This window comes from Klebsiella sp. HMSC16A12 (assembly GCF_001808265.1).
GTDB classification, from domain to species: domain Bacteria; phylum Pseudomonadota; class Gammaproteobacteria; order Enterobacterales; family Enterobacteriaceae; genus Klebsiella; species Klebsiella pneumoniae.
Genome location: NZ_KV792611.1, coordinates 55,556 through 111,834, shown reverse-complemented (window position 1 = coordinate 111,834; position 56,279 = coordinate 55,556). Strand labels below are relative to the sequence as shown.

At 59.3% G+C, this 56,279-nt stretch carries 55 protein-coding genes and 1 other annotated feature (2 of these 56 running past the window's edge); of the genes, 24 read left to right on the top strand and 31 right to left on the bottom strand.

The genetic code is table 11. The features are described from left to right. Window positions 1-988: the 5' portion of a peptide ABC transporter substrate-binding protein gene (locus HMPREF3140_RS13775; protein WP_004176446.1), read on the bottom strand. 629 nt of this gene lie to the left of the window's left edge; only the first 988 of its 1,617 coding nucleotides appear in the window; it begins with the start codon at window positions 986-988; the stop codon falls past the left edge of the window. Then, window positions 985-1,101: a hypothetical protein gene (locus HMPREF3140_RS28815; protein WP_004148146.1), complete on the bottom strand. Its 117-nt coding sequence runs from the start codon at window positions 1,099-1,101 to the stop codon at window positions 985-987. The genes HMPREF3140_RS13775 and HMPREF3140_RS28815 overlap by 4 nt, the downstream gene beginning before the upstream one ends. Before the next feature lie 72 nt (window positions 1,102-1,173). Here HMPREF3140_RS28815 and mpaA point away from each other — a divergent pair, with 72 nt between their 5' ends. After that, a complete protein-coding gene (gene mpaA / locus HMPREF3140_RS13765) occupies window positions 1,174-1,881 on the top strand; it encodes a murein tripeptide amidase MpaA (RefSeq protein WP_004152134.1) in 708 nt (235 codons plus the stop codon). On the opposite strand, the gene ycjG is transcribed toward mpaA, so the two are convergent. Further along, the gene (ycjG, locus tag HMPREF3140_RS13760) at window positions 1,878-2,843 is read right to left on the bottom strand and encodes an L-Ala-D/L-Glu epimerase (RefSeq protein ID WP_004892699.1); all 966 of its coding nucleotides are present in this window, start codon (window positions 2,841-2,843) and stop codon (window positions 1,878-1,880) included. The two genes, mpaA and ycjG, sit on opposite strands and share 4 nt — an antisense overlap. Before the next feature lie 102 nt (window positions 2,844-2,945). On the opposite strand from ycjG, the gene tpx reads away from it, so the two are divergent. Then, a complete protein-coding gene (tpx, locus tag HMPREF3140_RS13755; protein WP_004152131.1) occupies window positions 2,946-3,452 on the top strand; it encodes a thiol peroxidase in 507 nt (168 codons plus the stop codon). A 70-nt stretch (window positions 3,453-3,522) separates the two neighbouring features. Here tpx and HMPREF3140_RS13750 read toward each other — a convergent pair whose 3' ends face one another. The 3 genes from HMPREF3140_RS13750 to HMPREF3140_RS13740 form a co-directional block, all read right to left on the bottom strand. Then, a complete protein-coding gene (locus HMPREF3140_RS13750; RefSeq protein ID WP_070553006.1) occupies window positions 3,523-4,575 on the bottom strand; it encodes an AbrB family transcriptional regulator in 1,053 nt (350 codons plus the stop codon). A 101-nt stretch (window positions 4,576-4,676) separates the two neighbouring features. Then, window positions 4,677-6,218 (bottom strand): transcriptional regulator TyrR, encoded by a 1,542-nt coding sequence (gene tyrR, locus HMPREF3140_RS13745; RefSeq protein ID WP_002901979.1) that lies wholly within the window; start codon window positions 6,216-6,218, stop codon window positions 4,677-4,679. Window positions 6,219-6,390: 172 nt separating this feature from the next. Continuing rightward, window positions 6,391-7,704, bottom strand: coding sequence for a 6-phospho-beta-glucosidase (locus tag HMPREF3140_RS13740; RefSeq protein ID WP_002901977.1), 1,314 nt, complete (start codon window positions 7,702-7,704; stop codon window positions 6,391-6,393). 143 nt (window positions 7,705-7,847) lie between these two features. On the opposite strand from HMPREF3140_RS13740, the gene HMPREF3140_RS13735 reads away from it, so the two are divergent. Further along, a complete protein-coding gene (locus tag HMPREF3140_RS13735; protein WP_223174612.1) occupies window positions 7,848-8,717 on the top strand; it encodes a LysR substrate-binding domain-containing protein in 870 nt (289 codons plus the stop codon). 89 nt (window positions 8,718-8,806) lie between these two features. On the opposite strand, the gene HMPREF3140_RS13730 is transcribed toward HMPREF3140_RS13735, so the two are convergent. From HMPREF3140_RS13730 to pspA, 6 genes are all read right to left on the bottom strand, one after another. Beyond that, window positions 8,807-9,868 carry a TIGR01620 family protein gene (locus HMPREF3140_RS13730; protein WP_014907753.1) on the bottom strand — a complete coding sequence of 354 codons (1,062 nt, stop codon included), beginning with the start codon at window positions 9,866-9,868 and terminating at the stop codon, window positions 8,807-8,809. Continuing rightward, complete coding sequence (locus tag HMPREF3140_RS13725) at window positions 9,865-11,262, bottom strand: YcjX family GTP-binding protein (RefSeq protein WP_002901917.1); 1,398 nt, start codon at window positions 11,260-11,262, stop codon at window positions 9,865-9,867. Before HMPREF3140_RS13725 ends, HMPREF3140_RS13730 begins: the two co-directional genes overlap by 4 nt. A 102-nt stretch (window positions 11,263-11,364) precedes the next feature. Then, on the bottom strand, window positions 11,365-11,583 hold the full coding sequence (pspD, locus tag HMPREF3140_RS13720) for a phage shock protein PspD (protein ID WP_002901915.1): 219 nt from the start codon (window positions 11,581-11,583) through the stop codon (window positions 11,365-11,367). A 28-nt stretch (window positions 11,584-11,611) separates the two neighbouring features. Next, window positions 11,612-11,971: an envelope stress response membrane protein PspC gene (pspC, locus tag HMPREF3140_RS13715; protein WP_002901913.1), complete on the bottom strand. Its 360-nt coding sequence runs from the start codon at window positions 11,969-11,971 to the stop codon at window positions 11,612-11,614. Continuing rightward, a complete protein-coding gene (pspB, locus tag HMPREF3140_RS13710; protein WP_002901911.1) occupies window positions 11,971-12,195 on the bottom strand; it encodes an envelope stress response membrane protein PspB in 225 nt (74 codons plus the stop codon). Before pspB ends, pspC begins: the two co-directional genes overlap by 1 nt. 55 nt (window positions 12,196-12,250) lie before the next feature. After that, window positions 12,251-12,919, bottom strand: coding sequence for a phage shock protein PspA (gene pspA / locus HMPREF3140_RS13705; protein ID WP_002901908.1), 669 nt, complete (start codon window positions 12,917-12,919; stop codon window positions 12,251-12,253). Window positions 12,920-13,071: 152 nt separating this feature from the next. Here pspA and pspF point away from each other — a divergent pair, with 152 nt between their 5' ends. Next, a complete protein-coding gene (pspF, locus tag HMPREF3140_RS13700; RefSeq protein WP_004148137.1) occupies window positions 13,072-14,061 on the top strand; it encodes a phage shock protein operon transcriptional activator in 990 nt (329 codons plus the stop codon). Here pspF and HMPREF3140_RS13695 read toward each other — a convergent pair. Both HMPREF3140_RS13695 and HMPREF3140_RS13690 read right to left on the bottom strand, forming a co-directional pair. Continuing rightward, window positions 14,052-15,443, bottom strand: coding sequence for an MFS transporter (locus HMPREF3140_RS13695; protein WP_004148135.1), 1,392 nt, complete (start codon window positions 15,441-15,443; stop codon window positions 14,052-14,054). The two genes, pspF and HMPREF3140_RS13695, sit on opposite strands and share 10 nt — an antisense overlap. Before the next feature lie 25 nt (window positions 15,444-15,468). Further along, the gene (locus HMPREF3140_RS13690) at window positions 15,469-16,638 is read right to left on the bottom strand and encodes a M20 aminoacylase family protein (RefSeq protein ID WP_002901900.1); all 1,170 of its coding nucleotides are present in this window, start codon (window positions 16,636-16,638) and stop codon (window positions 15,469-15,471) included. 171 nt (window positions 16,639-16,809) lie between these two features. On the opposite strand from HMPREF3140_RS13690, the gene HMPREF3140_RS13685 reads away from it, so the two are divergent. Continuing rightward, window positions 16,810-19,119 (top strand): helix-turn-helix domain-containing protein, encoded by a 2,310-nt coding sequence (locus HMPREF3140_RS13685; RefSeq protein ID WP_070553005.1) that lies wholly within the window; start codon window positions 16,810-16,812, stop codon window positions 19,117-19,119. Here HMPREF3140_RS13685 and HMPREF3140_RS13680 read toward each other — a convergent pair. Further along, entirely contained in the window at window positions 19,098-19,928 is an 831-nt protein-coding gene (locus HMPREF3140_RS13680) for a helix-turn-helix transcriptional regulator (RefSeq protein WP_004183729.1), read from the bottom strand. The genes HMPREF3140_RS13685 and HMPREF3140_RS13680 overlap by 22 nt on opposite strands. A gap of 107 nt (window positions 19,929-20,035) precedes the next feature. Between HMPREF3140_RS13680 and HMPREF3140_RS13675 the strand changes: the two genes are divergently transcribed. From HMPREF3140_RS13675 to sapF, 6 genes are all read left to right on the top strand, one after another. Then, complete coding sequence (locus HMPREF3140_RS13675) at window positions 20,036-20,944, top strand: SDR family oxidoreductase (protein WP_020803555.1); 909 nt, start codon at window positions 20,036-20,038, stop codon at window positions 20,942-20,944. Between the two features lie 333 nt (window positions 20,945-21,277). Next, window positions 21,278-22,921: an ABC transporter substrate-binding protein SapA gene (gene sapA, locus HMPREF3140_RS13670; protein WP_002901817.1), complete on the top strand. Its 1,644-nt coding sequence runs from the start codon at window positions 21,278-21,280 to the stop codon at window positions 22,919-22,921. Continuing rightward, the gene (gene sapB, locus HMPREF3140_RS13665; protein ID WP_002901816.1) at window positions 22,918-23,883 is read left to right on the top strand and encodes a putrescine export ABC transporter permease SapB; all 966 of its coding nucleotides are present in this window, start codon (window positions 22,918-22,920) and stop codon (window positions 23,881-23,883) included. Before sapA ends, sapB begins: the two co-directional genes overlap by 4 nt. Continuing rightward, window positions 23,870-24,760 (top strand): putrescine export ABC transporter permease SapC, encoded by an 891-nt coding sequence (sapC, locus tag HMPREF3140_RS13660; RefSeq protein ID WP_004151901.1) that lies wholly within the window; start codon window positions 23,870-23,872, stop codon window positions 24,758-24,760. The genes sapB and sapC overlap by 14 nt, the downstream gene beginning before the upstream one ends. Beyond that, the gene (gene sapD / locus HMPREF3140_RS13655; RefSeq protein ID WP_070553004.1) at window positions 24,760-25,752 is read left to right on the top strand and encodes a putrescine export ABC transporter ATP-binding protein SapD; all 993 of its coding nucleotides are present in this window, start codon (window positions 24,760-24,762) and stop codon (window positions 25,750-25,752) included. Before sapC ends, sapD begins: the two co-directional genes overlap by 1 nt. Before the next feature lies 1 nt (window position 25,753). Then, on the top strand, window positions 25,754-26,563 hold the full coding sequence (gene sapF, locus HMPREF3140_RS13650) for a putrescine export ABC transporter ATP-binding protein SapF (RefSeq protein ID WP_004140269.1): 810 nt from the start codon (window positions 25,754-25,756) through the stop codon (window positions 26,561-26,563). Between the two features lie 44 nt (window positions 26,564-26,607). Here sapF and HMPREF3140_RS13645 read toward each other — a convergent pair whose 3' ends face one another. Further along, entirely contained in the window at window positions 26,608-27,987 is a 1,380-nt protein-coding gene (locus HMPREF3140_RS13645; RefSeq protein ID WP_004151902.1) for a purine-cytosine permease family protein, read from the bottom strand. Between the two features lie 247 nt (window positions 27,988-28,234). Between HMPREF3140_RS13645 and HMPREF3140_RS13640 the strand changes: the two genes are divergently transcribed. From HMPREF3140_RS13640 to osmB, 7 genes are all read left to right on the top strand, one after another. After that, on the top strand, window positions 28,235-28,777 hold the full coding sequence (locus tag HMPREF3140_RS13640; protein WP_016947419.1) for a HutD/Ves family protein: 543 nt from the start codon (window positions 28,235-28,237) through the stop codon (window positions 28,775-28,777). A gap of 198 nt (window positions 28,778-28,975) precedes the next feature. Then, a complete protein-coding gene (fabI, locus tag HMPREF3140_RS13635) occupies window positions 28,976-29,764 on the top strand; it encodes an enoyl-ACP reductase FabI (RefSeq protein ID WP_004140277.1) in 789 nt (262 codons plus the stop codon). Between the two features lie 190 nt (window positions 29,765-29,954). Continuing rightward, window positions 29,955-31,112 carry a carboxymuconolactone decarboxylase family protein gene (locus tag HMPREF3140_RS13625; protein ID WP_032411377.1) on the top strand — a complete coding sequence of 386 codons (1,158 nt, stop codon included), beginning with the start codon at window positions 29,955-29,957 and terminating at the stop codon, window positions 31,110-31,112. Between the two features lie 81 nt (window positions 31,113-31,193). After that, window positions 31,194-33,128 carry an exoribonuclease II gene (locus HMPREF3140_RS13620; protein ID WP_032411375.1) on the top strand — a complete coding sequence of 645 codons (1,935 nt, stop codon included), beginning with the start codon at window positions 31,194-31,196 and terminating at the stop codon, window positions 33,126-33,128. A gap of 158 nt (window positions 33,129-33,286) precedes the next feature. Then, entirely contained in the window at window positions 33,287-33,466 is a 180-nt protein-coding gene (locus tag HMPREF3140_RS13615) for a YciZ family protein (RefSeq protein ID WP_002901786.1), read from the top strand. Window positions 33,467-33,537: 71 nt separating this feature from the next. Further along, window positions 33,538-34,287 carry a DNA-binding transcriptional regulator YciT gene (locus HMPREF3140_RS13610; RefSeq protein WP_002901785.1) on the top strand — a complete coding sequence of 250 codons (750 nt, stop codon included), beginning with the start codon at window positions 33,538-33,540 and terminating at the stop codon, window positions 34,285-34,287. 275 nt (window positions 34,288-34,562) lie between these two features. Continuing rightward, window positions 34,563-34,781 carry an osmotically-inducible lipoprotein OsmB gene (osmB, locus tag HMPREF3140_RS13600; protein WP_002901783.1) on the top strand — a complete coding sequence of 73 codons (219 nt, stop codon included), beginning with the start codon at window positions 34,563-34,565 and terminating at the stop codon, window positions 34,779-34,781. Between the two features lie 131 nt (window positions 34,782-34,912). Here the strand turns inward: osmB and yciH are convergent, their stop codons facing one another. The 5 genes from yciH to pgpB form a co-directional block, all read right to left on the bottom strand. Beyond that, a complete protein-coding gene (gene yciH, locus HMPREF3140_RS13595; RefSeq protein WP_002901782.1) occupies window positions 34,913-35,239 on the bottom strand; it encodes a stress response translation initiation inhibitor YciH in 327 nt (108 codons plus the stop codon). Next, complete coding sequence (gene pyrF, locus HMPREF3140_RS13590; protein ID WP_004151907.1) at window positions 35,239-35,976, bottom strand: orotidine-5'-phosphate decarboxylase; 738 nt, start codon at window positions 35,974-35,976, stop codon at window positions 35,239-35,241. The genes yciH and pyrF overlap by 1 nt, the downstream gene beginning before the upstream one ends. Window positions 35,977-36,167: 191 nt before the next feature. After that, the gene (gene lapB / locus HMPREF3140_RS13585) at window positions 36,168-37,337 is read right to left on the bottom strand and encodes a lipopolysaccharide assembly protein LapB (protein WP_032411373.1); all 1,170 of its coding nucleotides are present in this window, start codon (window positions 37,335-37,337) and stop codon (window positions 36,168-36,170) included. Between the two features lie 6 nt (window positions 37,338-37,343). Next, entirely contained in the window at window positions 37,344-37,652 is a 309-nt protein-coding gene (locus HMPREF3140_RS13580; protein ID WP_002901780.1) for a LapA family protein, read from the bottom strand. Between the two features lie 135 nt (window positions 37,653-37,787). Continuing rightward, window positions 37,788-38,555, bottom strand: a complete 768-nt coding sequence (gene pgpB, locus HMPREF3140_RS13575; RefSeq protein WP_002901779.1) for a phosphatidylglycerophosphatase B — start codon at window positions 38,553-38,555, stop codon at window positions 37,788-37,790. A gap of 163 nt (window positions 38,556-38,718) precedes the next feature. Between pgpB and ribA the strand changes: the two genes are divergently transcribed. After that, window positions 38,719-39,321: a GTP cyclohydrolase II gene (ribA, locus tag HMPREF3140_RS13570; protein ID WP_002901778.1), complete on the top strand. Its 603-nt coding sequence runs from the start codon at window positions 38,719-38,721 to the stop codon at window positions 39,319-39,321. Window positions 39,322-39,367: 46 nt separating this feature from the next. Here ribA and acnA read toward each other — a convergent pair whose 3' ends face one another. The 4 genes from acnA to topA all read right to left on the bottom strand — a co-directional run bounded on the left by acnA (window position 39,368) and on the right by topA (window position 46,759). Beyond that, window positions 39,368-42,040: an aconitate hydratase AcnA gene (gene acnA / locus HMPREF3140_RS13565; RefSeq protein WP_032411371.1), complete on the bottom strand. Its 2,673-nt coding sequence runs from the start codon at window positions 42,038-42,040 to the stop codon at window positions 39,368-39,370. Window positions 42,041-42,428: 388 nt separating this feature from the next. Further along, the gene (locus HMPREF3140_RS13555; protein ID WP_002901776.1) at window positions 42,429-42,596 is read right to left on the bottom strand and encodes a YmiA family putative membrane protein; all 168 of its coding nucleotides are present in this window, start codon (window positions 42,594-42,596) and stop codon (window positions 42,429-42,431) included. A 245-nt stretch (window positions 42,597-42,841) separates the two neighbouring features. Continuing rightward, window positions 42,842-43,816, bottom strand: a complete 975-nt coding sequence (gene cysB / locus HMPREF3140_RS13550; RefSeq protein WP_002901772.1) for an HTH-type transcriptional regulator CysB — start codon at window positions 43,814-43,816, stop codon at window positions 42,842-42,844. Between the two features lie 345 nt (window positions 43,817-44,161). Continuing rightward, window positions 44,162-46,759: a type I DNA topoisomerase gene (gene topA, locus HMPREF3140_RS13545; RefSeq protein ID WP_002901763.1), complete on the bottom strand. Its 2,598-nt coding sequence runs from the start codon at window positions 46,757-46,759 to the stop codon at window positions 44,162-44,164. Between the two features lie 406 nt (window positions 46,760-47,165). Between topA and HMPREF3140_RS13535 the strand changes: the two genes are divergently transcribed. Next, complete coding sequence (locus HMPREF3140_RS13535; protein ID WP_002901761.1) at window positions 47,166-47,417, top strand: YciN family protein; 252 nt, start codon at window positions 47,166-47,168, stop codon at window positions 47,415-47,417. A 47-nt stretch (window positions 47,418-47,464) separates the two neighbouring features. Here the strand turns inward: HMPREF3140_RS13535 and sohB are convergent, their stop codons facing one another. Together sohB and HMPREF3140_RS13525 are read right to left on the bottom strand one after the other, a co-directional pair. Then, window positions 47,465-48,511, bottom strand: a complete 1,047-nt coding sequence (gene sohB / locus HMPREF3140_RS13530) for a protease SohB (RefSeq protein ID WP_002901758.1) — start codon at window positions 48,509-48,511, stop codon at window positions 47,465-47,467. A 44-nt stretch (window positions 48,512-48,555) separates the two neighbouring features. Then, complete coding sequence (locus HMPREF3140_RS13525) at window positions 48,556-48,771, bottom strand: hypothetical protein (RefSeq protein ID WP_032411369.1); 216 nt, start codon at window positions 48,769-48,771, stop codon at window positions 48,556-48,558. On the opposite strand from HMPREF3140_RS13525, the gene HMPREF3140_RS13520 reads away from it, so the two are divergent. Beyond that, window positions 48,766-49,527, top strand: coding sequence for a YciK family oxidoreductase (locus tag HMPREF3140_RS13520; protein WP_004196459.1), 762 nt, complete (start codon window positions 48,766-48,768; stop codon window positions 49,525-49,527). The two genes, HMPREF3140_RS13525 and HMPREF3140_RS13520, sit on opposite strands and share 6 nt — an antisense overlap. After that, window positions 49,524-50,114 (top strand): cob(I)yrinic acid a,c-diamide adenosyltransferase, encoded by a 591-nt coding sequence (cobO, locus tag HMPREF3140_RS13515; protein WP_002901749.1) that lies wholly within the window; start codon window positions 49,524-49,526, stop codon window positions 50,112-50,114. The genes HMPREF3140_RS13520 and cobO overlap by 4 nt, the downstream gene beginning before the upstream one ends. 60 nt (window positions 50,115-50,174) lie before the next feature. Here the strand turns inward: cobO and rluB are convergent, their stop codons facing one another. Continuing rightward, window positions 50,175-51,077, bottom strand: a complete 903-nt coding sequence (gene rluB / locus HMPREF3140_RS13510) for a 23S rRNA pseudouridine(2605) synthase RluB (RefSeq protein WP_002901746.1) — start codon at window positions 51,075-51,077, stop codon at window positions 50,175-50,177. Window positions 51,078-51,357: 280 nt separating this feature from the next. Further along, window positions 51,358-52,254 carry a transcriptional regulator GcvA gene (gcvA, locus tag HMPREF3140_RS13505; protein WP_032411355.1) on the bottom strand — a complete coding sequence of 299 codons (897 nt, stop codon included), beginning with the start codon at window positions 52,252-52,254 and terminating at the stop codon, window positions 51,358-51,360. A 111-nt stretch (window positions 52,255-52,365) separates the two neighbouring features. Here gcvA and HMPREF3140_RS13500 point away from each other — a divergent pair, with 111 nt between their 5' ends. Next, window positions 52,366-53,274, top strand: coding sequence for a DMT family transporter (locus tag HMPREF3140_RS13500; RefSeq protein WP_032411353.1), 909 nt, complete (start codon window positions 52,366-52,368; stop codon window positions 53,272-53,274). Window positions 53,275-53,295: 21 nt separating this feature from the next. On the opposite strand, the gene HMPREF3140_RS13495 is transcribed toward HMPREF3140_RS13500, so the two are convergent. Together HMPREF3140_RS13495 and rnm are read right to left on the bottom strand one after the other, a co-directional pair. Further along, window positions 53,296-53,916, bottom strand: coding sequence for an L-threonylcarbamoyladenylate synthase (locus HMPREF3140_RS13495; RefSeq protein WP_002901738.1), 621 nt, complete (start codon window positions 53,914-53,916; stop codon window positions 53,296-53,298). 16 nt (window positions 53,917-53,932) lie between these two features. Then, entirely contained in the window at window positions 53,933-54,796 is an 864-nt protein-coding gene (gene rnm / locus HMPREF3140_RS13490; RefSeq protein ID WP_002901735.1) for an RNase RNM, read from the bottom strand. A gap of 159 nt (window positions 54,797-54,955) precedes the next feature. Continuing rightward, window positions 54,956-55,051, top strand: a sequence feature (Trp leader region). A gap of 33 nt (window positions 55,052-55,084) precedes the next feature. On the opposite strand from rnm, the gene HMPREF3140_RS13485 reads away from it, so the two are divergent. Then, on the top strand, window positions 55,085-56,279 hold the 5' portion of the coding sequence (locus HMPREF3140_RS13485) for an anthranilate synthase component 1 (RefSeq protein ID WP_004176488.1). It continues 368 nt past the right edge of the window; the window shows 1,195 of its 1,563 coding nt (coding positions 1-1,195); the start codon lies at window positions 55,085-55,087; the stop codon falls past the right edge of the window.

Sequence of the window (56,279 nt, the reverse complement as noted above, 5' to 3'; positions counted from 1 at the left end):
TCCCCAGTACTTTCTCCGCCATCACCCGGCGATCGATGGTCATGCTCAGCGCCAGGCGTACCCGCTCATCCGCCGTCGGCCCCTTTTGGGTATTGAAAGCGTAATAGTAGGTACCCAGCTGCGGCGGGGTATACACCTGCCCCGGAATATCCTTCAGCAGTTTCTGGTACATATTTTTCGGGAAAGACTCGGTGATATCGATATCCCCTGCAAGATAGCGCTTGGTGGCGGCGGACTCCTGGTTAATCGGCACAAAGGTGACCTGCTGGATCACCGTTTTGGCGTTATCCCAGTAGTGCGTGTTCGGCACCACCACCAGCTTCTCATTGACCACACGGTCTTTCAGAACATAGGCGCCGTTGCCCACCAGGCTGCCGGGTCGCGTCCAGTTCGCCCCGCTGTCGACATTCGCCTTTTGCACCGGATAGAAGGCAAAGCTGGCGGTCAGGTTGCTGAACCACGGCAGTGGTTTATCCAGCTGCACCCGCAGGGTGTGGGCGTCGACGGCGGTGACTCCCAGGGTCTCCGGCGCGGCTTTGCCGTCAATAATGTTCTGCGCGTTAGCGATCCCCGCCAGCGCCGCGAACCAGGCGAACGGCGAAGTGGTTTTCGGATCCACCAGACGCTGCCAGCTATAGACGAAATCTTCGGCAGTAACCGGCGTGCCGTCGGACCAGCGGGCGTTATCACGCAGGGTAAAGGTCCAGACGCGGTTATCGTTGCTCTGCCAGCGGGTCGCTACGCCTGGAACCAGGTTGCCTTTCGCATCCTGATTGACTAAACCTTCAAACAGATCGCGGATCACCTGGATTTCCGGCAGGCCCACCGCTTTGGCGGGATCTAACGAGGCGGGTTCATCTTTGATATGGCGCACTAACAGCTGTTTTTCCGCCAGTACCGTGCCCGGCGGTACGTCAGCCGCCCAGGCCAGAGAAGATACGCTGGCTAACCACAGCGCGCCGCATGTCAAAGCGACAGGATACTTCATAAGATCCCCTTTAAAATGAAAAAAATACCGCCAACAGAGCGATAATTATTTGTTTCATCACCTGAAATTGCAAACGACATATGATAGAAAATTGATGTGCCGTCGGATTTCACGCCTCAGGGAATGGGTTTGATCCCGATACGCTTTTCGCCAACACTAAATAATAACGACACACAGGAAGCCCTATGTCTATTTCACGTCCTCGCCCGCAGCGCGGCGACTTTCCGCCGGGAACCCGGCAGTATGGCAGCTCGGAACTGGGCGCGCCGCTGCTGTGGTTTCCTGCGCCGCAGGCCGACAGCCGTAGCGGGCTGATTATTGCCGGTACCCACGGTGATGAGAATTCGTCGATTGTGACCCTCTCCTGCGCCCTGCGCACCCTGAAACCCGAGCTGCGCCGCCACCACGTGGTGCTGACGGTCAATCCTGACGGCTGTCAGCTCGGGCTGCGCGCCAATGCCCGCGGCGTTGACCTCAACCGTAACTTTCCAGCAGCCAACTGGAAGCAAGGGGAAACGGTTTACCGCTGGAATAGCGCGGCGGCGGAGCGCGACGTGGTGCTGTTGACCGGCGAGCAGCCGGGTTCGGAACGGGAGACCGAGGCCCTGTGTCAGTTGATCCATCAGATTCATCCGGCGTGGGTGGTCTCCTTTCACGATCCGCTGGCCTGCATCGAAGATCCGGGCCACAGCCCGCTGGGTCGCTGGCTGGCCGACGCCTTCTCCCTGCCGCTGGTGGGCAGCGTGGGCTACGACACGCCGGGCTCCTTTGGCAGCTGGTGCGCCGATATCGGACTCCCCTGCATCACCGCCGAGTTTCCGCCGGTCTCCGCAGACGAGGCAACGGAGCGTTACCTGCCGGCGATGACCGATCTGCTGCGCTGGCAGGCTTAAAGATGAAGCACGCCGGTGCTGAACCGCAGCGCCGGCTCAACGTCCACCGCCAGCCATGTCGGGCCGTCGAGGTCAGCGAAGCGCGCCAGCGGCGCCAGAGGGAGCGCGGCGGCGATCCCGCGCGAGGTGCAGAGCATACAGCCCAGCATCCGTTCAAATTCCTGCCGTTCCGCCTCCCCGGCCAGAGCCAGCGCTTCGGTCAGGCCGCCCGTTTTATCCAGTTTGATATTGATCATCTCATAGCGCCCGCGCAGCCGCGGCAGGCTCTCCCGGGTGTGGCAGCTCTCGTCGGCGCAAATCGGCAGCGGATGAACGAAGTTTTCCAGCGCCGAGTCGTCGTCGGCGGGGAGCGGCTGCTCAAGCATCGCCACACCGAGGTCCGCCAGCAGCTGACAGCGCGCCGCCAGCCCCTCGCTGTGCCAGGATTCATTGGCATCAACAATCAGCGTAGCCTCCGGCGCCGCCTGGCGGATAGCGATTAGCCGCTCACTGATCAGTCGATCGTCGAGCTTCACCTTCAACAGCTGGGCCCCTGCCTGCCACAGCGCCGCGGCGCTGGCCGCCATCTGATCCGGCGTGCCAATGACCACCGTCTGGGCGGTAATCACCCGGTTAGGCAACGCCACGCCCAACAGCTGGGCCAAGGTTTTGCCTTCGCGCCGGGCCTGCAGATCCCATAGCGCGCAGTCAATGGCATTGCGGGCGGCGCCTGCCGGCAGCAGCCGCTGCAGCTGTTCGCGGGTAAGCCCCGCCTCCAGTTGCTCGCCGATCGCCATCACCTGGGCCATGACCGAGGCGATGCTCTCGCCATAGCGGGGATAGGGTGTGCATTCGCCTACCCCTTTCACGCCGTCCTCTTCCAGTTCCACTACCACCACTTTTGCCTCGCTGCGGCTACCGCGGGCGATCACAAAAGGGGTATGGAGCGGCCAGGCTTCCTCATACACTCGCACGTTACGCATTCCCTTGTCCTCTCTGGTAAATGTTAAATAGGGTTTGCCGTGTAGCTGGCGGATGTCATACACTACTCGCGACGTTAACTATATGTAAACAGGAAGATAACCATGTCACAAACCGTGCATTTCCAGGGCAACCCCGTTTCTGTTCAGGGCACCATTCCGCAGGCAGGCGCTAAAGCGCAGCCGTTTACGCTGGTCGCCAAAGATCTCTCTGACGTCGCGCTGAGCCAGTACGCCGGCAAACGTAAAGTACTGAATATTTTCCCGAGCATTGATACCGGCGTGTGTGCCGCATCAGTGCGTAAATTCAACCAGCTGGCCGCTGAACTGGACAACACCGTAGTGCTGTGCATTTCCGCTGACCTGCCGTTCGCCCAGTCCCGCTTCTGCGGCGCGGAAGGCCTGAGCAATGTGGTCACCCTGTCCACGCTGCGCGGCGCGTCCTTCCTCGCTGACTACGGCGTCGCCATCGCCACCGGTCCGCTGGCTGGCCTGGCTGCCCGTGCGGTGGTCGTTATCGATGAAAACGATCAGGTCGTCTACAGCCAGCTGGTGAACGAAATCACCGAAGAGCCGGACTACGACGCCGCGCTGGCCGCCCTGAAAGCCTGATAACAGATTGCCCGGGCGCATCGCGCTCGCGGACATTCGATCTGCCCAGCCCTCGCTCTGCGAGGGCTTTTTATTGCCGCGGCGCATAGCGGGAGATAGCCCGCGCCATCGCCGGGCCGGTCAGCAAAATGGTAAACAGCCGCAGCGTCTGTAGCGCCATAATAAACGACATGTCCGCCCGGGTGGCGGCGGCGATAATCGCCACCGTGTCCAGGCCGCCGGGGCTGGTGGCCAGATAGGCGGTCATAAAGTCCATCTGCAGAATGTGGGTCAGGGCAAGGGCCATCAGGGCGCACATCAGGATCAGTCCGATGATGGAGGCGATAATCTGCGGCAGCGTCTTGAGGGCCAGCAGAAAAATGGCTTTATTAAACTGGAGCCCCACCGTCCAGCCCAGCACCGCATAGGCCATCGCCAGCAGCCACTCCGGCAGCTCCAGCATCAGCCAGCCGCCGCCCTGGGCCAGGGCGCCAAGCAGCATCGGCAGCAGCATGGCCCCGGAGGGGATGCGCAGCCGCATGCCCAGCCAACAGGCCACCGCCGTCAGCAGCAGCGTGAAAGGGAAATTCAGGGTCAACGATGGAAACCAGACAATATCCTGAGTCATTTCCTGTGCTTCATTGCCCAGGGCATAGCGCACCACCAGCGCCGCCGCGCCGACGACAAACAGCACCCGCAGATACTGCATCAGCGCCACCAGCCGCACATCGGCCCCGTACTCCTGGGCCATCACCACCATTGCCGACGCGCCGCCGGGAGAGCTTCCCCAGGCGCCAGTGGCGCCCGGCAGCGCGCTGTAGCGGACCAGCAGCCAGCCGGTAAGGCCGCTTATCGCCAGGGTGGTCAACAGGATCGCCAGCACCAGCGCCCAGTTGTTGAACAGCACGCCAAAAACAGAGGGATTAATCGCCCGGGCGATCATGCAGCCGACAATGGCCTGCGCCGCCAGATAACAGGGGCGAGGGATGCTCAGCTTCACCCCGCGCAGGCTCAAAATGAGACAGGCGATCAGCGGCCCCAGCAGCAGCGCTGCCGGCAGGTGTATTCGTAACAGCAGCGAGGAAAAGAGAACAGAGAGCAGCAGCAATATCAGCCAGTGCCCGATCGCGCGACGCGACGCCAAGATGCACCACCCCGGAAAAAGGATTAAAAAACCAGTATATACAGGTTTGGCCCGCTTTGCAGGCCGGGATGCCGGCGACGTGAGTCGCCGGCCTGGCGGGATTATTCGTCGCCCTTTTTCTGACTCAGACCATATTCACGCAGCTTATTGGCGATGGCGGTATGCGACACCCCCAGCCGCTTCGCCAGCTTACGGGTGCTGGGGTAGCTGCGATAGAGCTGGGTCAGCACCGAGCGCTCAAAGCGGCGGGTGATGTCGTCCAGCGACCCTTCCATGGCCTCCTCGCCCACCGGCAGCGAGGCGACGTCATGGTCCGGCAGCAGAATGTCCTGTGGACGCAGCTCAAATCCTTCCAGCTGGGTCAGTGCGCGATAGACGGCATTCTTCAGCTGGCGGACGTTGCCGGGCCAGCTGTAGCGGGTAAGCACCGTACTGAGATCGGCAGAGAGCTTCGGCCGCGGGATCCCCTGCTCGTCGGCAAAGCGGGCCACGAACAGCTCCGTCAGCGGCATGATGTCCTGCGGGCAATCGCGCAGCGGCGGCAGATACAGCGTCAGGACGTTGAGGCGATAGTAGAGATCTTCGCGGAAAAGCCCTTTCTGCACCAGCTCGATCAGGTTTTTCTGCGTCGCGCAGATCACCCGCACATCGACGTGCACTTCATGATCCTCGCCAACGCGGCGGAAGGTGCCGTCGTTGAGAAAGCGCAGCAGCTTGGTCTGCATGCGCGGCGACATCTCGCCAATTTCATCCAGCAGCACCGAGCCGCCGTTGGCCTGCTCGAAGAAGCCCTTCTTGCCCTGCAGCGCGTCGCCAAACAGCTCGCTCTCGACCGCGTCCTCGGGAATGGAGCCGCAGTTGAGCGCCAGATAGGGTTTGCCCGCCCGCGGACTGGCCAGATGGCAGGCATGGGCCAGCAGATCTTTACCGGTGCCGGTGTCGCCGACAATCAGCAGCGGCGCGCTGAGCATCGCCAGCTTGCGCGCTTGCTCCACCACGTGGCGCATTTTCGGCCCCACCGCGAGGATCTGACTGAAGGCGCTGGTATCCTGGCTGGTCATGGTCTGCAGCTGGCGTCCCATGCGCACGGTTGAGCGCAACATCGCCACGGCGCCGGTCAGCACTCGCTCGTTATGCTCGCCTTCCAGATAGACCGGAGTCACTTCCAGCAGGTAGTTCTGCCCATTCACCACCACATGCTCCGCATGCGTCTCCTGCGGGCTGCTCTCCAGCCAGCGCTGAACGTTAAAATCGGCGATCAGCTGGGCCACCGGGTGGTTACGCAGCTTCGCCTGGCTTTGGCCAAACAGCAGGCAGCTGGCGGGGTTCGCCAGTTCCACCCGACCTTTGGTATCCAGCGACAGCACCGGCTCCGGCATCGCTACCAGCAGCGCGCTGAGCGCCAGGTGTTCACGTTCAGACGGCATCCAGGGCACGGTGCGCACGTCCGTCACGCCGGCGATACGGCGGATCTCAGCCATCAGGCTGCTGAACGTGGCGAATTCCAGTTCGGCGAAATTGAGGTAAATTCGGCCAATAGGGTCAATATCGATACCGCGCAGGTCAATACCACGCAGCACCAGCAAATCGAGCAATTCACGAGTCAGACCGAGACGGTCTTCACAAAAGACTTCAAGACGCATGGGAGTGTTCACCCTAAAAGTGCCAATGACGGGAGAATAATAGGCCAGGAATAGGTTTTCGGGAAGCTAACTGTCAACAATTATTGACAGTGTGGCGGAAAAATGGGCGCTGTGGCGTAAAGTCAGACGGTCAGTGGTTAAATCACCGGCCAGGCGGCCGGTGAGTCTTGGGTCAGGCGTGGAAAGCAGGCAGCCACTGACGGTTCTCAGCGATCACCTCATCCAACGCCAGTTCGAGCTTCTCGCCGCTGACGATCAGCGGATTCAGCATCAGAGCACGCCATGCGGTATGGCGGTTGCCGGTGAGCGCGGCCTCGATAGTCAGCCGTTCAAATGATTTCATCAGCTGCAGCAAACGCAGGGTATCTTCCGGGAACGGCGCCACATTGAGAGGTAGCGGACCAGAAGCGGTAATCAGCGAGCTGACCTCTACCGCGCAGTCATCCGGCAGGCCATTGATGGCGCCGTTATTACGCGTATTGACGTGCATGATAATCCGCTTGTCGTTGTAGATGGCATTCATCAGCTCGCAGGCCGCCTCGGAATAGTACTGGCCGCCGCGCCCTTCCAGCGCCTTCGGTTTGACCGCCAGGTGCGGGTCGCGGTACTGGTCAAACAAGATTTTTTCCAGCTGCTTAACCACTTCCCCGCGGGTTCCTTCGCCGCCCGCCTCCGCCAGCTCCTGGCGCAGCAGATCGTCTTTCATGTAGTAATAACGCAGATAGGCGCAGGGGATCATGCCTAAGCCCTGCAGCAGATGCGACGGCCAACGGAACGGCGGAATGTTGCGCGGCACCAGCGGATCCCGACCGGCGTTGATCTCGGCTATCACCTCCGGCAGCCATTCTTTACCTTTGTGCAGGATCTGGCGCACGAAGATAAAGTGGTTCAGGCCGGCGACCTGCATCACCACCTCTTTTTCGTCAGCGCATTGCAGCAGAGTGGTTATCCCTTTTTGCATAATCACCGGCACGTTACACAGGCCGACGGCTTTGATGCGGCTGTGGCGCAGGATCGCTTCGGTCACCATCCCCGACGGGTTGGTAAAGTTCAGCAGCCAGGCGTCGGGACACAGTCGCTCCATATCGGCAGCGATCTCCAGGGCGATGGGAATGGTGCGACAGGCGTTGGCGAAGCCGCCAAGGCCATTAGTCTCCTGGCCGATCAAGCCATACTTGAGGGAGATACGTTCATCGCTGATCCGGGCGTCAAGGCAGCCGGCGCGAAACTGCGAGCAGACGAAATCGGCATCGCGCAGCGCGCTTTCCCGGTCAAGGGTGGCCACCACTTCAATAGTCAGCCCGGCTTTGGCGATCATTCGCCGCGCCAGTCCGGCGATAATCTCGACTTTCTCTTTGCCCTCTTCAATGTCCACCAGCCATAGCGAAGCGACCGGCATTTCGTGATAGCGGTTGAGCAAACCTTCAATCAGTTCCGGGGTGTAGCTGGAGCCACCGCCAATCACCACAATTTTGAGTCCTGACATGGTATACCTCGGTTTAGTTACGATATAACTATTTAAAACCGGCAAAACTGGCCTAACAAACGAATTAAATCGGCCTATGCATGAACTCAATTAATGCATAAGGGAGACAATCTGTGCTTGAGCAACAAAGCATCCTTGCGCTGCTGCAGACCTTTGAGGTGACCGCCCGCCACCTGAGCTTTACCCTTGCCGCGCATGAAATGAACCTAACCCAGGGAGCGGTCAGCCATCGGATCCGCAGGCTGGAGATGCACATCGGGTTTCGCCTGTTTATCCGCATGACGCGTAAACTGGCGCTGACAGAGGAAGGTAAGCGGCTGCTGGCGACGTTAAGCCATTCGCTGCGGGCGATTAACGATGAAATTGAGGATATTCGCGATCAGGATCTGCGCGGCACGCTGCATATTGGTATTGCGCCGACGCTGGCCCATCTGTGGCTAATGCCGCGTCTGCCGCGCTTTCAGACGCAATGGCCGGGACTGAATCTGCAGTTTCGCGTGCGCGCCGGGGTGATGGATTTTAACGAGGAGCGGGTGGATCTGGCAATTTACTACGGCGCCACGCGCTACCCCGATCTTTATCAACAGCGGCTGATGGCGGAAAGTTTGCTCCCGGTCTGCTCCCCGCGTTATCGCCAGCAGTATCGTCCGCTGAGCGGCGGCGACCCGGCGGCGCTCGTCTGGATCCATGCGTGCGAATCCACCGACGTACAGGATCAATTTGCGGAATGGCGCCTGTGGTGCCAGCACAGCGGACAGGCGTTACCTTTTGACGGCCGGTATTACGCGGTGAATAACCACTCGCTGGCCATCGAGATGGCGCTCAATGGACTCGGCGTGGTGATGGGGCGTAAAACGCTGATCCAGCCGCTGCTCGACGCCGGCAGGCTGGTGGCCTTGTCTGAAAATGAAGCGCCCTCGCCCTTTGGCTATGACCTGATTTGTCCGCAGGAGAACCGTTCCCGCCCGCGCTTTCGCGCCTTCAGCGAGTGGCTGGCGGCGGAATGCGCCTAATCGAATATTGCCAGGGTGCGCGTGCCAGAGCTTGACGTCGTAGGCCGGGCAAGGCGAAGCCGCCGCCCGGCAATGTCTCTGAGCGGAGGTTACTTCTCCGGGCGGGTTTTGCTTTTCTGCAGGGTCTCTTTCAACTGCCCAATCAGCTCGCGACGAAAATCGCCGAGTCGCGGTTTATCATCGGCGATCCACGGCAGTGGGCGGCACAGCTCCATCGCCTTGATCCCGAGACGGGCGGTCAGCAGGCCGGCGCCAATGCCCTGCGCGGCGCGCGCCGACAGCCGGGCCGCCAGATCCTGCGACATCCAGTCCATCCCCACCTCGCGCACCAGTTCGCTGGCGCCAGCGAAAGCGATATTGAGCAACACCAGGCGAAACAGTCGCAGACGGCTGTAATACCCGAGCTCAATGCCGTACAACGTGGCGATTCGGTTGATCAGCCGCAGGTTCCGCCAGGCGATAAACGCCATATCCACCAGCGCCAGCGGGCTGACGGCAATCATCAGCGTCGACTCCGCCGCCGAACGGCTGATTTCCCGCCGCGCCTGGGCATCGAGCACCGGCTGCACCAGCTGCGCATAAAGGCTCACCACTTCACGGTCGCTTTGCGTTTCGTGGATCGCGGCATACCAGCGCTGCAGCGCCGGATGCGACTGATCCAGCCCGGCCTGCTGCGCCAGCTTCTCACAAAACGCTTTCGCTTTACCGACCGCGTGACTGTGCAGCATATCGCGCGCTTCATCGCGTTCGTGGGCGCGCTGGCGCAGTCGCCACAGGCGGCGCCACTCGGTGGCCACAGATCCGACGCCGGCCCCGACGATCAGCGCCCCGGCGACGCAGCCGCCCAGCGCAATCCAGTCCTGGGTCTGCCAGGCGTTAGCCGTCCATTGCACGCCTTGCGCCACGACGCTGACGCCGAAGATCGCCAGTCCGGCGCTGACCATCCGCCGCCACAGGCTGCGTTTGGGTCGCAGGACCGACTCCACCACTGCTTCCGCCGCCCCCTCTTCCTCTTCGCCGGTCACCAGCCGCGCTGGCGCGAAGTTGTCCGCCTCCAGGGTGTCGAAGGCGCGAGCGCCTTTCAGCGGCGGAATTTTCTCCGCTTGCAGCGGCCCATCAAAATCAATCCGCGGTTTTAACGGTTCGCTCATCGCAGTTTATCTCCAATCAAAAATTCCAGCGCCGCGTCGAGACGAATGTGCGGCAAAGGCCGATCGACATCCATGACCTGCGGACGAAAGTTTTCAAACTGAAATCCCTGCTGCTGCCAGAAGGCCTGACCCGGCAGGCGCGCCGGCACCTCACCGGGATAGATGGTCAACGGCTGGCCGTCGCTCAGGCGATTGCCGCGCAGGGCGGGAATTTTCTCGCCATTCACCTCAATCAGCCCGCTCTGGGTCGCCTGAATGGACGCCAGCCCCAGGCAATCCATACTGATCCCTTCAAAGGCGGCGTTCTGCCACGCGTCCTGAATCAGTTGCTGCAGGAGCGACACCATATTGCTGTGCTGATCGATCGTGACGTGATCGGCTTTGGTAGCGGCAAACAGCAGCTTGTCGATGACGGGCGAGAACAACCGGCGAAACAAGGTGCGCTGCCCGTAATGGAAACTTTGCATCAGTTGGGTCAATGCCAGACGCATATCGTTAAACGCCTGCGGCCCGCTGTTGAGCGGCTGCAGACAGTCCACCAGCACAATCTGCCGGTCGAAGCGCAGGAAGTGCTCTTTGTAGAACCCCTTCACCACCCTTTCGCAATAGTATTTGTAGCGTTCGCGCAGCATGCCGGCGTTGCTGTGTTTATCGGCCTGCGCCAGCTTGGCTTCGCCGACGGCGTCGACGTCGGGCCACGGGAAAAACTGCAGCGCCGGCGCGCCCGCCATTTCTCCGGGCAGGACAAAGCGCCCGGGTTGGATAAAGTGCAGCCCTTCGCGCTTACAGGCGTGGAGATAGTCCGTCCAGGCGGCAGCGATATCCGCCAGCCGAGCCTCGTCGGCAGGGGCCAGCGGATCCAGCCCGGCGCACAGCTGCCGCCAGCGGGCCGACCACTCCGCACGCTGTCCCTGCAGGAGCCCGGTCATCTGTCGCGACCAGCTCAGATAATCCTGCGCCAGCATCGGCAGGTCGAGCAGCCACTCGCCCGGATAGTCGACGATCTCCAGATACAGCGTGGAGGTATCTTTAAAATGGCGCAGCAGGGAGTCATTCGAACGGTAGCGCAGCGCGAGACGGATCTCGCTCACCCCGCGCGTCGGGGTTGGCCACATGGGGGGCTGGCCGTACAGCTGGGCCAGCCCTTCGTCGTAGGTGAATCGGGGAATGCCAAAGTCCCGCTGCGGCACGCGCTTGACGCCGAGCAGCCGCTCTTCGCGTGCGGCGCTCAGCAGCGGCAGGCGGGCGCCGGTGTGGATATTCAACAGCTGGTTGACCAGCGCGGTGATAAACGCCGTTTTACCGCTCCGGCTCAGGCCGGTCACCGCCAGACGTAAATGCCGGTCAACCCCGCGGTTGACCAGCGCATTCAATTCAGTTTTCAGTCGCTTCATCGCCAGTCCGTTATGCCCTGAAGGTATGTCTCGTCATCATAAGCTATCTGCCGGGGATAAGCAGGACAACGTTAATCCTTTTGCGCCTTCCCCACGGCGGCATTATTTCATCCCGCGCGTGACGCGGTTGGCCAGCCGGCTGAGTAGCGGCTCCAGCGCCACCGCCAGCAGCATTTTCAGCGGCCGACGCGCGACCGATTTAACCGCCCAGCCGGCAACGCCCGCCGGGCCATAACGCAGCGCGGTCAGCAGCGCCAGCTTACCGACGATTTTCAGACCGGGCTTCACCTGCTGCCCGGCGCGTTGCCATTTGCTATTCATGCGTTGCCTCATTCGTTAAAAACAGGGTTTACAGCTGGCGAAAGCGGCTGCGCAGCGTAAAGGTGTCGGAGGTCACATACCGCTCCATTTCACGCAGACGCTGTTCACCGGAGGCCAGTTCGGCATCCACGGCGGCCAGCAGATCGCCATTGCTCGGCGCTTTATGACCGTACAGCTCGCTGTCCGGTATCGGATCCAGAGCAAAAGTCAAAATGATGTAGGCCACCAGGACAAAGAAAAAGAGGCCGAAAATCATCGCCAGCACGGTAATCAGGCGCACCAGCTTCACCGGGACATCAAGATGCTGAGCAATGCCCGCGCAGACGCCCTTTACCATCCCGCGCTGCGGGATACGCCACAGTTTTTTATTCAGATCCAGCCCGGCCATTATTTGTCCCTCCAGTTCGGATGTTCGGCGTCCAGGATCGCTTCCAGCGCCTGAATGCGTTCGCGCATCCGCTTCGCGTCATCGGTCAACTGCAGCAGCCGTTGCTGCTCATTTTGCGTCAGACTGCCGTTGGCGCCGCGATTGTTGTAGTGCAGCCACAGCCAGACCGGCAGAACAAACAGCACAAACAGCGTCAGCGGAATGGCGAGAAAAAGCATGCTCATGTGTACTCCTTACAGGGGGTGAGCCGCGGCGCAACGCCGCGCCGCGCAATCATACTTACTGGTTGGACTGATTCATTTTGGCTTTCAACGCCGCCAGCTGCTCGCTGATTTCATCGTCCGCTTTCAGTTCGGCAAACTGCTGATCCAGCGTCTGCTGCTTGCCAAAGCGGTGGCTCTCCGCTTCCGCTTCCATCTGATCGATGCGACGCTCAAAGGATTCAAAGCGCGCCATCGCCTCATCCAGTTTACCGCTGTCCAGCTGGCGACGCACATCGCGGGACGAACTCGCCGCCTGATGGCGCAGCGCCAGCGCCTGCTGACGGGCGCGGGTTTCGCTAAGTTTGTTCTCCAGCTCGCCAATCTCTTTTTTCATCCGCGCCAGGGTTTCATCCACCAACTGCACTTCATGATCCAGCTGAGCGATAAGGTCGGTCAGCTTTTGTTTTTCGATCAGCGCCGCCCGGGCCAGATCTTCTTTCTCTTTGCGCAGGGCCAGCTCGGCTTTTTCCTGCCATTCCGCCTGCTGGGCGACCGCCTGCTCAATACGACGGGACAGCTGTTTCTTTTCCGCCAGCGCGCGGGCCGATGTCGAACGCACCTCAACCAGCGTGTCTTCCATCTCCTGGATCATCAGACGCACCAGCTTTTGCGGGTCCTCCGCTTTCTCCAGCAGGGAGTTGATGTTGGCGTTCACGATGTCGGCAAAACGAGAAAAAATACCCATAATTTCAATCCTCATAGTTCTGGTTTCAGGCATTCACCTGTGGCTTAGCTAATACAAATGGCGTGCCAACTTTTTATCTTATTGATTTTAAACAGGGTGGTTGCGAAACGTGCTGGGCATTGCTACAGTCACCTGGTTAATTACACTACTTAATGGCGAAATTCATCATGGCGCAGTACAAGGATAATCTGCTGGGCGAGGCCAACAGCTTTCTCGAGGTGCTGGAACAGGTTTCCCGGCTGGCCCCGCTGGATAAACCGGTGCTGGTCATCGGCGAGCGCGGCACCGGGAAAGAGCTTATCGCTAACCGTCTCCACTACCTCTCCAGCCGCTGGCAGGGGCCGTTTATCTCGTTGAACTGCGCGGCGCTGAACGATAATCTGCTCGACTCGGAGCTGTTCGGCCACGAAGCCGGGGCTTTCACCGGGGCCAGCAAGCGCCATCCCGGGCGCTTCGAGCGCGCCGACGGCGGGACGCTGTTTCTCGATGAGCTGGCGACAGCCCCAATGCTGGTGCAGGAGAAGCTGTTAAGAGTGATTGAATATGGCGAGCTGGAGCGCGTGGGCGGCAGCCAGCCGCTGCAGGTTAACGTCCGGCTGGTGTGCGCCACCAACGCTGACCTGCCGCAGATGGTCGAGGAAGGTCATTTTCGCGCCGACCTGCTCGACCGCCTGGCCTTCGACGTGGTACAGCTCCCCCCGCTGCGCGACCGGCAGAGCGATATCATGTTGCTCGCCAACCAGTTTGCCATCCAGATGTGCCGCGAACTCGGTCTGCCGCTGTTTCCCGGCTTTAGCGAACGAGCGACCGCGACGCTGCTCGGCTACCGCTGGCCGGGGAATATTCGCGAACTGAAGAACGTGGTTGAGCGCTCGGTGTATCGCCACGGCGACAGCGAACATGAGCTGGACGCGATTATTATTAACCCTTTTCGTCAGTCCCCCGGCTCTCCGCCGGAAGCCGCGCCCGGCGATGAGCTGCCCGCGCTACCGCTGGATCTGCGCGATTTCCAGCTCCAGCAGGAAAAACGCCTGCTGCAGCGGAGTCTGGAGCAGGCGAAGTATCATCAGAAGCAGGCGGCGGAGCTGCTGGGATTAACCTATCACCAGCTCCGCGCGCTGCTGAAAAAGCATCAGCTGTGAGAGGCGCGCGGCAGCAGCAGCGCGCTCACCGCCATCGCCCCCAGACATAAGACGGCGTTAAACCACAGGGCATACTGGGCGGCATGGGCCATGCCCAGCGGTAAAAACAGCGCGAAAAGTGACGCTGTCACGGCGATACCCATCGCCCCGCCCAGCGAGCTGCCCATCTTATAGATCCCCGAGGCGACGCCGATTTTGTTCTCCGGGGCATTGGCCACCGCGGTATCCGTCGATGGCGTGGCGTAGCAGCCCAGCCCGAGGCCAAACAGCACGTTGCTGGCGAACACCACCCCGATATACAGCGCCTTTTCGAGAAAGGTGCAGGATATCAGCGCGATGGCGATAGCGGTCAACACCGGACCGGCCATCATCGGCAGCCGGGCGCCATAGCGCTGCAGCAGCTTCTCGCCGACCCGGATCATCGCCAGGACGGTCACCAGATAGCCGAGGGTCATCATCCCGCTCTCCAGCGGCGTCAGGTGGTGCCCTTGCTGCAGCCAGATGCTGGCGATCATCATGGTGCCAATCGCCCCATTGAGCAGAAAGTTCGACAGCACTGCCGCACCGTAGGCCCGATTGCGGAACAGCGCAAAATCAATCAGCGCCGCCTCGCCTTTGCGCATGCCGTTGCGGATAAATATCGTCCCCGCCGCCAGCGCCCCGGCCAGCATGGTCAACGACAGCGGGCTGCTCCAGCCCCAGCCGTGGCCCTTGCTGATAAACAGATTCACCAGCACCAGCGCAACAATCAGGCTCAGCAGACCGCCGACGTCCAGCTTATGCTGGCTGGCGCTGGCGCTGCGGCTCTCCGGCGTGCCGCGCAGCAAAAACAGCGCCAGCAGGGCAACGGCGATCGAGAAGACGAAGATCCAGCGCCAGCCCAGACCGGTGGCGATAGCCCCGCCGACGAAGGAACAGAGACCGCTGCCGCCCCACGAGCCGATGACCCAGAAGCTGACCGCCCGCTGCCGCGCACGCCCCTCATACCAGGTCTTAATCAGCGCCAGCGTCGCCGGCATAATGCAGGCTGCCGACAGCCCCTGCAGCACCCGGCCGGCGAGGAACAGCCCCGGTCCCTGAGCAACCACCAGCATGGCGCTGCCGACGATACTCAGCCCCAGCCCGAGGGTGGTCATCCGCATCCGGCCAAACTTGTCCGCCAGGCCGCCGCTGGCGACCACGAAGCAGCCGCTGAACAGCGCGCTGAGACTGACGGCCAGAGTTAAGGTTTCAAGAGAGATATCAAGGCTGCTTTTCATCGCCGGCACCACGTTAATCACCGACTGGGCGAACAGCCAGAAGGTTAAAACGCTTAACACAATCCCCACCAGCAGGCGATCGTTGCCGACAAACGGGGTGTCGCTTATTGTGACAGTGCTCATCGCATGGCCCTCCCGTTTCTCGTGATTAGCGCAGATAGCGTTCCGTCAGGCCACACCACAGCGCCGCGCCGGTCAGCAACAGCGCGTCGTTGAAGTCATACCCCGGGTTATGCACCATGCAGCGATCCGGCTCATCGCCGGCGCCGATGGTGAAATAGCTGCCATGCGGGTGCTGCTCCAGCATGAAGGCAAAATCTTCACTGCCCATAAACGGCTTCACCTCGCCCACCTGCTCTGCGCCAAACAGCGCTGTCGCCACCTCCCGCACCATGGCGTTCGTCGCCGGATCGTTACGCAACACCGGACTGCCGTTGACGTGGGTCAGCGTGGCGGTGGCATTGAAGCTCTCCGCCTGGGCCACGGCGATATCATGGATCCGCTGCAGCACGGTCTCGCGCACCTGCTCATTGAGGGTGCGCACCGTGAGCTTCATCAGCACGTGATCGTTAATGATATTGGGCGCATGACCGGCCTGGATGCTGCCGACGGTCACCACCGCCGGCTCAAACGGGGTGATATTGCGCGAGACAATGGACTGTAGCGCGAGGGTAATATGGCAGGCCACCAGCGTGGCATCCACCGTATGCTCCGGCACCGCGCCGTGGCCGCCAACGCCCTTCACTTCAATATGCAGCGTATCGGAGGAGGCCATCATCGCCCCGTCGCGCAGGCCGATCTTGCCCAACGGCTGACCCGGCATATTGTGCAGGCCGAAGATGGCGTCGCAGGGAAACTGGTCAAATAGACCGTCCTCGACCATTACCCGCCCGCCGTACAGCAACTCTTCCGCGGGCTGGAAAATCAGCTGCAGCGTGCCGGTAAACTGGCGGGTGCGCGCCAGATATTCAGCGGCGTAGAGCAGCGTGGTGGTGTGCCCGTCATGGCCGCAGCCGTGAAAGCGCCCTTCAACCTGGCTTGCCCACGGCTTACCGCTCCGCTCCTGCATCGGCAGGGCATCCATATCCGCCCGCAGGCCAAGGCGTTTTTTCCCCTCGCCGACGCGCAGCGTGCCCACCACTCCGGTGCCCGCCAGGCCGCGGTGAACCTCGTATCCCCACTCGCCAAGCAGTCGGGCGACCTCGCTGCTGGTCTGGTGCTCTTCAAAGCCGATCTCCGGCTGCTGGTGGAACCGACGACGCAGAGCGATAAATTGCGCCTCGTTAACCTGCAATGCTTCTAGCAACGGATGTGTCATTTTTGTTATTCCTGTGTTGTGTTTGCACGACACTTTCGAGTTTATGCGGGTGGCTCAGCTTGCAGGCGCGCTTTTTTGTTTTATATTGACGAAAAATCAATGAGTGTTTTTCATACATATCGGTTATGACAAAAAACAACCGGTTGTTTTTTGTCTACAGAGGAGAGTCATGTGGAGCAGCATGCAGGCGACTTTAGCGTCACCGTACGCGATGTGCGTCAGCTGACCCAGCCGGAAAGCGATCTGCTGACGCTGCTGTGGGTGCTGGAGGGAAGCGTAAATCTGGCGGTGGCGGAAGGTGCGTCGCAACCGCTCGTCGCCGACGGGCTGGCGATCGTTAACCGCAACCGTCGCTGGAGCCTGCGCAGCGCCGGGGCCAACGCCGTGATGATCCTCACCCTCTCCGCCAGCTGGCTGGCCCGCCTCGATAATGCCTTTTTTGCCGTCGATTACCAGATAACGCCGCGCACCCGGGATGCCGATGACGGCCTGCGTCGCCTGATGCGCCAGCTGCTGGTGAGCGGCCTGGTCAATCATCCTGGCCATTACCGACTGGAGGCCAACCGCTGGCTGAGTGAGATAGCGCTGCTGCTGGCCACGCGCTTTAGCCAGCCCATCGCCTCCACGCCCCGGCGCGATACCGAAAAATGGAGCCGGAGAATAGCCAGCGTGGTGGCGCGGATCGACGCTAACTATCAGCGTCGCCTCTCGTTGCAGGAGGTGGCGGCCGCGGAATTTGTCTCCGAGGCCTGGCTGTCACGCTTATTTCGCAAAGAGGTCGGGGTAAGTTTTGTCCAGTACCTCACCGCGCTGCGCCTGCGCCACGCCGCCGACCAGCTATTAACCACCCGCAAAACCGTCCAGCAAATCGCCCGCGAACAGGGATTCGCCAGTACGCGAATGATGAGCGATTTGTTTAAGCGCCAGCACGGCGTGACGCCGCGCCAGTATCGTGAACAGCATCCTCTGGAGCTTGCCCGACCGCGCCCGCCGCAGGCCGATCGCTGGCAGCCGGTGGCGGCCGACCGGCTGTATGCGCGACTCAATGAGCCGGAACCACGCGACCGGGAAAGTCCCCCCCTGCCGATCAACCCACCGCAGACCCGGGAGATCAATCTGCGCGATCGTCCAGCGCGCCCCGCAGCGCTGCGCCATACCCGGATGGTGGTGACCGTGCGCGAACTGGACGATCTGCTGCGCGAAGATGTGCGCCGGGAACTCGAACAGCTGCACCACGCCCTACCGGTGTATGCCATCGATATCAACGATCCCTTTCTCAGCAGTCGGCTGTTCGGCACCGGCTGGGACGATCCGCAGATGGCCGGCTACGCCTGCTGGTACAACCTGCAGCAGATTTTTAGCTGGCTGGCGGCGATGGGCTGGCAGGTGATCCTGCACACCGGCGTCACCACCCGCAGCGACCTGCTGCAGCGCTTCCTGCAGCTCGCCGCCAACCATTTTCCGCCAGCCACGCTCAATAGCTGGCGCTTTGTCTGGCACTGGTCGCCGCAGGCCAGCGAAGCTGCGCGCCAGGCCGCCTGGCGGCAGCAGCGCGGGGTCCTTCATCGCCTGCTGCCGCAGCCGCAGCTGGGGATCTGGCACCGCTTTGCTCCCAGCGATCCCGGGAACGATCCGCTGTTCCACTCGCCGCTGCTGGCAGAGGCGGATTTTCTCGCCTGCCAGGCAGATGCCAACGAACAGCTGGATCTGGCCCAGGCAGACAGCAGCCGCCTGGCCTCCAGCGAACATTATCCGCTGCACAAGCTGCGGCAGATCCACAGCGCCCTGCGCCAGCGTCAGCTCAACCTGCCGCTGTGGCTGCTCTCCTGGAATACGCTGACCGGCGATACGCGGGATACCAACGGCCGCTTTTTTCGCGGCGCGCTGCTGATGGATAATCTGCTGGGGGTGGCGGACCAGGTCTGGCTGGCGGGCTTCTGGTTAAATTCAGGCCTCCAGGGCGAAGCTCGCGCCAACGGCAAGCTCGATACCTCCAGCCTGGCGCTGCACTATCTGCACGGCCTGCCGCGCCCGGTTTACTGGGTACTCTGGCTCTGGCGGCGGCTGCGCGGCGAGATCCTGGTTCACGATAAAAACCTGCTGCTGCTCCACCACCAGGGTCACTACCAGCTGCTGCTGCGCAATACGGTGGTCTACAATCCCTGGCTCTCCAGCGAAGCGGCCTTTATCCAGCGCTTCAGCCAGCCCTACAGCGTGCGGCTGCAGGGCCTGGATGGCAGCTGGCGCATCAAACAGCACCTGTTCGATCAGCACCACGGCGCGTTGTTCCCGCTGGTGGACGCCTTTCGCAGCCGCAGCGGCCCTGACGCCGAGGATTATCAGTGGCTGATGCATCAGGCCCGTCCGGCGCTCAGCGTGGATGAAGCCAGGCTCAATGGCTATTGGCTGCGGATCGACTCGCTGCAGAGCAATGCGCTGGTGCTGTACGAGTTTACGCCTCAGTCGCCCACAGGCCCCTGAAGTAAACCGTGAATTTTCCGCTGGCTCTCCGTCGTTGCCGGATTAAAGACCAGCAGGGAAAGATCGGGACGGCCCTCCACGGCAAAGGAAGTAAATTCCAGGTCGAGCGGACCCATCTGCGGGTGGTTAATGCGCTTATAGCCTTCTCCATGACCGGCGACGTCATGGCTTTGCCAAAAACGGGCGAACTCGACGCTCTGCTGGCTGAGCTCCGCGATCAACTGGTCAGTTTCTTTCGTGGCGCCCATCCGCGTGACGTCGGCGCGGAAGGCGTTGACGATAAGCTGCCCCACCCTCTGCCAGTCCTCCAGAGTGCAGCGGGCCTCCGGCCGGGTAAACAGGCGGCGCAGCACGTTGCGCTCCGCCAGCGGCAGTTGGCTGTAGTCGGTCAGCACCCTGGCCGCCGGCGCGTTCCAGGCGATGACGTCCCAGCTGGCGGTGCGGATAATCGCCGGAATGGTGAAAGCGTCAAGCACCCGCTGCAGCCGCGGCGTCATATCATCCGTCACCGTCAGACGCGTCTGCGGCGGATGGCCAAAGGCGAGAATAAACAGATGCTCGCGCTCCGGGGTGGTCAGCCGCAGACCGCGGGCGATCCGCTCCAGCACCTCGCGGGAAGGCGCCCCGCCGCGCCCCTGTTCAAGCCAGGTATACCAGGTCGGGCTGATGCTGGCGAGCTGCGCGACCTCTTCGCGGCGCAGCCCCGGGGTGCGCCGGCGTCCCGCCGGGAAGCCAAACGTTGCCGGATCGAGACGCTGGCGGCGGGCGCGGAGAAAATCGCCTAAAGCATGGTTGTCAGAAGTGTTCATCATCTGCCTGTGGGTTCTGCCTGTTAGAATTTATACCCCGATAATGTCTCTACTTTTATAGTATGACATCGCAGGTAGGATACGCCTGAAACCCATTCAGGAGATCCATGATGCGTATATTTCTTACCGGCGCGAGCGGATTTATCGGCTCACGTATTCTTCCGGCGCTGCAGGCGTCGGGCCATCAGGTTATCGGCCTCGCGCGCAGCGAAAGCACCGCACAGGCCCTGAAGGCGGCCGGCGCCGAGGTGCATCGCGGCACGCTGGATGCCCCGGAGTCGCTGCTGGCTGGCGTCGGGAATGCCGACGCGGTGATCCATACCGCCTTCGACCACGACTTCAGCCGCTTTGCCGCTAACTGCGAGAAAGACCGCCAGGCGATCCTGGCCCTGGGCCAGGCGCTGCGAGGCAGCACGCGGCCGCTGGTGATCACCTCCGGCACGCTGATGGGCGACGACGGGAGCGGCGCCCCGGCCCGGGAGTCGTTCTTCAACTCAGCGCACTCCAGCCCGCGCACCGCCTCAGAGCTCGCCGGCCAGCAGTTGCTGGAGGCGGGAGTGGATGTCAGGGTGGTCCGCTTACCGCAGGTGCATGACACCGTGCGTCAGGGACTGCTGACCTGCTATATCGAACGCGCGGTCGCCAACGGGGCGGTAGCCCTGCGCGGCGAGGGAAGCAACCGCTGGTCAGCCGCCCATGTCGATGACGTCGCACGTCTGTATGTCAGCGCGCTGCTTCAGGGCGCGGCCGGCGAGCGCTATCATGCGGTGGCCGAAGAGGGGATCGCGTTACGCGATATTGCAGCGGTAATTGCCCACGGATTAAACCTGCCGCTGACCCACCTGGATGACTCGCAGGTCGACGCCTGGTTCGGCTGGTTTGCGCCGTTTACCGCCCTTGACCTGCGCGCCAGCTCGGCATGGACCCGCGAGCGCTTGCAGTGGCAGCCGGTTGGCCCCGGGCTGCTGGAGGACCTGCAGAACATGGACTATCATAAAGTGACACTGTCACAATAATCGAAACACGCTCCCCCTGTATCACACCCGACGGGTACGGCTAGTCCCCCGTCGGGTCATCGGCTTTCTCCCCGCTATACTGAATCTATTCTCTAGCGTCCGCACGTCGTCGCCGTTTGGTCAACCGCGGCCAAACAGAGCTGACTGGCGATATCGGCGATAAAAAGTTACCATGTTTCACTATACAGACTCGGTTCCGCGACTATTTTAATCAATTGACTGAATACTATACGCACCCGGTAACCGCATTATCCCTCAGGCTTGTTGAAGGCGGTGGTGAATGTCTATTAATCTTAATAAGATAGAGTTCAGCTCTATAATCAAACAGAAAATATGCGCCTGAAATTGTCATCTCTCCTGGCAGCCGTTTCCCTGCTGTGTGGGCCAGCTTTTGCCGCCCCTGCGCTCCCCGACCGCGCCGATATCCGCGATAGCGGTTTCGTCTATTGCGTCAGCGGCCAGGTTAATACCTTTAATCCGCAGAAAGTCAGCAGCGGCCTGATTGTCGATACGCTGGCCGCTCAGATCTACGATCGTCTGCTTGACGTCGATCCCTATACCTACCGGCTGGTCCCCGAGCTGGCGGAGAGCTGGGAAGTTCTCGATAACGGCGCTACCTACCGCTTTCATCTGCGCCGCCACGTCCCGTTTCAACGCACGGCGTGGTTTACCCCGACGCGGGACTTTAATGCCGATGACGTCATTTTTACCTTTGGCCGTATTTTTAACCGCGACCATCCGTGGCACAACGTCAACGGCAGCAGCTTCCCCTACTTCGACAGTCTGCAGTTTGCTGACAGCGTGGAGAGCGTCCGCAAGCTGGATAATCAGACCGTGGAGTTTCGCCTCAAGCGGCCGGACGCCTCGTTCCTCTGGCATCTGGCCACCCACTATGCGTCAATTACCTCTGCCGAATATGCCGCCCGCTTAACGCAGGACGACCGCCAGGAGCAACTGGATCGCCAGCCGGTTGGCACCGGCCCGTTCCAGCTATCCGATTACCGCTCCGGACAATATGTTCGCCTGCAGCGCCACCCCGGCTACTGGCGCGGCAAACCTTTGATGCCCCAGGTGGTGGTCGACCTTGGCTCCGGCGGCACCGGCCGCCTGTCGAAACTGCTGACCGGAGAATGCGACGTGCTGGCCTGGCCAGCCGCCAGCCAGTTGACGATCCTGCGTGACGACCCGCGCCTGCGCCTGACGCTGCGCCCGGGAATGAACATCGCCTGGCTGGCCTTCAACACCGCTAAGCCGCCGCTGGATAACCCTGAGGTGCGCCATGCCCTGGCGCTGGCGATTAACAACCAGCGCCTGATGCAGTCTATCTACTATGGCACCGCGGAGACGGCGGCGTCCATGCTGCCGCGGGCCTCGTGGGCCTACGATAATGACGCTAAAATTACCGAATATAATCCGCAGGAGGCCCGCGCCCGCCTGAAAGCCCTGGGGCTGGAAAACCTGACCCTCAAGCTGTGGGTGCCCACCAGCTCGCAGGCGTGGAATCCCAGCCCGCTGAAAACGGCGGAGCTTATCCAGGCGGATATGGCGCAGATTGGCGTTAAGGTGATTATTGTGCCGGTAGAGGGACGTTTCCAGGAGGCGCGCCTGATGGACATGAGCCACGACCTGACGCTCTCCGGCTGGGCGACGGACAGTAACGATCCGGACAGTTTCTTCCGACCGCTGCTAAGCTGCGCGGCCATCGCCTCGCAAACCAACTTTGCCCACTGGTGTAACCGGGAGTTTGACGACGTGCTGCAAAAAGCGCTGCTCTCGCAGCAGCTCTCCTCGCGGATGGACGCTTACAAAGAGGCGCAGCGGATCCTCGCCCGCGAACTGCCGGTCCTGCCGCTGGCCTCGTCGCTGCGGCTGCAGGCCTACCGCTATGATATGAAAGGCCTGGTGCTCAGCCCTTTCGGTAACGCTTCGTTCGCTGGCGTATCGCGGGAAAATACTGAAGAGGTGAAAAAGCCATGATTATTTTTACCCTGCGCCGTCTGCTGCTGCTGCTGATCACCCTCTTTTTTCTGACCTTTGTCGGTTTCAGCCTGAGCTATTTCACCCCTCATGCCCCACTGCAGGGCGCTTCCCTGTGGAATGCGTGGCTGTTCTGGTTTGAAGGGGTGCTGCACTGGGATTTCGGCGTCTCCAGCATTAACGGCCAGCTGATTTCTGAGCAGTTGCGCGAGGTTTTCCCGGCGACCATGGAGCTGTGCATCCTCGCCTTCGGCTTTGCCCTGCTGATAGGCATTCCGGTGGGGATGATCGCCGGCGTAATGCGCAATAAATGGCCCGATACCCTGATCAGCGCCGTCGCGCTGGTCGGTTTCTCGATCCCGGTCTTCTGGCTGGCGCTGCTCCTGACCCTCTTCTTTTCCCTGACCCTCGGCTGGCTTCCGGTCTCCGGTCGCTTCGATCTGCTGTATGAGGTGAAAAACGTCACCGGTTTCGCGCTGATCGACGCCTGGCTTTCGGACTCGCCGTGGCGCCATGAGATGATCGTCAGCGCCGCCCGGCATATGGTGCTGCCGGTATTGACCCTGGCGGTCGCCCCCACCACTGAAGTGATCCGCCTGATGCGCATTAGCACCAGCGAGGTGTATGACACTAACTATGTAAAAGCGGCCGCCACCCGCGGCGTGTCGCGACGCAAAATTCTACTGCGCCATGTGCTGCACAACGCCCTGCCGCCGGTGATCCCGCGTCTCGGCCTGCAGTTTTCCACCATGCTCACCCTGGCGATGATCACTGAGATGGTGTTCAGCTGGCCTGGACTGGGCCGCTGGCTGATCAACGCTATTCGCCAGCAGGACTACGCGGCGATCTCCGCCGGAGTGATGGTGATTGGCGCGCTGGTGATTATTGTCAACGTGATTTCCGATATTCTCGGTGCCATGGCTAACCCACTGAAACATAAGGAATGGTATGCCCTACGATAGCGTTTATCTGGAAAAGCGTCCGCCCGGCGCGCTGCGCACCGTATGGCGTAAGTTCTATGGCGACACCACGGCGATGATCGGTCTGTACGGCTGCGCGGGCCTGCTGCTGCTCTGCGTCTTCGGCGGCTGGTTCGCCCCCTACGGCATCGACCAGCAGTTCCTCGGCTACCAGCTGTTGCCGCCGTCGTGGTCGCGCTATGGCGAAGTCTCCTTCTTTCTGGGAACCGATGACCTCGGCCGCGATGTGCTGAGCCGACTGCTGAGCGGCGCGGCGCCCACCGTCGGCGGCGCTTTTGTCGTCACCCTCGGCGCCACGCTGTTTGGTCTGGTGCTGGGCGTGATTGCCGGATCGACCCACGGCCTGCGCTCGGCGGTGATGAACCATATCCTCGACACCCTGCTCTCCATCCCCTCGCTGCTGCTGGCGATTATCGTCGTCGCCTTTGCCGGGCCGCATCTGAGCCATGCGATGTTCGCCGTCTGGCTGGCGCTGCTGCCGCGCATGGTGCGCTCCGTCTACAGCATGGTCCACGATGAGCTGGAAAAAGAGTACATCATCGCCGCCCGCCTCGATGGCGCCTCGACGCTGAATATTCTGCTGTTCGCCATCCTGCCCAATATCGCCTCCGGCCTTGTGACCGAGATCACTCGCGCCCTGTCGATGGCCATTCTGGATATTGCCGCGCTGGGCTTTCTTGATCTCGGCGCCCAGCTGCCTTCGCCGGAATGGGGAGCCATGCTGGGCGATGCGCTGGAGCTTATCTATGTGGCGCCGTGGACCGTGATGCTCCCCGGGGCGGCGATTATGCTCAGCGTACTGCTGGTCAACCTGCTGGGCGACGGTATTCGCCGGGCGATCATTGCCGGGGTAGAATAATGCCGTTACTCGATATTCGTCACTTAACCATTGAATTTAAAACCAGAGAAGGCTGGGTTAAAGCCGTCGATCGCGTCAGCCTGACGCTGACCGAAGGCGAAATCCGCGGCCTGGTGGGGGAATCCGGCTCCGGGAAAAGCCTTATTGCCAAAGCTATCTGCGGCGTGACCAAAGACAACTGGCGGGTCACGGCCGACCGCATGCGCTTCGATGACATTGACCTGCTGCGACTGTCGAACCGCGAGCGCCGGAAGCTGATCGGCCATAACGTGTCGATGATTTTTCAGGAGCCCCAGTCGTGCCTCGATCCCTCTGAGCGCATCGGCCAGCAGCTGATTCAGAGTATCCCCGGCTGGACCTACAAGGGCCGCTGGTGGCAACGGCTGGGCTGGCGCAAGCGCCGGGCCATCGAGCTGTTGCACCGCGTCGGCATTAAAGATCACAAAGATGCCATGCGCAGCTTCCCCTATCAGCTGACCGAGGGCGAGTGCCAGAAGGTGATGATCGCCATCGCCCTGGCCAACCAGCCGCGTCTGCTGATTGCCGACGAGCCGACCAACGCCATGGAGCCGACCACCCAGGCGCAGATTATTCGCCTGCTGACGCGGCTCAACCAGAACAACAACACCACCATCTTGCTGATCAGCCATGACCTGCAAATGCTCAGCAAATGGGCGGATAAAATCAACGTCATGTACTGCGGGCAGACGGTGGAGAGCGGGCCCAGCGAAGAGCTGATCACCCTCCCACATCACCCCTACACCCAGGCGTTAATCCGCGCGATCCCGGATTTCGGTAGCGCCATGCCGCATAAAAGTCGCCTCAACACCCTGCCTGGAGCGATCCCGCTACTGGAGCAGTTGCCTATCGGCTGTCGGCTGGGGCCGCGCTGCCCGTACGCCCAGCGCGAGTGTATCGAAACGCCGCTTCTTACCGGGGCGCGCAACCATCTGTACGCCTGTCATTTCCCGTTGAACATGGAGAAAGAGTGAAATGGTCGAAACATTGCTGGAAGTTCGCCAACTCAGTAAGACCTTTCGCTACCGCACCGGCTGGTTTCACCGTCAGACGGTTGAGGCGGTTAAACCGCTGAGTTTTACCCTGCGCGAACGGCAGACGCTGGCGATTATCGGCGAGAACGGCTCCGGGAAGTCGACCCTCGCGAAGATGCTGGCGGGCATGGTGGAACCCACCAGCGGCGAATTGCTGATTGACGATCATCCGCTGACTTTTGGGGATTACTCCTACCGCAGTCAGAAGATTCGCATGATCTTTCAGGATCCGTCGACCTCGCTGAACCCGCGTCAGCGCATCTCGCAGATCCTCGATTTTCCGCTGCGACTGAATACCGATCTCGACGCCGAGGCGCGGCAGAAGCAGATAATCGACACCCTGCGCATGGTCGGTCTGCTGCCGGACCACGTCAGCTACTACCCTCATATGCTGGCGCCCGGTCAGAAGCAGCGTCTCGGCCTCGCCAGGGCGCTGATCCTGCGCCCGAAGGTTATCGTCTGCGATGAGGCGCTGGCCTCGCTGGATATGTCGATGCGCTCCCAGCTTATCAACCTGATGCTGGAGCTGCAGGAGAAACAGGGCATCTCCTATATCTATGTCACTCAGCACCTGGGAATGATGAAACACATCAGCGATCAGGTGCTGGTGATGCATAACGGCGAAGTGGTCGAGCGCGGCAGCACTGCCGATGTGCTGGCCTCGCCGCTGCACGACCTGACCCGGCGCCTGATCGCCGGCCACTTCGGGGAAGCCCTCACCGCCGACGCCTGGCGCAAAGACGGGAAATAGCTGGCAGGCAACGGCAGGGGCGGCCCTCACGCCGCCCTTGTCATTCAGGTAGAAGGGAAAAGACTCTGCGCCGGCAGCGACCGGCGGTCAAAGCGGCGCAGCGCGTAGTAAAGAACCCCGGTGCCAAACCAACCTATTATCCATGAGACATCGTTACCGGCGAAGATCCACGTGAGCGAACCATGGAACAACGGGTTCTCAATGAACGGCAACTGGATAAGCACACCGACGATATACAGGGTGATCGCGTACAGGTTCCAGAACCCGTAGCGTTGCTGCGGGTCGCTTAGCGCCGGAATATCGATGGCGCCCTTCGAGATAAGATAATAATCCGTCAGACAGATGGCGCTCCACGGCACGAAGAACGCCAGCAGAAACAGAAGAAAATGCGTGAAATGCTTTAAGAAAGCGGGTTCGCTAAGCAACGCGATAATGCAGGAAGCCGTCACCATCAGCACCACGAATGCAATGCGACACTTTTGCGACAGCACGGTTTGCCGGCGGAAGGCGGAAACAATGGTGGTCAGCGACATAAAGCTGCCGTACGCATTGAGGGTAGTGAAGGTAATTTTACCAAAACAGATGGCGAAATAGATAACCATGGCCATCGCCTGACTCTTACCTAATCCCACCAGATAGCTCACCTCGTGACCAGGGAACGCGCTGCCGGCAATGGCCGCTGTCAGAACCCCGAGCGTCATCGACGTTTGGGTGCCCAATACGGTGCCGAAAAACACTGAGCACCACGTTTTTGTGGCGGAAACATCGCGTGGCAGGTAGCGCGAATAGTCGGATACATAGGGGCAAAAAGCGATCTGCCACGATGAGGAGAGCGATACGGCTAATAAAAACGTCGGCAGCGAAAAATGGTTATTGTGCGCGAGCGCACTGAGATCGGCCGAAAGTAGCAGCGTGATGAACATATAAACGAAGGCGAGAATTCCGACGATACTCGCCAGTTTGCCCAGCTTGTGGATCACCTTATAACCGAGTACGGCGATAACAATAATAATCGCACTGAATATCAGCATCCCGGCTACGTGGCTGATATTCAGTAGTTTGGCCATTGCCTGCCCGGCCAATACGGTGCCGCTGGCAGAAAAACCGATATACATGACGCAAACCAGCACCAGCGGCACCACCGCGCCAAAAACCCCAAACTGGGCGCGGCTAAGGATCATTTGCGGAAGTCCCAGTCGCGGTCCCTGCAGCGCATGCAGAGACATCACCGCCGCCCCCAGCATCTGACCGACCAGCAGCCCGACCAGCGACCACACTACATCGCCGCCCAGCACAACGGCTAAAGCGCCAGTGACAATCGCCGTAATTTGCAGATTGCCGCCAAACCAAAGGGTGAACTGGCTAAAAGGGTGTCCATGCCGTTCGCTTTCCGGGATGTAATCAATCGACCGCCTTTCACTCATTCCAGCATAATTGCTCTTTGACTGCCCGTCTGTAGACGAAAACGAAGACATAGGTTCCTCACTCAAGTTATTAATATCACCTCACTCAATCGCTCTTGTATATACAAGCATTGACAACACACCGCCTTGCATGCACTCTCATTTTGTGACGAATATGTAAAATATTTGTATTGCAGAAAGTTACTAAACTAGCTCAAGGCGGTGCTTATTGTTGACGCCGGAAGCGATTAACTAAGGTATGCTGCCCATGATGGTCCCTTTTCAACTTTCGACGCTCCCCGTCACGCCGTGGAAAAACGGCGCCGGAGAGACGCGCGAAATCATCTGCGTACCCGCTCCAGATGCCCCTTTTCTCTGGCGAGCGAGTATTGCCACCCTGCAGGCGGATGGCCCTTTCTCCCCCTTTCCTGGCGTCGACCGGGTCATTACTCTGCTGGCGGGGCAGCCGCTACGGCTGTGTGGCGAGAATATCGACCAACCGCTGGCGCTCTGGCAGCCGTGGGCTTTCCCCGGCGAATGGGCGCTGTCCAGCGTCGGGATCGTTGCGCCAGGGCTGGACTTCAATATCATGACTCAGCGCGGGCGCGCGTCGGCGACGGTCCAGGTCGTTAGCGACCTGCAATGCCCTGCCAGCGAGGGGGTCGCTTATGTTCTACAAGGCGAGTGGGATCTGGCCGGGCGACGCTGCGCGGCCGGCAGCGGCCTCTGCTGGCGCGGTGGATCCCCGCGGAATCTGCGTCCCGTGGGCAGCAATGGACGCCTGCTGCTGGCGGAGATCGCGCTCAAATAATCGTCAGGAGAGATGATATACTGCAGCTATCGCGATGTACTTTTGCCCCGCGCGGCGCGGACCGGCTGAAAAATATCGTGACACAAGGGGTCGTCAGTGGGATATAATTCCCGGCTAAATTTGAGTTATTTTGAAATAACAATGTTAACGTTATGATTGTTAAAGTAAAAATAAGCAATAACGATAAGGATTAAAGCTATGGGTTTTCTTTCCGGTAAGCGCATTTTGATCACTGGCGTCGCCAGCAAACTGTCCATCGCCTACGGCATCGCGCAGGCAATGCACCGCGAAGGCGCGGAACTGGCATTCACCTATCAGAATGAGAAACTGAAAGGTCGCGTAGAAGAGTTTGCTGCCGCGCTGGGTTCTGACATTGTGCTGCCGTGCGACGTTGCTGAAGATGAGAGCATCACCGCGCTGTTCACCGAGCTGGAAAAAGTCTGGCCAAAATTCGATGGTTTCGTCCACTCAATCGGTTTTGCCCCGGCTGACCAGTTAGACGGCGACTACGTTGACGTTGTCACTCGCGACGGCTTTAAAATCGCGCACGACATCAGCGCTTACAGCTTCGTGGCAATGGCCAAAGCCTGCCGCGGCATGCTGAACCCGGGTTCGGCTCTGCTGACGCTCTCCTACCTGGGCGCAGAGCGCGCGATCCCGAACTATAACGTGATGGGTCTGGCCAAAGCCTCTCTGGAAGCTAACGTCCGCTATATGGCTAACGCCATGGGTCCGGAAGGCGTTCGCGTCAATGCCATCTCTGCCGGTCCTATCCGTACGCTGGCCGCGTCCGGTATTAAAGATTTCCGTAAAATGCTGGCGCACTGCGAAGCGGTCACCCCGATCCGTCGCACCGTCACCATTGAAGATGTGGGTAACAGCGCAGCCTTCCTGTGCTCCAACCTGTCTGCGGGGATCTCCGGTGAAGTCGTTCACGTTGACGGCGGGTTCAATATCGCCGCCATGAACGAGCTGGAACTGAAATAAGTTCCTTCCCCTCCTCGCCCCGGTGAGGAGGGTTCTTCCATCCCCCACGCCTTACGCCCCACCTGTTATTCCAATCGGCTATTTGTTAGCACGTATCAATATTTTCTCCTGCTTCCGGGTTACGCCAGGATAGTTCTGCATAAACGATCCGCGGAACGGCGGTTCGCCACATACCGAACAAGGAAAGCCCATGGAGCCACGCCGCGTGAATGGCAAAAATCACTGGTATCACGAAACCCAGTCAACAATCTGCCCGGTGGATGTCCTGCCGCTCGTCCCTGAAGCCGCCCATGTTGAAGACCGCTTTTTGCTGGACCTGACGCTGCCGGCCGCCTGGCTACGTGCCCACGCTGACTGGCTACACCCCGCACGCCAGCTGGCCGAACTGCTGTTTCCCGACCAGGTGGCGGTGAGTCGCCTGCAGACCTTTACCGCTTACGATCGACTCAGCACCGCGCTCACCGTCGCCCAGGTCTACGGCGTCCAGCGGCTGTGTAACCACTACGCCGCCCGCCTTGCTCCCCTGCCAGGCCCCGACTCCTCGCGCGAGAGCAACCGTCGTCTGGCGCAAATCACGCAATATGCTCGTCAGCTTGCCGGTTCGCCCTCGGTTATTAACGCTCTCTCCCGTAGCCAGCTGGACGAAGTGGGCTTAACCAGTCGGGACATTATTCTGTTCAACCAGATTATCGGATTCGTCGGCTTCCAGGCGCGGGCGATTGCCGTCCTGCAGGCGGCCCAGGGCTTTCCGGTGCGCTGGATCCCCGGTATGCCCCAGCAAGAGGAGGCACCCGCGGAGCTGTTCGCCCCGCCGCCGGGAGCATGGCAGGCAGACATTGCGGATCCCGACCTGCAGTATGCCGATGATGAGCGTCAGCGGCGCATCGCCGGCTGGCAGTCGCTGCCCGGTCTGGGCGAGCTGGCGCCGCTGCTGGCCTGCGACCCACAGTTATTCGCGCCTCTGGAGATCTTGATCCGCCAGCTCAGCACGGATGATACCTTTGGCCCGCAGGTCGCCTTACTCACGGCGCGCACCAATGGCAGCCCCACCTGTTTTGACGTCTGGCTCCCCCACTGGCAGGGTGAAAAGGAGTTCGCCAGCCATCTGCGGGAGGGCGACCAGGCCCTCCATCACTGGCTCCAGCAGCATCCTCAGGCCCGGTCTCTCGTGACCGCGGTGCAGCTGTTAACCCGCTCGCCTGACCGGTTTAGCGCCGCCCAGTTAACGCCCCTCGCGGAATATCGACTCTCTGAGCAACAAGCAATCGATCTGTTGATCTGGAGCGGGCTGTGCGGATGGATGAATCGTCTGAAAATCGCCCTCGGCAATGTGCGTCAGCAGACGTAAATTGCTGAAACAGCGCTTGCTGCGGCAGGCATATTCGCGTAAAAATGTCAGCCGCTCTTTTAGCCACGAAAATACCTAATTATGTTTCAGGATAACCCGCTGCTAGCGCAGCTTAAACAGCAACTGCATTCCCAGACGCCGCGCGCGGAAGGGGTCGTTAAGGGCACGGAAAAGGGCTTTGGCTTCCTCGAAGTGGACGCTCAGAAGAGCTACTTCATTCCGCCGCCGCAGATGAAAAAAGTGATGCATGGCGACCGTATCGTCGCGGTGATCCATTCTGAAAAAGAACGCGAAAGCGCCGAGCCGGAATCGCTGGTTGAGCCCTTCCTGACTCGTTTTGTCGGTAAAGTCCAGAAGAAAGACGATCGCCTCGCTATCGTTCCTGACCATCCGCTGCTGAAAGACGCCATTCCCTGCCGCGCCGCCCGCGGCGTTGAGCACGATTTTAAACAGGGTGACTGGGCCGTCGCCGAGATGCGCCGTCATCCATTAAAAGGCGACCGCGGATTTTACGCGGAGTTGACCCAGTTCATCACTTTTAGCGACGACCACTTCGTCCCATGGTGGGTAACCCTGGCGCGCCATAATCTTGAGAAAGAGGCACCGGACGGCGTCGCCACCGAGATGCTCGACGAGGGGCTGACGCGCCGCGACCTAACCACCCTCGACTTCGTCACCATTGACAGCGCCAGCACCGAAGATATGGACGATGCGTTGTATGCCGAGTCCACTGCTGATGGCAAACTGCTGCTGACGGTCGCCATTGCCGACCCGACCGCCTGGATTGCCGAAGGCAGCAAGCTGGATAACGCCGCAAAAGTGCGCGCCTTTACCAACTATCTGCCGGGCTTCAACATTCCAATGCTGCCGCGCGAGCTGTCAGACGATCTCTGCTCCCTGCGCGCTAACGAAGTGCGCCCGGTGCTGGCCTGCCGGATGACCCTGGCGGCCGATGGCACCATCGAAGACAATATCGAGTTCTTTGCCGCCACCATCGAATCGAAAGCCAAGCTGGCCTATGACGACGTCTCTGACTGGCTGGAAGGCCGCGGCAGCTGGCAGCCGGACAGCGAGGCGATCGCGCAGCAAATTACGCTGCTGAAGGACGTGTGCCAGCGTCGTAGCGAATGGCGTCAGACCCATGCGCTGGTGTTCAAAGACCGTCCGGACTACCGTTTCGTTCTCGGCGAAAAAGGCGAAGTGCTGGATATCGTCGCGGAACCGCGTCGCATTGCCAACCGCATTGTCGAAGAGTCGATGATCGCCGCCAACATCTGTGCCGCCCGCATTCTGCGCGACAAGCTCGGCTTCGGCGTTTATAACGTTCATACCGGTTTCGATCCGGCGAACACCGAGCAGTTGGCCGCCCTGCTGAAAACCCATGATGTGCACGTCGACCCGACGGAAGTGCTCACCCTGGAAGGGTTCTGCAAGCTGCGCCGGGAACTGGACGCTCAGCCGACCGGTTTCCTCGACAGCCGCATTCGCCGCTTCCAGTCGTTTGCGGAAATCAGCACCGAGCCGGGCCCACACTTTGGTCTTGGGCTTGAAGCCTATGCCACCTGGACCTCGCCGATCCGTAAGTATGGCGACATGATCAACCACCGTCTGCTGAAAGCCATCATTAAAGGCGAGACCATTGCGCGTCCCCAGGATGAAGCCACCGTGCAGATGGCGGAGCGCCGTCGTCTCAACCGGATGGCCGAGCGCGACGTCGCCGACTGGCTGTACGCCCGTTTCCTCAACGATAAAGCCGGGACCGATACCCGCTTCGCGGCGGAGATCATCGACGTCAGCCGCGGCGGGATGCGCGTGCGTCTGGTGGACAATGGCGCGGTCGCCTTTATTCCGGCCCCGTTCCTCCACGCCGTGCGCGACGAACTGGTGTGCAGCCAGGAGAACGGTACCGTGCAGATCAAAGGTGAAGTAGTCTATAAAGTGACTGACGTTATCGATGTCACTATCGCTGAAGTTCGCATGGAAACCCGCAGCATTATTGCGCGTCCGGCGGTCTGACGCCCCTTCACAGCGGTTCCTGCGGGAACCGCTGCTTCTTTCCTCTCTATCCAGCCATTTCCGTCGCACCGATTAAGGTTGTGCGTTTTTTTCGCTTCTCTTTTTCATTCATTTTTAGCATCATTGATTTCATTCGTTTTTGTTACCAGGATAATGCCATGTCAGATGTGAATGCCCACCTGCTCGCTCAACGTATCGATACCGTGCTGGATATTCTGGTTGCCGGTGATTACCATTCTGCGATCCATAATCTGGAGATCCTCAAAGCGGAGCTGCTGGCGCTGGCGGCGGACGATGCTGAACAACAAAACCAACCCAAGGCGCCCTGGGAAATCTGAATATCAGCCATGCCGCAGCCGGCCATATGGACCGGTTGCTCGCCATATAGCCCCCTAACAGTGATGTTGCTATGAACGCCCGACAACAAAGTATTTTGCAAGTGGTCATCGATAAAGGCCGCATGAGCGTCGCCGATCTGGCGAAGATGACCGGTGTCTCTGAGGTTACTATTCGTCAGGATTTGAATTTGCTGGAAAAGCAGAGCTATTTGCGCCGTACTCATGGCTATGCCGTACCGCTGGACAGCGAAGATGTCGAAACCCGCATGATGACCCATTTCGCCATTAAGCGTGAGCTGGCCAGCCGGGCTGCGGCGCTAGTGAATACCGGTGAAACGGTATTTATCGAAAACGGCAGCAGCAATGCCCTGCTGGCGCGTACGCTGGCCGAGCGCGGCGATATCACCATCATTACCGTCAGCAGCTATATCGCCCATCTGCTGAAAGAGACCCCAGGAGAGGTGATCCTGCTGGGCGGAATTTATCAGAAACGCAGTGAGAGTATGGTCGGTCCGCTAACCCGTCAGTTCATCCAGCAGGTGCATTTCAGCAAAGCCTTCATCGGGATCGACGGTTGGCAGGCGGAAACCGGCTTTACCGGCCGCGATATGATGCGTGCGGACGTGGTGAACGCCGTGCTGGAGAAGCATTGTGAGGCAATTATTCTTAGCGACAGTTCAAAATTCAGCGCGGTACATCCCTATCCGCTCGGTCCCGCCGGCCGCTTTAATCGCGTTATTACCGACGATCGCTTACCGGACGCCTGTCGCGAACAATTGCTCCGCAGCGGCCTGACCGTCGATATCGTGCCCTACATCTGATCCTCCGCCGCCCCATCTCCTGCCAAAGCGCCGGAAGGGGCGCTTTATCGCTCTGAGAGTATTCCGAGCCGCTAATTAAGACTTTTTACCTGACGATAAATTTTAAAAAAAGTAAAATTATTATTAGCGATATAACAGGAAGTGACTATCACCTGCGTGATTTTCGTGACACCTGCGCACCTTAACTTCATGGAATTGCCCTAAAGCTGCTTTATCAGGCTATGCTTAAAGGAGCGCTGTAATCCATGAATAGATTATTCAGGAGAAAAAAAATGATGACTTCAACGAGCAAAAAAATGGCTGCTGTCGTTCTGGCTGTCACTGTAGCAATGTCTCTGAGCGCTTGCTCTAACATGTCTAAACGCGATCGTAACACGGCTATCGGCGCTGGCGCCGGCGCTATCGGTGGTGCGGTGTTAACTGACGGTAGCGCGCTCGGTACCCTGGGTGGCGCAGCAGTCGGTGGTATTATTGGTCACCAGGTCGGCAAATAATTTAATTATCTGACGAAATAAAAGAATAATTCACACGAATTGACTTACGCACGTTAAATCATTCAAGGCCGCGGCATTTACCGCGGCCTTGTTATTTCAACCAGACCATTGGAGCAGAGGGAAAATAGCGATCAGCCACCGGCTAACTTGACCTTCATCCCTTTCGCCTCAAGCAGCGACTTGAGTAAATCCCGCTTATCGCCCTGGATCTCGATCACGCCATCTTTCACCGCGCCGCCGCAGCCGCACTTCTTTTTCAACTCTGCCGCCAGAGCGGTTAGCGCAGCATCGTCGGCATCAATCCCGCTAATCAGACAGACGCCTTTGCCCTTGCGGCCGCTGGTCTGGCGCTGGATCCGCACAATGCCGTCGCCTTTCGGGCGCACCGGCGCCGGTTTCGCCTCGTCGATACGCCCGGTTTCGGTGGAGTAGACCAGACGGCTGTTGGAATCGCTCATTATGCCCCCTTGCGCAGAGAATCGTTGATCGCCCGCAGCGTCGCGGCTGGATCCGCCGACTGAGTAACCGGGCGACCAATCACCATATAGTCTACCCCAGCTTCCTGAGCCTGCTCAGGAGTCATAATTCGCCGCTGATCGCCAGCGTCGCTGCCCTGCGGACGAATCCCCGGGGTCACCAGCTTAAACGCCTGCCCCAGCTCATGCTTAAAGCGCACCGCCTCCTGGGCTGAACACACCACCCCATCAAGGCCGCAGCGTTGGGTCAGCGCCGCCAGCTTCGCCGCGTAGTCAGCCGGAGATAAGGTAATGCCCAGATCCTGTAGATCGCTGGACTCCATGCTGGTGAGCACCGTGACAGCGATCAGCAGCGGCGCATCTTTGCCAAACGGCAGCAGCGCTTCGCGCGCGGCGGTCATCATTCGCGCGCCGCCGGAAGCATGGACATTCACCATCCATACGCCCAGCTCAGCCGCTGCGGCCACCGCGCGGGCGGTGGTGTTGGGAATATCGTGAAACTTAAGGTCCAGGAACACCTCAAACCCACGCTGATGCAGATCGCGGACAAACTGCGGGCCCAGCAGGGTGAACATCTCTTTGCCCACCTTCAGGCGGCAGTCGCGCGGGTCGATGCGGTCGACAAATGCCAGCGCTTTATCGCGATTATCATAGTCGAGCGCAACCACAACGGGAGAGGATGTGACAGCGCGGGAAGATGGGATAGCTGTAGACGTCATGACCAGACCTTAGTGTTGATGGGCGCCGGGGTGGCGCAAAAAAGGTAAACGGGCAGCATTCTACCTGTGAAGCGAACAAAATAACAGACTGCCGTACCTGCCCTGACCGGACGATGGCGCTGCCGGGGCCGCGCCTGGAGAGGAGTGAAGTCATAAGTATGTTGTAACTAATGGAGGGCTTTTTTTTGGCTTTACTGGCCGTCGAGACCGCGAATGGGTTTAATGGTCGCCCACGAGCGGCAGGATGGACAATGCCAGTAGAGTGTATGAGCGGTAAACCCGCATTTCTGGCAGCGATAGCGTGGTTTGCTGCGCACCTGCTCACCAACCATGTTTCGCAGCACCCCAAGGCTTTCTTTCGCCCGCCCTTCTTCCGCTTCGTTGAGATGGAAGTCCATCAGCTTATGGAAGACGCGCATGGTCGGGTGGCGTTCCAGCTGCCGGGTGACGTAGTTTTGCGCCGCTTCGACGCCTTCCCGCTGCTCAAGGATCTGCGCCAGCATCAGTTCGGCGGTCGCCCCGGCGTTCTCCTCCACGCAGCGGCGCAGAAAAACTTCCCATTCATCGGTTTTGCCGAGCTGCTGGTAGCAGGTCTGCAGCATCTCCAGCGTTTCACCCACCAGCTCTTTATCCTGATCGATAACCCGCTCGAGGCTCTCCACCGCTTTGGCGTAGTCGCCCTTTTCCATCCACACCCGGCCCATCATGATCGATACCCGGGCGCTGGTGCGGTCCGCGGCGGCGCCTTTTCTCAACAACGCCATCGCTTTATCCAGATCGTTGGCTGCCATCTGCTGCAGGGCCAGTTCGCACCAGAAGTTGGCGATTTCGCCACGATGTTTCTCTTTCCCCAGCTTCACCAGCCGTTCAGCCACTTCAATAGCCGACTGCCAGTCGCTGGTCGCCTGGTAAATCTGCAGCAGTTGCTGCAGCGCGCCGAGGCGGAAATCGGTCTCATCCACCAGCTGTTTGAACATGTCTTCCGCGCGGTCATACAGTCCGGCGGCCATATAATCCCGTCCCAGCTGCTGCACCGCCAACAGGCGCTGATCGTAGGTTAACGACGCGCTTTCCATCAGGCTCTGGTGAATTCGGATCGCGCGGTCGACTTCGCCGCGCGAACGGAACAAATTACCGAGCGTCAGGTGCGCCTCAACGGTACCGGTATCCTCTTTCAGCATATCAAGGAACAGGTCGACGGCTTTATCCTGCTGGTTGCTGAGCAGGAAGTTAACCCCCGCCACGTAATCTCGCGACAGGCGGCTCGCATCGTCCTGTTTGGACTGTTGTGCACTTCTGCGCCCCATGTACCAGCCGTAAGCGGCGGCAACGGGTAAAAGCAGAAACAACAACTCCAGCATAAGAGGTTATTCCTTCACCGCAGGCACGCCTGCGTCGACAGCCGCCGGGCTGACGGGGGCAATCTGATGCTCAAGACGCTTAATTTTCCGCTCCGCGCGCGCCAGTGAGACGCGCACCCGCAGCCAGAACAGGCCGCAGATCAGCCAGCCAATGGCAAAGCCCGCGGCAAACAGCACCGCCAGCAGCGTCGATATGCGGAATTCACCCTGAGCGAGTAAATAGTTGAAAGTGACCTGTTGGTCATTCTGCGCCCCCAGCGTCACTGAAATGACGAAGATTGCTAACACCAGTAAGAAAATGAGTAAATATTTCACATGACTTCCCGTTATGTGGGTTGCGCGAAAAAAGCCCGCTTTCAGCCCTATAAAGTATCATTTTCGCCGCAGCGGTGGAATGAAAAAGCATGGCAACTCTTCAGGATATGCGGTCGGATGCCGCTAAAATCAACATTATTCCGCTTCAGGCATCCGTTTTTTAATATCCTGCGCCTCTTCTCCGGGCGGCGAGAGCGGACCACAAAGGCGCTGCGTCAGCCAGCAGGCCACCGTGACCAGCAGCCAGGAGATCAGCGTGGCGACGATGAGATCCAGCGGCCAGTGCATGCCCAGCGCCAGGCGACTGCCCATCACCGCCGTCGCCCACACCAGCAGCACCGCGATTGTGCCCCAGCGGCGACGCGGCCACAGCAGCCCCGCAGCGAGTAACGCCCAGCTGGCGGCAAACATGGTGTGACCTGACGGGAAAGCAAACCCCGTCTCCTTCTGCCAGTGTTTGCGTAAAAATGACGGAATGTCCTGCGCCTGCGCCAGCTGTTCATGCACCAGTTTAGCGCGTTCTTTACGCTTTAACGCGTAGAATTGCGTCACCGGCACCTGCCTTGTGTTTTCCAGCCAGATGACGAACGGTCTCGGCTCCTGGACCCGCGCCTTGACCCAGGATTTCGCCCCCTGTCCCGCCAGGATAGCGGCGGCAAGGATAAGGAACAGGATCAACGCCGCGCGCAGGCGAAAGCGCAGACACCAGAGGAACCAGCCGCAAAGCACGACATGAGTGATAATTCCCCACGGCTGGGTCACCGTTTCCGTCACCCACCACAGGCTTTTCAACATGGCAACCGGCAGTCCAGGCTGCCACAGCCACCCGGAAAGCCAGACCGTGAGGGGCATAACCAGCAGCAGCGCCGCCGCGAGAGCAGTTCGTCGGGCTATCAACAGCATTTTCTCTCCTTCTCCTTGTAGATGAACATCATAGCGGAAAGTAGATCGTTTGTGCGCTTTCCACACGGCTAACCGTTCGCGATTAGGAGAACGTCCAGGCGTTGTGGCAAAATAGCGGGAAACAGAAAGCACAGTCAGGTGCTGACAGAATCTGGAGAATCACATGCAGCTTAAACGTGTGGCAGAAGCCAAACTGCCAACCCCCTGGGGCGATTTCCTGATGGTGGGTTTTGAAGAACTGGCAACCGGACAGGATCATGTCGCGCTGGTGTATGGCGATATATCAGGGCAGTCGCCGGTCCTCGCCCGCGTACATTCAGAGTGTTTGACGGGCGATGCCCTGTTTAGCCTGCGCTGTGATTGCGGCTTTCAACTGGAAGCGGCTCTGTCGCATATCGCTGAAGAAGGTCGGGGGATCCTGCTGTATCACCGCCAGGAAGGACGCAACATTGGTTTATTGAATAAGATCCGCGCCTACGCGCTGCAGGATCAGGGCTACGACACTGTCGAAGCGAACCATCAGCTTGGCTTCGCCGCCGATGAGCGCGATTTCACCTTGTGCGCCGACATGTTCAAATTGCTCAACGTTGAGCAGGTGCGGTTATTAACCAATAACCCGAAAAAAGTGGAAATTCTTACCGAAGCCGGGATCAACATTGTGGAGCGGGTGCCGCTGATCGTCGGGCGTAACCCGAAAAACGCTCACTATCTGGACACCAAAGCCGCCAAGATGGGCCATCTGCTGAACAGCAAGCCGACGGAATAAACCGGTGGAATAACCGAAAAAGGGCCAGCGATGCTGGCCCTTTGTTTCACAGCATATTACGAATAACGTAGTGCAGGATGCCGTCGTTGCGGTAGTAGGTGAGTTCGGTCGCCGTGTCGATACGGCACCGACAAGGGATCGCTTCCTGCGAGCCGTCAGCGCGAGTCAGGGTCACCGGCACCGTAGCGCCAGGCTGAAGCGACTGCAGATTGCTGATATCAATCCGCTCTTCCCCGGTCAACCGCAGCGTTTTGCGGGTGACGCCCTGCGGGAACTCCAGCGGCAAAATGCCCATTCCGATCAGGTTGGAACGGTGGATACGCTCGAAGGACTCGGCGATCACTACCCGAATCCCCAGCAGGCGCGGCCCCTTCGCCGCCCAGTCACGGCTGGAACCTGAGCCATACTCCTTACCGGCAATCACCGCCAGCGGTGTGCCCTCAGCCTTGTACAGCATCGCCGCATCGTAAATCGCTATCGGTTCAGGATCCGGCAGATGGCGGGTCATGCCCCCTTCCACCCCTGGGACCATTTCGTTACGAATGCGGATATTGGCGAAGGTGCCACGCATCATCACCTCATGGTTACCGCGACGGGAACCATAGGAGTTAAAGTCGCGCCGGGCAACCCCATGCTCCTGCAGATAGCGGCCTGCTGGACTATCGGCTTTGATGCTCCCCGCCGGCGAAATGTGGTCCGTGGTGACTGAGTCGCCCAGCATGGCGAGGATCCGCGCGCCGCGAATATCCTCTACCGGCAGCGGTTCGGCGCCCATCTCGTCAAAGAACGGCGACAAGCGAATATAGGTCGAGTCCTCCTGCCAGTCGTAGGTATCTGACGCCTCCACCTTGATCGCCTTCCACTCCTCAGTGCCGGAAAACACTTCCGCGTACTCTTTGCGGAACATCTCGGTGGAGACCTGTTCCACCGCGCGGGCAATCTCCTCCCCGCTCGGCCAGATATCTTTCAGATAGACCGGCTCGCCATTCTTGCCCTGTCCCAACGGCTCGCGGGTGAGGTCGATATTCATGTTCCCCGCCAGCGCATAGGCGACCACCAACGGCGGCGAGGCCAGCCAGTTGGTTTTCACCAGCGGATGAATACGCCCTTCGAAGTTACGGTTACCGGAGAGCACTGCCCCGACGGTCAGATCGCCTTTTTTGATCGCTTCTTCGATAGGTTCAGGCAATGGACCGGAGTTACCGATACAGGTGGTGCAACCATATCCCACCAGATTGAAGCCGAGCTGGTCGAGGTAAGGCGTCAGGCCGGCATGGGCCAGATAATCCGACACCACTTTCGAGCCTGGGGCCAGGGAAGCTTTCACCCACGGCTGCGGCTGCAGGCCGCGTTCGACGGCTTTTTTCGCCAGCAGGCCGGCGGCCATCAACACGCTGGGGTTAGAGGTATTGGTGCAGGAGGTAATCGCTGCAATAGCCACCGCGCCATCCGGTAGCGAATAGTGATGCCCGTTCAGCGTATAGTCAACCGGCTGACGCTGACGCTGAAGGTGGTTAACCTCCAGCTCGCCGCTGGCGGCGAAGGCTTTCGGAACATCGCCCAGCGCCACGCGATCCTGCGGTCGCTTCGGCCCGGCGAGGCTCGCTTCGACGCTGCTCATATCCAGCGCCAGGGTACTGGTAAAGACCGGCTCATCGCCAGGCTGGCGCCACATGCCCTGGGCTTTAGCGTAGGCTTCCACCAGCGCGACCTGTTCTTCGCTACGGCCGCTGAGACGCATATAGCTGAGCGTTACGTCATCGATAGGGAAAAAGCCACAGGTGGCGCCATACTCCGGCGCCATATTGGCGATGGTCGCCCTGTCGGCAAGGGGTAAGGTATCCAGGCCGTCACCGTAGAATTCAACAAACTTGCCGACGACGCCATGCTGACGCAGCATTTGGGTAACCGTCAGTACCAGGTCAGTGGCGGTGATGCCTTCGCGCAGTTTGCCGCTGAGCTTAAAGCCCACAACATCGGGGATCAGCATTGACACCGGCTGGCCCAGCATAGCGGCTTCCGCTTCAATCCCGCCCACGCCCCAGCCCAGCACGCCAAGACCATTAATCATGGTGGTATGGGAGTCGGTGCCCACCAGCGTATCCGGCCACGCCATCCACTGGCCGTTCACCTCCTCGCTCCAGACCGCCCGGCCAAGGTATTCCAGGTTCACCTGATGGCAAATACCGGTGCCCGGCGGCACCACGCTGAAGCGGCTGAAGGCCTGCTGCCCCCAGCGCAGAAAAGCGTAGCGTTCGTGGTTCCGCTCCATTTCCAGGCGGACGTTGTCTTCGAAGGCCTCGTCGTCGCCGAAGCGGTCAACGGTCACCGAGTGGTCGATCACCAGGTCAACCGGCGATAGCGGATTAACCTTCGCCGTATCGCCGCCAAGGCGTTTCACCGCCTCGCGCATGGCGGCCAGATCCACTACCGCCGGCACGCCGGTAAAGTCCTGCATCAGGACGCGTGCCGGACGGTAGGCGATTTCCCGGTCGGCATGGGCCTGTTGCAGCCAGCCGGCCAGGGCGCGAATATCTTCTTCAGTTACCGAGTCACCGTCCTGCCAGCGCAGCAGGTTCTCCATCAGCACCTTCAGCGACTTGGGCAGTCGACTGATCTCGCCCAGCTGCTTCTCCGCCAACGGCAGACTGTAGTAATGCCAGGTTTTATCGTTGACCTGCAGCGTGTCCTTACTGGCTTCTCGTAGGGTTGACGACATAGCTCCTCCTTTATCTCAGGGATGGCATACCCTGATTCTCCTCAGGGTCTCCATTAAAGATAACACATACTGAGCATAACACTTTGATAACAACCCAAATTGCTAAATACGGCGAGACAGAGAGAGAGGAAACGGGAATTATCCGAGAGCAGGCGAAATAGCACCAAAATAGTGCAAAGAGGGCGTATGCCGATATTGTATTAGTACACGAGGACAAAAAAAGAGCTAATCGGCCAGCGGGCAGTGATTAGCTCTGGTGAGTGATTTCAGGTTGGATGAATCCAGCGGCAAAATATATTCTCCCTGTATTGCCGGTCACTGATTTTATATTACAGTTTCCTTTCACTGTCATAAAAATGACATGTATCTACAACGATGACCTACAGCTTTAGCTGACAATCCAGATGTTGCAGATGGTGAGCGCGATGATGCTCCAGAACATCGCCAACCCTACCAACACTACGCCCCATACGCGACTACGCAGAACGGGATCGATTTCGGTTTTGTCATTCTCGTATGACATCGCCAGTTTCATGTAATCGATATTACTTATCATATTGTCACCACCAATTGCTCAAATCATCAGGTACAGATAAATCTTAATTATGGATAAAAGATTAATCCAGTGAATTTAGGCCTGATGGAATATATTTAACCGGTTATTTGATCGCGGCGGGCATAATGAAAAACGTGTTGCCAAAAATTATTAATTTTGTGATTGGTTCGAGGTTTAAGTTGTTAAATACAGTCCATCATAGTTAATGGCACTCCTCGCAGGGAGTGCCATTATTATTTTCAGGGTTATTTTTCCGGAAGTTTTATATCTTTGAACATCGCTTCAATATCTTCATTCGAGCGTAAAGCCACCGCGGTATCTACCACGTCCCTGGTCAAATGGGGAGCAAAACGTTGAATAAAATCATACATGTAGCTTCGTAAGAAGGTGCTACGGCGGAAACCTATCTTAGTGGTGCTGTGGCTGAAAATACCGTTCGCATCCAGCTTCACCAGATCCGGGTCAGAGACCGGATCCACCGCCATGCTGGCGATTACCCCTACCCCCAGCCCCAGGCGAACATAGGTTTTGATGACGTCGGCATCGGTGGCGGTAAAAACAATGCGCGGCGTCAGGCCCGCACGGTTAAACGCGGTATCCAGTTCGGAGCGGCCGGTAAAACCAAAGGTATAGGTTACCAATGGATACTGGGCCAGTTCCTCTATGGACACCGAGCCCTTGGTGGCCAGAGGATGCTCGGGGGTCACTACAATCGACCGGTTCCAGTGATAGCATGGCAGCATCACCAGATCGTCATACAGATGTAGCGCCTCGGTGGCGATGGCGAAATCGGCATTGCCTTTCGACACAGCCTCCGCAATCTGAGTCGGCGAGCCCTGATGCATATGCAGCGACACCCGCGGGTAGCGTTCAATAAACCCCTTGATCACTCCCGGTAACGCATAGCGCGCCTGGGTATGGGTGGTGGCGACGTAAAGAGACCCTTTGTCAGGCCAGGTATGCTCTCCGGCGACAGATTTGATGGCATCGACTTTCGACAGCACTTCGCGGGCGATGCGGATGATCTCCTGCCCGGCCGGCGTCACCTGGGTTAAGTGTTTACCGCTGCGGGCAAAGATCTGAATGCCCAGCTCATCCTCCAGCATGCGGACCTGCTTACTGATACCCGGCTGGGAGGTATAGAGCCCTTCGGCGGTGGATGAAACATTCAGGTTATGGTTAACCACCTCAACGATGTAGCGAAGCTGTTGTAGTTTCATGGCTGATATCCGTTTGCGCGTAAAATGAAGCCGCTTAATACACTTTACGTTCAGGCAACTTGTCGCCGATGAAGGCCCTGGGCTCCCGGCAGTTGGCCATAGTGGCGCCGCAATGCATCCTGAAAGCGATGATGTATAAGACGTTTTAATAATAAAAAAGGCATTAACTATAACCACTATATCATTTATATCAACACTGTATAGACGCTAACGAAAAATAATATAGGTGGTTATAAGGGGAGGAAATTAACGCAAAGAGGGGAAGACGACACGGCAGAGAAATGCACTCTCTCTGCCGGTCGCCTGAGCAGGAAAAGCGCGCTTTTCCTGCCCGAACGAACGCCATTACTTTTTGGCTTCCGTCCACTTACCGTCGATAAAGAAAGCTGACCAGCCGGTCGCTTTGCCCTCTTTTTCGGACGCCACGTACTGCTGCTTGGTTTTACGGCTAAAGCGTACCAGCGTTTTATTGCCTTCCGGATCCTGCTGCGGCGCATCGGCGAGATAACGCAGTTTTTCCGGCAGACGATCGCGGAAGCGGTACAGCTCCTCCACCAGCGGCGCACGCGTTTCCCGTGATTTCGGGAAGGTGTTGGCCGCCAGGAAGACGCCCGCCGCCCCGTCGCGCAGCACAAAGTAGGCGTCAGACTTCTCACACGGCAGCTCCGGCAGCGGCACCGGATCTTCCTTCGGCGGAGCCACTTCGCCATTGCGCAGGATCTTACGCGTGTTCTTACACTCGTCGTTGGTACAGGCCATGTATTTACCGAAACGCCCCATTTTCAGGTGCATTTCAGACCCGCACTTCTCGCACTCCACCACCGGGCCGTCATAGCCCTTGATGCGGAATTCGCCCTCTTCAATCTCGTAGCCGTCGCAGGTCGGGTTATTACCACAGACGTGCAGCTTACGCTTAGGATCGATAAGGTAGCTGTCCATCGCCGTCCCACACTTCTGGCAGCGACGTTTGGCGCGCAGCGCGTTGGTTTCCGCGTCATCGCCTTCCAGCACGTTGAGGACTTCGTTCTCCGGCACCAGGTTGATGGTGGTTTTGCACCGCTCTTTCGGCGGCAAGGCATAGCCCGAACAGCCGAGGAAAACGCCGGTGCTGGCGGTACGGATCCCCATTTTACGGCCGCAGGTCGGGCAGTCGATGCTGGTGAGCACCATCGGGTTCGGCTGCATGCCGCCCTCTTCCGGATCTTTCTCTGCCGTCGCCAGCTGGGTGGTAAAATCGCCGAAGAAGTGGTTCAGCACCTCTTTCCACTCGGCCTGGTGGTTCGCAACCTGGTCGAGGCGATCCTCCATCTGCGCGGTAAAATCGTAGTTCATCAGATCGCGGAAGTTTTCTTCCAGCCGGTCGGTAACGATCTCGCCCATTTTTTCGGCGTAAAAACGACGATTTTCCACCCGCACGTAGCCGCGATCCTGAATGGTCGAAATGATCGACGCGTAGGTCGACGGACGGCCAATCCCGCGTTTTTCCAGCTCTTTCACCAGCGAGGCCTCGCTGAAACGCGCCGGCGGCTTGGTAAAGTGCTGCGCAGGCGTCAGCTCCACCAGGCTTAGGCGGTCGCCCTGTTTGACCAGCGGCAGCGTCCGGTCTTCATCGCCCTTGCGCAGCGCCGGCATGACTTTTGTCCAGCCGTCGAAACGTAAAGTGCGACCGCGCGCTTTCAGTTTGAAATCACCCGCAGCCACGGTCAGCGTGGTGGAGTCGTACTGCGCCGGCGTCATCTGACAGGCGACAAACTGGCGCCAGATCAGCTGATAAAGCTTCTGCGCATCCGCTTCCATATCTTTCAGCGTTTCCGCCAGCACGTTCACATCAGACGGACGAATCGCTTCGTGCGCTTCCTGCGAGTTTTCTTTGCTGGCGTACTGGTTCGCGCTATCCGGCAGATATTTTTTGCCAAATTTGTCGCTGATGTAGCCGCGAACCATGTTCAGCGCGTCCTGACTCAGGTTGGTGGAGTCGGTACGCATATAGGTGATGTGCCCTGCCTCATAGAGTCGCTGAGCCATCATCATGGTCTTTTTCACGCCGAAGCCCAGACGGGTGCTGGCCGCCTGCTGCAGGGTGGAGGTGATGAACGGCGCGCCCGGCTTGCTGCTGGTCGGCTTATCTTCACGCTCCAGTACGCTGTAGCTGGCTTTTTCCAGCAGCGATACCGCCGCCATGGTCTCATCGCGGCTGACCGGACGGAACGGCTTATCGTCCTTATGGGTCACCTGCAGCGGCAGGGCGTCACCGCCCGGCGTGGTGGTGCTGGCGTCGACTTCCCAGTACTCTTCCGGGACGAACGCTTTAATTTCACGTTCACGCTCCACCACCAGGCGGACCGCGACGGACTGCACGCGCCCGGCAGAAAGACCACGGGCGATTTTTTTCCACAGCAGCGGCGAAACCATATAGCCCACCACGCGGTCCATAAAACGACGCGCCTGCTGGGCGTTAACCCGATCGATATTCAGTTCGCCCGGCTTTTCAAAGGCCTGACGAATAGCGTTTTTGGTGATCTCATTGAACACCACGCGACTGTAACGCTGTTCATCGCCGCCGATGACTTCCCGCAGGTGCCAGGCAATGGCTTCCCCTTCGCGGTCAAGGTCGGTTGCGAGATAGATGTGGTCAGCTTTTTCCGCCAACTGTTTGAGTTCTGAAACTACCTTTTCTTTACCCGGAAGTACTTCATAGTGCGCATTCCAGTCATGCCATGGGTCCACGCCCATACGGTTAACCAGAGCACTACGTTCGTCCTTTTTAGGCTTTTTAGCCCCTTTGGTGGCGGTAGAGTCGGCGCTCTTTTTGGAAGCTGATCCACTGGTCGGCAAATCGCGGATATGACCGACGCTGGATTTCACCACGTAGTCATTACCCAGATACTTATTGATCGTTTTGGCTTTTGCCGGGGACTCAACGATAACGAGAGCTTTACCCATATTCACCTTTACCTAATTTGATTCATCCAGGAATACATCGCACATTCATACACCCTCCACTGGCGACTGCCTCATATGTTGCGGCACCGTCGGTGAATATCAACCCTGAACACCCGTTTCATCTCCGTAAAACCAGGCGCTTGAGTTTGCTGACTTTTTCTCGTCAGGTGACATAGCACGAAGAATTTTTGGCCGAATGTCAAGCAAATCTGTTGCCAGATCGCCGAAAGCGTCACACTGTACCTGATAAAATTCGTTACGCAACTTTATTAGCATGCAAAAGCAAATCCCGCCAGTAAACGGCTGTTTCTCCACTGGTTACCATTACCCCTGATTTATGCATGGAAAATTTGCCCCACGCCGCCGCGCGGCGTAAACTACGCGCGGAGAAAAAGAGGAGTCCGTTATGCAAGGTACAACCCAACCAATCGATCGCCAGACGCTGCTCGAAAAAGCCAACAAACTTATTCGCGAACATGAGGATACGTTAGCCGGTATCGAAGCCACCGACGTCGTTCAGCGCAACAATGTCCTGGTGTTTAGCGGTGAGTTTTACCTTGATGAGCAGGGACTACCGACGCCAAAGAGTACAGCGGTATTTAACATGTTTAAGTATCTTGCTCACGAGCTGTCGGACAAGTACCACCTGGTCGATTAAGACCAGTGAAAACAATAACGCGAGGCCCAGGCCTCGCGTTATGTTATTTACATCAGCGGTTTCTGACCGCGCTGCCACCAGCGCAGCAGAAGCCGATCGGCGCTCTCCGCCGCGCTACCGGTAAAGCGGTCGAGCATCTTCTTACGCTGTTGATAACGCACCCCGATCACCTCGTGGCTCTCCATCAGCCCCAGCAGCAGCTCATCGCTGGTTTCAACCGCATCCACCAGTCCTTTTTCCAGCGCCTGCACCCCGTACCAGTGTTCGCCGGTGGCCACCTGCTCAATATCAAGTCCCGGACGCATCCGGTGGACGAAATCCTTGAACAAATGATGTGTCTCATTGAGATCCTCGCGGAACTTGCGCCGCCCTTCCTCGGTATTTTCGCCCAGCATGGTGAGCGTTCGTTTGTACTGCCCGGCGGTGTGCAGTTCAATATCGATATCTTTATTCTTCAGGAAGCGGTGCAGGTTCGGGATCTGCGCCACCACGCCAATAGAGCCGAGGATCGCAAACGGCGCCGAGACAATTTTGTTCGCCACGCAGGCCATCATATAGCCGCCGCTGGCCGCCACTTTGTCGACCGCCACCGTCAGCGGGATCTGCTTGTCGCGCAAACGCTGCAGCTGAGAGGCGGCCAGACCGTAGCCGTGCACCACCCCGCCGGGGCTTTCCAGGCGAATCACCACCTGATCGCGCGCTTTCGCCGCCGCCAGTACCGCGGTGATCTCTTCCCGCAGGCTATTGACCTCATGAGCATCCATACTGCCTTTGAAATCCAGCACCCAGGCGCGCGGCTTGCCTTCCGGCTCGGCATTACCCAGCTTCGCCCGCGCTTTGGCCGCCTTCGCCTCTTGTTTTTGCTTTTTCTTCTGCGCCTTATGCCACTGCTTCTGCTGCGGGCCGTCCAGCAGCGCCACCGCCAGCGATTCCTTCATCTCTTTATAATGCTCGCTAAGATTGGTCACCCGCAGCTCGCCGCGCTGCTTCTTGCGCTGAGCGAGGTTGACGATAATAGCGGCAATCACCGCGATGGCGACGACAACCGTCGCGATCTTGGCTAAAAATAAGCCGTACTGAGCAAGTAATTCCACGTTTTCACCTTGTGTAAAGCACTGACGTTGCTGCACAGTGTACCTCAGCCGCTGGCGAGAAGTCTTTGTGCTTTGTGTTCTCTGCGCAGCGGATTCCGTTTTTTTTCGCGCGGCTGAAATCGTTGCAAGATATTAATTTTGTGAATACTTTCCGCTTCGCCGATTGCAATGGCGGGCGCTTTCAGGCATAACAGCGCAAAAGTGAGATACCAAAGATGAAGCGCGATCGGTAACCGATCGTCCAAGGAGTTGCCGTGCATTATCAACCACAACGTCACTTGCTGAAAGATCGCATCATCCTGGTCACCGGGGCCAGCGACGGGATTGGTCGTGAAGCGGCCCTGACCTACGCGCGCTATAGCGCCAGCGTTATCCTGCTGGGTCGCAACGACGACAAACTGCGCACCGTCGCCCAGGAGATTGAGCGTGAGGGTGGTATTCCCCCTCGCTGGTTTACCCTCGACCTGCTCACCTGTACGCCCCAGGCGTGCCAGCAGCTGGCGCAGCAGATCAGCATGCACTATCCCCGCCTTGACGGCGTGCTGCATAACGCTGGCCTGCTCGGCGACATCTGCCCAATGGAAGAGCAGAAGCCGGAGGTCTGGCAGCAGGTGATGCAGGTGAACGTTAATGGCACCTTTATGCTGACCCAGGCGCTTCTTCCTTTATTACTCCGTTCGGAATCGGGCTCGCTGGTCTTCACCTCATCCAGCGTCGGTCGTCAGGGCCGCGCCAACTGGGGCGCCTATGCCGTTTCCAAATTCGCCACCGAAGGGATGATGCAGGTGCTGGCCGACGAGTATCAAAGCCGCCACCTGCGGGTAAACTGTATCAACCCCGGCGGCACTCGCACCGGAATGCGCGCCAGCGCGTTCCCGACGGAAGATCCGCTGAAACTGAAAACCCCCGCTGACATTATGCCCGTCTATCTGTGGCTGATGGGTGACGACAGTCGTCGCAAGACGGGAATGACCTTCGACGCCCAACCGGGACGTAAACCAGGAATTGCCCAATGAGTGATGAACGCTACCGCGAACGCCAGCAGCGGCTGAAAGATAAAGTTGACGCCCGGGTGGCGGCGGCCCAGGACGAGCGCGGCATTGTGATGGTCTTTACCGGCAACGGCAAAGGCAAAACCACCGCCGCCTTTGGCACCGCGACCCGCGCCGTCGGCCATGGCAAAAAAGTCGGCGTGATCCAGTTTATCAAGGGGACCTGGCCTAACGGCGAGCGTAATCTGCTGGAGCCTCACGGCGTCGAATTTCAGGTGATGGCCACAGGTTTCACCTGGAACACCCAGGATCGCGACAGCGACACCGCCGCCTGCCTGGCGGTCTGGGAGCATGCCCGCCGTATGCTCGCTGACGACCAGCTCGATCTGGTGCTGCTGGACGAGCTGACCTACATGGTGGCGTATGATTACCTGCCGCTGGAGTCGGTGCTGAGCGCCCTGCGTGAGCGCCCTGCCCATCAGTCGGTGATCATCACCGGCCGCGGCTGTCATCGCGATATTATTGAACTGGCCGATACCGTCAGCGAACTGCGTCCGGTCAAGCATGCATTTGATGCCGGGATTAAAGCGCAGATGGGGATTGACTACTAAGGGCCTGATAGCGCGGAAGGAAGTACGCGTTCCGGCGGCAAGTCACCGGAACGCATAACATTAACCGTTAGTCTTATTGCGAGTACTGGAACGACGGTTGCTGTTGTTACCCTGGCGCGGATTAGCGCTGGTCTGGCTGTGACGCTTCACCGCCCGACGGATCTGATTGGCTTTCAACCGCCGACGGTCTTTCTCGACGGCAACCTTAGAGCTGGTTTCCGGCGTGAGCTCCACCAGCTCGCGCAGGTAGTTGGTCTGCGCCAGGTCCAGCTCGGTATAGCCGCCGCGCGGCAGGCCTTTCGGCAGCAGAATATCGCCGTAGCGCACGCGGATCAGACGGCTGACCTGCACGCCGACCGCTTCCCACAGGCGACGCACTTCGCGGTTACGCCCTTCGGTCAGGGTAACGTTATACCACTGGTTAATCCCTTCGCCGCCGGTGAATTTGATGGTTTTAAACGCTGCCGGACCATCTTCTAACTGTACGCCGCGCGACAGCTGGCGCAGCTTATCATCATCCACCTGGCCGAAAACGCGAACGGCGTACTCACGCTCGACTTCACGGCTCGGGTGCATCAGGCGGTTGGCCAGTTCGCCATCGGTGGTGAACAGCAGCAGGCCGCAGGTATTCACGTCCAGACGACCAACGGCAATCCAGCGCGCGCCGCGCAGTTTAGGCAGACGATCAAACACCGTCGGGCGTCCTTCCGGATCGTTACGGGTGCACAGCTCGCCTTCCGGCTTATAGTAAGCCAGCACGCGGCAGATCTGCTCGGCAGACTCTTTCACCGAGATCAGATGACCATCGATACGAATTTTTAAACCAGGGACAATTTCCACACGATCGCCGAGGGTGGCGATTTTGCCGTCGACGCTGACGCGGCCAGCTTCGATTTTCGCTTCAATTTCACGGCGGGAGCCGTGGCCGGCGCGGGCCAGCACTTTTTGCAGTTTCTCGCTCATTGAGCTTCCTTAAGGTGTCGCCTTCCCAGGCGTCTGGTATGCTTTATGAAACAATGAGGCCAAAAGCACAACTCATTGTTACGTATATACTTTTAACGTAAAGTCTCGTCGGCGCGTTCAGGATATCCACCGCGAGCCCGTATTCGTGGCCGAACATACTACACTAACTTCGTCGGGAAAGCTTCTGTTCGCCGCGCCCCGTCTTTAGTATGGAACAGATTTTCCTCATTCTCCTGTGCCCATTCACGCACACGGATCTTTATCGGACAGCGCCCCCTCACTACGCGCGCTCCTCAGCAACGGCCGGGCGCTGGCCAAGCAGCCAGTCGCGAAAACAGCGGTTGGCAGGCGCCAGCAGCGCGGTCTCGTGGTAAACCAGATGATAGGCCAGCGGACAGGCGATGGGCTGCGCCAGAGGATTAACCAGCCGCCCCTGCGTCAGCGCAGGCGCTATGAATGAGCGTCGCAGCAACGCCATCCCCATACCGGCGAACGCCGCCTCCGTCACGCCGTTGGAATCAGTGAACACCGGCCCACGCCGCGCGAAGTGCGGCGCCAGCCCCACGGCCTCACACCACAGCGCCCAGTCTTCACGATGTTCATCGTGCAGCAGCGGATACTGCAGTAGATCGCTCGCATCGGTGAGCGTCCGGCGCGGAGCGATCAGCTGCGGGCTGCAGACCGGCATCAGGTCGTCATCCAGCAGGCGGTAAGCCTGCAGTTCCGGCCAGCCGCCGACACCATGACGCACGGCAAAATCGATCCCTTCACTCAGCAAATCTACTCGCCGGTTGGTGGTGCCGATCTGGATCTCTATCTGCGGATAGCGTCGTTCAAAATCAGCCAGCCGCGGCAGCAGCCACTGAATGGCGAAGCCGCTGGTACAGCTGATAGCTACCTTTTCTGGTCCCGGGGGCACCTGCAGACGCTGGGTGGCGGCGGCTATCTGATGAAACGCCGGCTGAATGGCCCGCAGGTAGATCTCTCCCACCGCCGTTAACTGTAACCGTCGCGGAGTACGGATAAATAGCGGGACATTCAGCGTCTCCTCAAGGCGGGCAATCTGCTGGCTGACGGCGCTGGGCGTGACGCAAAGCTCACTGGCGGCCAGCTTCAGGCTGAGCAGCCGCGCCGCCGCCTCAAAGCAGCGCAACGCATTCAGCGGCGGGAGTTTCATGGGTATGGAACCTCAGTTAAGAAAAACTTAATCATGTAAGCATAACGCGTTTGTCGCACGCTGCTCGTGGGTTCTACAGTTGACTTCCTTCGTGACTACAAGGAGTCAATCATGCGTGTTATCGACTATGGCCGCCTGCTGCTGCTCGCCGCCCTCTGGGGCGCCAGCTTTTTGTTTATGCGCATCACCACCCCGGCCTTCGGGGCGATGACCAGCGCTTTTCTTCGCGTACTGTTCGCCGCTATCGCGCTCGGGCTGTTACTCGGCGTGCAGCGTAAATGGAGCGGGTATCAGGGAAAATTCATATCCACTATGCAGCTGGGGGTCATTAATTCAGGCCTTCCTTTTCTCATGTACTGCCTTGCCGCGCAATGGCTGCCGGCAGGGTACTCCGCCACGCTTAACGCCACGGCGCCGATGATGGGGGTGCTGATCGGCGCGTTATGCTTTGCAGAACCGTTAACCCTGCGCAAAGGCGGCGGCGCGATACTGGGCGCCATTGGCGTGGCGGTGATCGCGCGCCCGACGTCTGGCCTTAGCGCCGCCCTGCTGCTGCCGGGGATTGGTGCCTGCCTGACCGCGACCGCCTGTTACGGTCTGGCCGGCTTTCTGACCCGCCGCTGGATCCAGCAGCGAGGCGGCCTCGAGGCTGAACGCGTCGCGCTGGGTAGCCAGGTCGGCGCCACGCTGTTTCTGTTTCCTTTCTTTCTCTGGTCCTGCTGGCATGGGCCTGCCGTAGACTGGCGGCAGAGTCTGCCGTGGATAGCGATAGTCATGCTGGGCGTGGTCTGCACGGCGGCAGGGTATATTCTCTACTTCCGCTTGATTGCAGATATAGGGCCGCTGCGTTCGCTGTCGGTGACCTTTTTGATCCCACCTTTTGCGGCGCTGTGGGGCTATCTCTGCCTCGGAGAAACGGTGGAGGAAGGATTGATTCTCGGCGCGCTGCTGGTTTGTGTAGCGCTATGGATGATTATCGTGCCGTCGGGGCGAAAACGCGGGGTACCGGACGGCGCATGATGCACCGCCCGGCAGATAGCCTTAGAGAAACGGCCTCACGTCGCCGACGCCTTCGCGCAGCACCACCGGGGTGTCTTCAGTGAGATCGATAACCGTGGTCGGCTGCTGCCCAAGGAAACCGCCGTGAATGATGAGGTCCACCACTTTCTCCAGACGATCTTTGATCTCTTCCGGGTCGGATTCGGTAAAGTCGCTGCCGGGCAGCATCAGCGACGTGGAGAGCATCGGCTCGCCTAAGGTCTCGAGCAACGCCTGAGCGATGGGGTTAGACGGGACGCGCATGCCGATGGTTTTACGCTTCTCTTGCAGCAGCCGACGCGGCACCTCTTTGGTCCCCTTAAGGATAAAGGTATAGTTGCCCGGCGTGTTGTTTTTCATCAGGCGAAACGCCACATTATCCACAAAAGCGTAGGTTGACAGCTCGGACAGATCGCGGCACATCAGGGTAAAGTTGTGGCCGTCCGGCAGCTGACGAATGCGGCAGATCCGCTCCATCGCCCCCTTGTCTTCAATTTTGCAGCCCAGCGCGTAGCCGGAGTCGGTAGGATAAACGATCACCCCGCCCTTACGCACAATCTCCACCGCCTGGTTAATCAACCGCGCCTGCGGGTTATCCGGATGGATATAAAAAAACTGGCTCATACTTCCCTCTCAATTTTTATTCGGCGGCCGCTTCCCAACTGTGCCAGACGCCTTCCACGCCGGCAGGAAGCCAGAGCTTACGGCCAAGTTCGATCCACGCGCAGGGCTGATGAAAATCGGATCCCTGCGACGCCAGAAGACCAAACTGCACGGCCAGGGTGGCCAGCTGGGCGCGTTCATGGGGCGCCTGCTGACACTGGGCCACTTCCATGGCATCACCGCCCTGCTCACTAAAGTGGGCCAACAGCCGCTTCAACCACTTGGCGGAAAGATCGTAGCGCCCGGGATGGGCAATCACCGCCTTGCCGCCAGAATGATGAATCACATCAATCGCTTGTTTTATTGTACACCACTGCGGCGGCACGTAACCGGTTTTCCCGCGGGCAAGGTATTTTTTGAAGACTTCCGCCATGTTTTTCGCATGGCCGGCCTCCACCAGAAAACGGGCAAAATGGCCGCGGGTGACGGCGCCACCGTCCGCCAGTCGCAGCGCCCCTTCCCAGGCGCCGGGGATCCGCGCCTTCTCCAGGCGCTCGGCAATCATCTGACCGCGCTGCTGGCGCCGCGCTTTCTGCTCCTCCAGCAGGGCGGTCATCGTTGGGTGCGCAATATCAATATTCAGACCCACAATATGAATCTCGTGATTCTCCCAGAGGGTGGAAATCTCGACGCCGTTCACCAGGGTCAAGGGTAATCCGGCGCGGGCGATCTCCTCCCGGGCCGCCGGGATCGCCGCCACGCTGTCATGGTCGGTGATCGCCAGGGTGCCGACGCGCATCTCATGGGCGCGATGGACCAGTTCCTGCGGAGTCAGCCGCCCGTCAGAGGCGGTGGTATGGCTGTGCAGATCGTAAATCACTGCGTATTGGCTGTCGCTCAAAAGGACTCCTGCTGGACATCAACGTAAATAAGCGCATTATCATACCGACAGGCAGAGAAAATCTGCAAACAAGGGTTGACTTTATTCCATTGAACTAGTTAACTAGTACGCAAGTTCACATGAAGGGGTATCACGATGAAAATGCACTTTATCACTCTGCACAGCTGGTGGCGCACCTCCTGACGACGGGCGGCGTGATCGCGTTTTGCATTCAGCATACAGATACCCGGCCCGCCAATGAGCGGGCTTTTTATTGGACAAAAATAATACGAACAGGCGAGAACAATAATGCAAACATCCAAACCGGCACTCGAGCTTCTCACCAGCGACGCCATCTACCGGGAGAACCCGACGGCGTTATTCCACCAACTGTGCGGCGCCCGTCCGGCGACGCTGCTGCTGGAATCCGCTGACATCGACAGCAAAGATGACTTAAAAAGCCTGCTGCTGGTCGATAGCGCGCTGCGCATTACGGCCCTTGGTGACACTGTCACTATTCAGGCCCTCTCCGCCAACGGCGCGGCGCTGCTGGAATTACTGGACGGCGCGCTGCCCTCCGGGATCAACAATCAGCGCCAGCCCAACGGCCGCATCCTGACCTTCCCGGCCGTCAGCGCCCTGCTCGATGAAGACGCCCGTCTCTGCTCACTGTCGGTGTTTGACGCCTTCCGTCTCCTGCAGGAGCTGGTGAGCGTTCCGGACAACGAGCGCGAAGCGATGTTCTTCGGCGGCCTGTTCGCCTATGACCTGGTGGCCGGTTTTGAAGATCTTCCCCAGTTGCAAAGCGACACCGCCTGCCCGGACTACTGCTTCTATCTGGCGGAAACCCTGCTGGTCATCGACCATCAGACCAAGCATACCCGCATTCAGGCCAGCCTGTTCACCCCGCTGGAGAGTGAAAAACAGCGCCTGGAGCAGCGCCTGAGCCAGCTGCGTCAGCAGCTGAACGAGCCGCCGGCGCCGCTACCGGTTACCACCGTGGCCGAAATGCGCTGCGACGTTGACCAGAGCGATGAAGAGTACGGCGCGGTGGTGCGCAAAATGCAGCGCGCGATCCGCGCCGGGGAAATCTTCCAGGTGGTTCCTTCCCGCCGCTTCTCTCTGCCCTGCCCATCGCCGCTGGCCGCTTATGATGTGCTGAAGAAGAGCAACCCCAGCCCGTACATGTTCTTTATGCAGGACAATGATTTCACGCTGTTCGGCGCCTCGCCGGAAAGCTCGCTGAAGTATGATGCCGTCAGCCGTCAGATTGAGATCTACCCCATCGCCGGCACCCGGCCACGCGGCCGCCGCGCCGACGGCTCGCTGGATCGCGACCTCGACAGCCGCATCGAGCTGGAAATGCGCACCGATCATAAAGAGCTTTCCGAACACCTGATGCTGGTGGACCTGGCGCGTAATGACCTGGCGCGCATCTGCACCCCGGGCAGCCGCTATGTCGCTGATTTAACCAAGGTTGACCGCTACTCCTTCGTGATGCATC

Bases quoted from the DNA above. Each gene is read 5' to 3' on its own strand.
- tyrR (WP_002901979.1), bottom strand. From the start codon at position 6,218: ATGCGTCTTGAAGTCTTTTGTGAAGACCGTCTCGGTCTGACTCGTGAA.
- HMPREF3140_RS13740 (WP_002901977.1), bottom strand. From the start codon at position 7,704: ATGTCAGGACTCAAAATTGTGGTGATTGGCGGTGGCTCCAGCTACACC.
- HMPREF3140_RS13500 (WP_032411353.1), top strand. From the start codon at position 52,366: ATGCGTGTTATCGACTATGGCCGCCTGCTGCTGCTCGCCGCCCTCTGG.
- rluB (WP_002901746.1), bottom strand. From the start codon at position 51,077: ATGAGCGAGAAACTGCAAAAAGTGCTGGCCCGCGCCGGCCACGGCTCC.
- pspA (WP_002901908.1), bottom strand. From the start codon at position 12,919: ATGGGTATTTTTTCTCGTTTTGCCGACATCGTGAACGCCAACATCAAC.
- HMPREF3140_RS13625 (WP_032411377.1), top strand. From the start codon at position 29,955: ATGGAGCCACGCCGCGTGAATGGCAAAAATCACTGGTATCACGAAACC.
- tpx (WP_004152131.1), top strand. From the start codon at position 2,946: ATGTCACAAACCGTGCATTTCCAGGGCAACCCCGTTTCTGTTCAGGGC.
- pspB (WP_002901911.1), bottom strand. From the start codon at position 12,195: ATGAGCATGCTTTTTCTCGCCATTCCGCTGACGCTGTTTGTGCTGTTT.
- HMPREF3140_RS13615 (WP_002901786.1), top strand. From the start codon at position 33,287: ATGTCAGATGTGAATGCCCACCTGCTCGCTCAACGTATCGATACCGTG.
- osmB (WP_002901783.1), top strand. From the start codon at position 34,563: ATGACTTCAACGAGCAAAAAAATGGCTGCTGTCGTTCTGGCTGTCACT.
- pyrF (WP_004151907.1), bottom strand. From the start codon at position 35,976: ATGACGTCTACAGCTATCCCATCTTCCCGCGCTGTCACATCCTCTCCC.
- HMPREF3140_RS13610 (WP_002901785.1), top strand. From the start codon at position 33,538: ATGAACGCCCGACAACAAAGTATTTTGCAAGTGGTCATCGATAAAGGC.
- topA (WP_002901763.1), bottom strand. From the start codon at position 46,759: ATGGGTAAAGCTCTCGTTATCGTTGAGTCCCCGGCAAAAGCCAAAACG.
- sapF (WP_004140269.1), top strand. From the start codon at position 25,754: ATGGTCGAAACATTGCTGGAAGTTCGCCAACTCAGTAAGACCTTTCGC.
- pgpB (WP_002901779.1), bottom strand. From the start codon at position 38,555: ATGCTGTTGATAGCCCGACGAACTGCTCTCGCGGCGGCGCTGCTGCTG.
- sapA (WP_002901817.1), top strand. From the start codon at position 21,278: ATGCGCCTGAAATTGTCATCTCTCCTGGCAGCCGTTTCCCTGCTGTGT.
- fabI (WP_004140277.1), top strand. From the start codon at position 28,976: ATGGGTTTTCTTTCCGGTAAGCGCATTTTGATCACTGGCGTCGCCAGC.
- sapB (WP_002901816.1), top strand. From the start codon at position 22,918: ATGATTATTTTTACCCTGCGCCGTCTGCTGCTGCTGCTGATCACCCTC.
- HMPREF3140_RS13525 (WP_032411369.1), bottom strand. From the start codon at position 48,771: ATGCACGGCAACTCCTTGGACGATCGGTTACCGATCGCGCTTCATCTT.
- HMPREF3140_RS13495 (WP_002901738.1), bottom strand. From the start codon at position 53,916: ATGAGCCAGTTTTTTTATATCCATCCGGATAACCCGCAGGCGCGGTTG.
- pspC (WP_002901913.1), bottom strand. From the start codon at position 11,971: ATGGCCGGGCTGGATCTGAATAAAAAACTGTGGCGTATCCCGCAGCGC.
- sapD (WP_070553004.1), top strand. From the start codon at position 24,760: ATGCCGTTACTCGATATTCGTCACTTAACCATTGAATTTAAAACCAGA.
- ribA (WP_002901778.1), top strand. From the start codon at position 38,719: ATGCAGCTTAAACGTGTGGCAGAAGCCAAACTGCCAACCCCCTGGGGC.
- pspF (WP_004148137.1), top strand. From the start codon at position 13,072: ATGGCGAAATTCATCATGGCGCAGTACAAGGATAATCTGCTGGGCGAG.
- HMPREF3140_RS13690 (WP_002901900.1), bottom strand. From the start codon at position 16,638: ATGACACATCCGTTGCTAGAAGCATTGCAGGTTAACGAGGCGCAATTT.
- ycjG (WP_004892699.1), bottom strand. From the start codon at position 2,843: ATGCGTAACGTGCGAGTGTATGAGGAAGCCTGGCCGCTCCATACCCCT.
- HMPREF3140_RS13680 (WP_004183729.1), bottom strand. From the start codon at position 19,928: ATGAACACTTCTGACAACCATGCTTTAGGCGATTTTCTCCGCGCCCGC.
- pspD (WP_002901915.1), bottom strand. From the start codon at position 11,583: ATGAATAGCAAATGGCAACGCGCCGGGCAGCAGGTGAAGCCCGGTCTG.
- gcvA (WP_032411355.1), bottom strand. From the start codon at position 52,254: ATGAAACTCCCGCCGCTGAATGCGTTGCGCTGCTTTGAGGCGGCGGCG.
- HMPREF3140_RS13535 (WP_002901761.1), top strand. From the start codon at position 47,166: ATGCAAGGTACAACCCAACCAATCGATCGCCAGACGCTGCTCGAAAAA.
- HMPREF3140_RS13695 (WP_004148135.1), bottom strand. From the start codon at position 15,443: ATGAGCACTGTCACAATAAGCGACACCCCGTTTGTCGGCAACGATCGC.
- acnA (WP_032411371.1), bottom strand. From the start codon at position 42,040: ATGTCGTCAACCCTACGAGAAGCCAGTAAGGACACGCTGCAGGTCAAC.
- HMPREF3140_RS13640 (WP_016947419.1), top strand. From the start codon at position 28,235: ATGATGGTCCCTTTTCAACTTTCGACGCTCCCCGTCACGCCGTGGAAA.
- HMPREF3140_RS13725 (WP_002901917.1), bottom strand. From the start codon at position 11,262: ATGAAGCGACTGAAAACTGAATTGAATGCGCTGGTCAACCGCGGGGTT.
- HMPREF3140_RS13675 (WP_020803555.1), top strand. From the start codon at position 20,036: ATGATGCGTATATTTCTTACCGGCGCGAGCGGATTTATCGGCTCACGT.
- cobO (WP_002901749.1), top strand. From the start codon at position 49,524: ATGAGTGATGAACGCTACCGCGAACGCCAGCAGCGGCTGAAAGATAAA.
- yciH (WP_002901782.1), bottom strand. From the start codon at position 35,239: ATGAGCGATTCCAACAGCCGTCTGGTCTACTCCACCGAAACCGGGCGT.
- HMPREF3140_RS13555 (WP_002901776.1), bottom strand. From the start codon at position 42,596: ATGATAAGTAATATCGATTACATGAAACTGGCGATGTCATACGAGAAT.
- HMPREF3140_RS13730 (WP_014907753.1), bottom strand. From the start codon at position 9,868: ATGAGCGAACCGTTAAAACCGCGGATTGATTTTGATGGGCCGCTGCAA.
- HMPREF3140_RS13645 (WP_004151902.1), bottom strand. From the start codon at position 27,987: ATGAGTGAAAGGCGGTCGATTGATTACATCCCGGAAAGCGAACGGCAT.
- sapC (WP_004151901.1), top strand. From the start codon at position 23,870: ATGCCCTACGATAGCGTTTATCTGGAAAAGCGTCCGCCCGGCGCGCTG.
- lapB (WP_032411373.1), bottom strand. From the start codon at position 37,337: ATGCTGGAGTTGTTGTTTCTGCTTTTACCCGTTGCCGCCGCTTACGGC.
- mpaA (WP_004152134.1), top strand. From the start codon at position 1,174: ATGTCTATTTCACGTCCTCGCCCGCAGCGCGGCGACTTTCCGCCGGGA.
- HMPREF3140_RS13620 (WP_032411375.1), top strand. From the start codon at position 31,194: ATGTTTCAGGATAACCCGCTGCTAGCGCAGCTTAAACAGCAACTGCAT.
- cysB (WP_002901772.1), bottom strand. From the start codon at position 43,816: ATGAAACTACAACAGCTTCGCTACATCGTTGAGGTGGTTAACCATAAC.